Below are 55,031 nucleotides of genomic sequence, written 5' to 3' on the forward strand. Positions count from 1 at the left end.
CGTACCGGTAGTACTGCGTGCCGCAGGTGGGCATGAGGTGCAGCTTCGCGAGCACCTCGGGGTCGGCGCCCTCGAGGCGGTCGAGCACCTGCATCCGGAACTGGCCGATCTGGCCGCCCGAGATGATGCACACCTCGGTGGCCTGGAGCAGCTTCACGAAGAGGTCGGCCATCGCCGGGTCGACGGGGGACTTCGAGGCGGCGAGGGTGTCGTCGAGGTCGAAGGCCATCAGGCGGGGCAGGGTGCTCATGGAACTCGTTTCACGGTCTGCGGACGGGGCGGTAACGAGGATACGGGGCGCCGCCGGAACGCGCGCGCGGTCGGCGCGAGCGGGCTCCGAGCGCAGACTGGGGGCATGACCGCCGCCACAGCGCCCGACGGAGGACGCCGCTCCCTCCCGCGCACTCTCGCCCGCATCCTCCTGGGCCTGGTGCTCGTCACGGCCGGCACGGCGCACCTGACGGTCGCGCGTCAGGCCTTCCAGGCGCAGGTCCCGCCGTGGCTGCCGGCCGACCCGGACCTGGTGGTCGTCGCGTCGGGCGTCGTCGAGATCGCGCTCGGGCTCGCGCTCGTCGTGCTCGTGCGGTGGCGCGTGATCGTGGGAGTCGTGGTGGCCGCGTTCTTCGTCGCGGTCTTCCCGGGGAACATCTCGCAGCTGGTGACGCGGACGCCGGCGTTCGGCCTCGAGACGGACGCGGCGCGCGCGGTGCGGCTCGTCTTCCAGCCCCTGCTGGTGATCTGGGCGCTCTGGTCCACCGGCGCGTTCTCGGCCTTGCGGGCCCGCCGATCGCGACGCCGCGGCGACTGAGCCGCCGGTCCGCGGCCCGATCATCCTGCGATCCTCCGGAACGACGAACGGCGGTCGGCGGGAGACCCCGCCGACCGCCGCCCGTGCCTTGCTCGGCTAGGCCGCGAGGCGGCGTCGCGCGACGACCAGCGCGAGACCCGACAGCAGCAGCACGAGGGCTCCGCCGATCAGGCCGGCTGCGTCGGCGCCGGTGTTCGCGAGCGAGCCCGGGCCGGAGCCTCCCGCGACGGAGGCCGCCGTGGTGGTGGGGTGCGGCGACGGAGCGGTGGTGGGCTGCTCCGTCGGGGTGCCGGGCTCGGTCGGCGCCGGGGTGACCGGTACCTCGGCGGCGGGCTCCGTCGTCAGCGACCAGTTGGGGTCGTAGAAGTCGGCCTGGTCGATCACGCCGCGGGCGGTCGACCAGTCGATGAGGAGCTGGCGGATCTCGAGACGCTCGTCGTAGACGAGCGGTGCCTGCGCGACGGCGGGGTAGGCGCCTCCGCCGCTCTGGCGGTAGTTGTTGACCGCCATCACGAAGCGCTCGTCGTCGGCGACGGGGGTGCCGTCGGCGTGGGCGAGACCGCGGATCCGCGAGCCGGCGGGCTGGGAGACGTCGATCACGTAGTCCAGGCCCGAGATCGCGTCGTAGTTGTAGTCCGGGATGCCGTCGGGGCGGTCCTCGGTCGTCGCGTTGGTGCCGGTCTCGGGGTCGAACACGGCGCCCTCGGCGGTCTGCACGAAGTAGCGGGCCGAGAACTCGAGGTAGTCGCGCACCTCGGCTCCGGTCAGCTCCACTCCGCGGAGGGTGTTCTCGTAGATGTACAGGCCCGCGATGTCGCGGATGCTGACCTGCCCCTTCGGGAAGACGGCGGTGCGCGAGAACGGCGACGCCTGCGAGATCACCGGCAGGTCGGCCCACTCGGTGCCCTCGAGAGCCGTCTCGACGGTCTCGGCCTGGACGGTGTTGATGAAGTCGATGATCGGGGTGTCCTCGTAGCGCGAGGTCGCGGCCGAGAGCTCCTCGACCGAGTCGGCGACGGGGGTGTTCACGTACTCGATCGTGGCGGCGTGCTGCTCGGCGAGGGCGTCGACCAGTGCGGGCGACTCCTCGGCGATGTCCTTCGCGTAGACGGGCTGCGTGACGGGCGCGTTCCCGGCCGACCAGTCGACCTCGAGGCCGCCAGCGGCGTCCGGCACCAGGTTCAGGGTGACCTCGGTGAGGCCCTGCGCCCAGAACTCGGGCTGGGTGACCAGCACCTGCTCGCCGGCGACGTTGGTGAACAGCGTCTGCGGCAGGTCCTTGTGGCTGTGGCCGGCGACGACCACGTCGATGCCGGGGACCTGCGTCGCGATGTTGTTGACGACGTCCTCGTTGAGGTCGGCGGCGTCGTACTCGGCGTCCGGCACCGTGCCCTGGCCGGTGTGCGCGAGGACGACGACCACGTCCGCCTGCTCCTGCACGATCGGGACCCACTGCTTCGCGGCGGCGACCATGTCCTGGAACTCGAGGACGCCGTCGACGTACTGCTTGTCCCAGACGCGGACGCCGGGGGTGACGAGGCCGAGGACGCCGACGGTGACCGTCTTCCCGTCGATCTCGCGCTCGATCAGCGTGTAGGGGTCGTGGTACGGCTTGCCGGTGGCGACGTCGACGACGTTCGCGCCCAGCAGCGGGGCGTTCAGGTCGCCCTCGTACGCGCTGAGCATGTCGAGCCCGTAGTTGTACTCGTGGTTGCCGACGACCTGCGCGTCGTAGCCGATGGTGTTGAACGCGGTGGCCATCGGGTGCGTCGTCTCGCCGGAGAGGACGCCCGCGGCGCCGTCGCCGAGGCCGTAGTAGTAGGTGAGCGGCGTGCCCTGGATCGCGTCGCCGTTGTCCATGACGAGCACGGACTCCTCGCCCTTCTCGGCGCGGAGGCGGTCGACCTCGGTCGCGACGCGGGTGAGGCCGAGCGCACCGTCGGCCGGGTACGGCGCGTTCGCGAAGTAGTCCCAGTCGTAGACGTGCCCGTGCGTGTCGGTCGTCGACACCAGGGTGAGCTCGACGCCGTCGTCGAGAGGGGCGGCCGAGGCGATCGGAGCGGCGGTGGCGGCTCCGAGTGCGACGACGGCGAGGAGGCTTGCGGCGCGGAGTCTGCGCATCGTGGTCCTGTTCGCGTGATGAGTGGAGTGTGAACGTCCTCGAATCTATGCGTCGCGTGTGAACTGCGCATGACGGGATCGAGAGCATTGCTCGGCGATGCGTCCGCGGGACCGACGAGGAGCCGGGGGGAGTCCGCGGGGCCGGCCCGCGGCGAAAGAGTCCGCCGGGTCGACCCCGAGCGCAGGAGCCGTCCTCCGGCCCCTCCGCTAGAATCGAGCGGCTGGTCGCGCGGAGGCGGCACGACTGCCGCGCCGCACCCGCCCACCCCCGCCCCTCCCGTCGAGAAGGACACGCCATGCCAGCAATCGTCATCACCGGCGCCCAGTGGGGCGACGAGGGCAAGGGACGCGCCACCGACCTCCTCGGCAGCCGCGTCGACTACGTCGTGAAGTTCAACGGGGGCAACAACGCCGGGCACACCGTCGTCGTGGGCGACGAGAAGTACGCCCTGCACCTTCTCCCCTCCGGCATCCTCACCCCGGGCGTCGTCCCGGTCATCGCGAACGGCGTCGTCGTCGACATCGAGGTGCTGTTCCACGAGCTCGAGGCGCTGAGCGCCCGCGGCGTCGACGTGTCGAAGCTGCTCGTCAGCGCCAACGCGCACGTCATCACCAGCTACCACCGCACCCTCGACAAGGTGACGGAGCGCTTCCTCGGCAAGCGCCAGATCGGCACCACCGGCCGCGGCATCGGCCCGGCGTACGCCGACAAGATCAACCGCGTCGGCATCCGCATCCAGGACCTCTTCGACGAGAACATCCTCCGCCAGAAGGTCGAGGGCGCCCTCGACCAGAAGAACCACCTGCTGGTGAAGGTCTACAACCGCCGCGCGATCCTGGTCGAGCAGGTGCTGGAGGACCTGCTGCAGTACACCGAGCGCCTGCGCCCGATGGTCGCCGACACGTCGCTGGTCCTCTCGCAGGCGCTCGACGCGGGCAAAACGGTGCTGTTCGAGGCCGGCCAGGCCACGATGCTCGACGTCGACCACGGCACCTACCCGTTCGTCACCTCCTCCAACGCGACCTCGGGTGGAGCGGCCACCGGCTCCGGAGTCGCGCCGAACCGCATCGACCGCGTCATCGCGGTCATCAAGGCGTACACGACCCGTGTCGGCGCCGGCCCGTTCCCGACCGAGCTCTTCGACGAGTGGGGCGAGTACCTCCGCCGGCAGGGCTTCGAATTCGGCACCACGACCGGCCGCCCGCGCCGCTGCGGCTGGTACGACGCCCCGATCGCCCGCTACTCGGCGCGGATCAACGGGGTCACCGACTTCGTCCTCACCAAGCTCGACGTGCTCTCGGGCCTCGAGACCATCCCCGTCTGCGTCGCCTACGACGTCGACGGCGTGCGCCACGACGAGGTCCCGGTCTCGCAGAGCGACTTCCACCACGCGAAGCCGATCTACGAGGAGTTCCCCGGCTGGCAGGAGGACATCTCCGGCTGCCGCGAGTTCTCGGACCTGCCGCAGACCGCGCAGGACTACGTGCGCGCGCTCGAGGCGATGAGCGGTGCCCGGTTCTCGGCGATCGGCGTCGGGCCGGAGCGCGAGCAGGTCGTCGTGCTGCACGACCTGCTCGACTAGAAGCGGCGAGGAGCCGGGCCGGGCAGCCCTCTCGGAGGCGGCCCACGTGTTCACAACCGAGGAAGAACGTCGGGGACCTCGCGGAGTGACGCGGATCCCGGGCCCTCTCGACGAATCCTTCCTCCGGTGTGGACACGCCCGCCGCCGAGCGCGCCGGATAATCGGCGCATGCAGATCTACGCCGACCTCCCGGCCGTCCGCGCGCGGCAGATCCTGGCCGACGCCCTCGCTCTCGGCGTGGCCGTCGTGGCGATCGCCGCGGGGATCGCGATCGGCTCGCTGATCGCCGGCCTGGCCGAGATCGGCCGTCGGCTCGAGAGCGCCGGCAGCGGCTTCGGCTCGACCATGAGCGACGCCGGGACCACCCTCGGCGGCATCCCCCTGCTCGGCGACGCCGTGCGCGCGCCGTTCGACGAGGCGAGCGGGGCCGGCTCCGTGCTGGCCGCCGCCGGACGCGACCAGCAGCAGCTCGCGAGCGCCCTGGCCGTGGTCGCCGGGCTCGCCGTCGGGGGCCTCCCGCTCCTGCTCCTGGCCGTGCTCTGGCTCCGGCCCCGGCTCCGCTTCGCCCGCCGGACCGCCGAGCTGCGCGCCCTCGGCTCGACCGTCGGCGGAACCGAGCTGCTGGCCCTGCGCGCGCTCACCCAGGCGTCCCCCCGCGACATCCTCGCCGCGCACCCGGACGCCGCCGCGGGCTGGCGGACCGGCGACCCCGCCGTCACCGCCGCGCTGGCGGCCCTCGCCCTCCGCCGGGCGGGACTCCGGCCCCGCTGACCCCGCAGGACCATCGCGGGTCCGCCGGAGGGATGACGCCGCGAGCCACTGCGGACGACGCCGGCGACACGGGTGCCTCCGTAGCGTCGAGGACATGCAGAACCAGACCTCCTCCGTCGTGGCGCGCGTCGAGGGCGTGCGCAAGCTCTACGGCAGCACGCCGCCCGTCGTCGCCCTCGACGACGTCACGCTCTCGATCGAGCGGGGCGAGTTCACCGCGGTGATGGGCCCCAGCGGATCCGGCAAGTCGACGCTCATGCACGTCCTCGCCGGCCTCGACACCGCCTCCTCCGGCCGCGTGTTCCTCGGGGACGCCGAGATCACCTCGATGAGCGACGCCGAGCTGACCGTGCTCCGCCGCCGCAGCGTCGGCTTCGTCTTCCAGGCCTTCAACCTCGTCCCCACGCTCGACGTGCGCGGCAACATCCGCCTCCCGTTCGAGCTCGACGGCCGCTCCGTGACCGGCGACGAGGAGCAGTGGATCGCCCGGCTGATCGAGTCCCTCGGGCTCCGCGAGCGCCTCACGCACCGGCCCCACGAGCTCTCGGGCGGGCAGCAGCAGCGCGTGGCGATCGCCCGCGCCCTCGCCACTCGGCCGCAGCTGATCTTCGCCGACGAGCCCACCGGCAACCTGGACTCCCGCACCGGCCGCGAGGTCCTCAGCCTGCTCCGGGCCTCCACCCGCGAGTACGGCCAGTCGATCGCGATGGTCACCCACGACCCGATCGCGGCGGCCTATGCCGACCGCATCGTCTTCCTCCGCGACGGGGCCGTCGTCGACGACCGCCGCGGGATGAGCGCCGAGGAGATCTCGCGCGCGATGCTCACTATGGAGGGCGCGGCGTGAGCGGCGTGCGCACGGGCTCGAGCCAGGGCGGGGGCGCCATCGTCACCGTCGCCGCACTCGCCGCGGCGTTCGGCGCCGTGCTGGTGCAGGTCATCGCCGACATGGTCGCGGCCTTCGCGGCAGCGGGGATCGACGGCATCGGCCAGGTCGCCCTCATGCTCGGGATGGTCGGCGCCGTCTTCTTCGGCATCGCGGTGTTCGTCGGCGGGATCGTCACGGCCAACGCGGTCTCGACCGTCATCGCCGGGCGCACCCGCGAGATCGCCCTGCTGCGCCTGCTCGGCGCCTCCGGCCGGTCGCTGCGCAGCGGGATCGTCCGCACGGGCCTCCTGCAGGGGCTCCTCGGAGCGGCGATCGGCCTGGTCGCCGGCGTCGCTCTCGTGGCGCTCGCCGCGGAGCTCGCCATCCGGAGCGGCACCCTGCCCCGCTTCGACTACCCGCTCGTCTCGCCCGGCCTCGTGCTGCCGCTGATCGCCGTGGTCGCCTCGACGGTCATCGCCTCGTGGTCCGGATCGCGCCGCGTGCTCGCGGTCGCGCCGTCGCAGGCCGCCGGATCGTCCGCCGAGCCCCGCTACGAGGAGCTGCGCGGCCGCAACGCCCGCAACGTCACGGCGATCGTCTTCGTCGTGGTCGGCGCGCTGCTGCTCGCCGCCGGCGTGGTGTTCGGGCTCGCCAACCCCGGCGGCGTCCTCCTCGGGCTGGTCGGAGGCATGGCGTCCTTCACCGGCGTGATCCTCGGGGCGCCCGTCCTGCTCCCTCCGCTCACGGCCCTCGTGGGCCGCGCCTTCGGCCGGGGCCCCGTCGCCCGACTGGCGTCCGCCAACGCCGTCCGCAATCCGGCGCGCAGCGCCCGCGCCGTCATCGGACTGGTCATCGGAGTGTCGCTGGTCACGATGTTCGCGGTCGCCGCCGCCACCTTCGGCACGATCATGGAGCGCTCGGGCGAGACGAACCCCGAGGTGATCGCGGCGTTCGAGCAGTTCATCCAGGTGAGCACCGCGGTGATGAGCGTCCTGCTCGGCTTCTCGGTCGTCCTGGCCGCCGTCGGCATGGTCAACACGCTGTCGCTCAGCGTGCTGCAGCGCCGGCGCGAGCTGGGCCTGCTCCGCGCGCTCGGCTTCACCGGCTCGCAGGTGCGGTCGATGGTGGTGCTCGAGGCGGCGCAGATGATCATCGCTGCCGCGGTGCTCGGCATCGTGCTCGGGATCGTCTACGGCTGGTGCGGCGCGATCTCGGTGTTCGGCTCGCTGCCGGGCATCGGACTGATCCCGCCGACCGTCCCGGTGCCGATCCTGGTGGCGGTGCTCGTGGTGGGCGTCGTGATCACGGTCGTCTCGGCCGTGCTGCCCGCCCGCCGCGCCACGAAGGTGTCGCCGGTCGCCGCTCTCGCCGTGGCCTGAGGGCCGGCGCCGCGCTGAACCCGCAGCCGGAGGGCCGGCGCCCTCACACCACCGAGAACCCCGCGGCGAGGGGCTCCCGCCCGCTCAGCGCGAGCAGGAGCTCCTCGCCGCGTCCGGCTCGAGCGGCGAGCCCACCGGTCAGCGCGCAGCACGCCTCGACGGCCTCGCCGGGCAGCAGGTGCGGGATCCCGGTGGCCCGCGAGAGGTCGAGCGTGTGCACGACCAGCTCGAGCAGCCGGGTCCGGAGGTACTCGTCCAGCTCGATCGCGTGGCCGCCCACGGCGACGAGGCGGCCGGGACGCTGGGCGGCGACCAGCTCGACCGCGCGGCCCGCCGCCTCCGCCAGCGCCTGAGCCGGCCTGTCGCCGAGCAGCAGCCCCGCCTCGACCCCGCGCCGCGCCACCGCCGCGGGGTCGGCGACGTTCCCGGCCAGCGCGGCGTAGTAGTCGAGCGCGTCCTCGATGGTCGGCTCGGGCGGCTCCGGAGCGAGGAGGTACGCCTCGACGGTCAGCACCGCCCGCGAGGCGTGTCCCGCGAGGCCGCGGACGTCCCAGACACCGAGCCCCGGCTGCTCCCACTGGTCCTCCCGCACCTGCGCGAGCAGGCCGACGAGGGCGGCGGCGGCGGACTCGAACAGCGCGGCGGTGCTCATGGAGCCATGCTGGCACGGTGCCCCACACTGATCGCATGAGCAGTCCCCGCCGCCCCGGTCCCGTCACGCTCGTCGGCCGCTCGATCGTCCTCGAGCCGCTCGCCGTCGAGCACGTCGAGCCGCTCGGGCGGGCGATCGGGCGTCCGGAGGTGTTCGCCGGCGGCTACGGAGGAGGACCGTCCGGCCTCCCCGGCACCCCGGAGGAGTTCCGCGCCTTCGTCGACCGCTACTACCCCTGGGGCACGGGCCTGCCGTTCGCCGTGCTGCAGGAGGGACGCGTCGTCGGCACGACCTCGCTGGCCGACTTCGACGAGGCGCGCGAGGCGGCCCACCTCGGCTGGACGGCCTACGCGCCCGAGACGTGGGGCACCGTCGTGAACCCGGAGGCGAAGCGGCTGGTGCTCGGGCTCGCCTTCGACAGCGGCTACGAGCGGGTGAAGCTCCAGGCGGATGCGGTGAACGCGCGCTCGCGGGCCGCGATCCTCCGTCTCGGCGCCGTGTTCGAGGGGGTGCTCCGCCACGACCAGCGGCGGGCCGACGGCTCGTGGCGCGACACGGCCGTCCACTCGATCCTCGCGGCCGAGTGGCCGGCCGTCCGCGACGCGCTCGACCGCCGGATCGACGCGGCGCTAGCGCTCCCCGCCTCGACCGCGCAACCGCTGACCGGGCGGCCGCCCGAGGAGTAGGAAGGAGGCATGGAACGCATCCACTACGCCGGCAGCTCCGTGCTGACGGGTACCGCCATCGCGCGGTCGCTGCTGGCCTACGCGGAGGCGCTGGCGCTCACCAAGGGGTCGATCACGGTCGACATCCCGATCCGCCAGGAGTCCGGCCGGCCCGGACGGGCGGCGCTGCTGATCGGACCGGCGAGCCAGCTGTTCTCGGAGTCCGAGGACGACGGAGCCGAGGAGCTGCTCGACGAGGAGCTCGTCGAGCGCTTCACCCGCGAGACGGCCCGCCTGGGCGTCTCGCACCCCGTGGCCGAGGAGGACGGCGGCGCCGGGCCCCTCTCCGCCGTCGACACCGAGATCCCGCACTTCCACGGCGAGGACGACTCCTGGTGAGCATCCGGGGCGCCGGTAGGATCGACACTCACGACTCCGCCCGATCCTTCGCGGACGGGCGACTTCCCGAACGGAGAACCGCCTGATGGGGCGACTGATCTACGACTCGACCCTCGAGGCCGACTTCGACGACCGTCTGCTGGCGCACCTGCAGATCGTGATCGGCTCGAAGCTCGCGCGCAACGAGTCCTTCTACTTCTCGTGGAAGGACTCGCAGGCGGTCGGCGACGGACGCACGTCGATCTGGCTGCACCCCGCCATCCCGCTGCGCTTCAAGTACCACGGCGGCCGTGCCCCGAACATCAACCCGGACTGGATCCGACAGCTGCTCGCCGACTCGCACACGGCGCACGGGCTGCGGATCAGCGAGGAGCCCCACGGGACCGCCCGTCAGAGCGAGGAGAGCATGCTGTGAAGCGCGTCGAGATCATCTACGGCGGAGCGCCGTTCAGCCTGAGCGAGACGTCGGCCGCGGAGGTGCGCGAGAGCATCGACCGCGCCCTGGACGGCTCCGCGTCGCGCTGGATCACGGTGAACCAGGGCGAGGGCGAGCCTCGCGAGACCTCGATCCTGATCACGCCGGGAGTGGCGTTCTCGGTCGCCGACGTCGCGCACTGAGGTCGACGCCGCGGTCACGGTGATCGCCGCCGCTCACGGCGCCGGCTCGGTCCGGGGCGCTCGCGCCGCCGGCCCGCCTCGGAACGACTGCCGTCCTCAGCGCACCCGCGCCGCTCAGCCCGCCAGCACGCGGGGGAACTCCCCCGGGATTTCGCTCGCGAGGTACCCGGCCGGGCCGATCCGTGCGGAGAGGCGCGTGTCCGCCTCCGTGTGCAGGAACGCGCCCCACGAGGCCGCGCCCATCGGATCGACGCCGCGCCCGCGCAGGCCCGCCGTCGCTCCGGCGAGCACGTCGCCGCTGCCCGCGGTGGCCAGCCCGGGGTGCTCGCCCTCGATCCGCACCGCGTCGCCGTCCGGCGAGGCGATGGTGTTGAACAGGCTCACCACCGCGCCGTAGCGCTCGGCGACCGCGAGGGCGGCCCGCTCGACGTCGTCGACCTCCTCGCCGAGGAGCCGGGACGCCTCCTCCGAGTTCGGGGTCAGCAGGAGCCGGCCCGCGAGCCTCCGCGCGAGACGGCGCTGCCCGGGCAGGACTCCGAGCGGAAAGGCGTCGAGGTGCACGGCCGGCACGTCGTCGAGGAGCGGAGCGAGGGCACGGAGGGTCGCGGCGGTCGCGCGCGGGTCGTCCAGGCCGGGTCCGATCAGGGCGACGTCGGCGGAGGAGAGCTCGCCGGCCAGGACGTCGAGCCCGCGGCCCGAGACGGAGCCGGTGCGCGTCTCCGCGAGCGGGACCACTCCGCACTCCGGCAGCGCGACCGCGGTGGCCGACGCGACCGACTCGGCGACGCAGAGCGTGATGCGACCCGCGCCGGTCCGCAGCGCGGCGATCCCCGCGAGGATCGCGGCGCCGGGCGTCTTGCGGGCGCCGCCGACGACGACCACGTCGCCGCGGGAGTGCTTCGAGCCTCCGGGCTCCGGGAGGGGCCAGCGCTGCTCGAGCAGGGCGCGGGAGACGAGGTCACTCATGAGGGTCTCCTTCTCCGGCCGCGCGGTCGTCGTGCCGGGTGACGGGTGCGCCGGAGCGCTCGAGGTGGGACGTGCGGTTGAAGAGCTCGAGGCGCCACGCGTCGCCGTCGCGGACGAGACGGGTGACGGAGCCGTTGGCGACGGGCGTCGAGGCGCCGATGTCGAGCAGCTCGTGCTCGGAGAGGCCCTCGAGGACGTAGCGGAGGACGAGGACGACCGCGTCGTGGCAGAAGAGGATCGCCGGCCCGGGAGGCGCGGCGACGGCGAGGTGGTCGACGAAGGCGCGGACGCGGAGCGCGAGGTCCGTCCAGGCCTCGCCTCCCGGCGGCCGGTAGTAGAACTTGCCGAGCCACTCGCGCCGCGCCGCCTCCTCGGGCATCCGGGCCCGCACGCCGGCGGAGGTGAGGCGGTCGGTGACGCCGAGGTCGCGGTCGCGCAGGCGCTCGTCGGGGCGCAGCCGCAGGTCGATGCCGGCCTCGCCGAGGGCGAGACGCGCGGTCGCGGAGGCGCGGCGGTAGGGCGACGTCCAGGCGGAGGCGGGCCGCGCCTCCTCGGCCAGCCAGCGGCCGAGCGCGCGGGCCTGCTCCTCGCCGGCGGGGGAGAGCTCGACGTCGGGGTCGCGGCGGTCGACGGCGATCTGGTGCGCCCCCGAGGCCTCGGCGGCGCTCGCCGCGATGTTGGCGAGGCTCTCGCCGTGGCGGACGAGGAGGAGCTCGGTCGGGCCGGTGGAGGAGGAGGGCATGGCTCCACGCTCCGCCTCGCGGGCCGGAGGCGCCAGGGGGTTCCGCCGCGGCGACGCGGGTTGCTACGGAGTCGTCAGGGGTTCCGCCGCCGTCAGGGCGCCTCTCCGTCGGCGCGCTCCTCCGCAGAGACCGCCGTGACGACTGCGGTGAGCGTCTCGGGGTCGCTCAGGATGCGGAAGTGCCCGCCGGTCTCGATCCGGACGTTGACCGCGCCCTCGAGCATGCTGCCCTCGGGGATGTGCGGATCGAAGAGGCCGAACACGGAGGTGATCCGCGCGTTCGCTCCGGAGCGGCTCGACAGCAGCAGGGTCGTGGCGTCGCGCGGCGAGAAGGCGCGCAGGCTCCGGAGGACCAGGTAGGGCGCGTAGCGGGAGCCGCCGAACGGGGTCGCCACGGCGACCATCCGGTCGACCCGGCCGTCCGGGTCGAGCTCGGTCATCACGTACTTGCCGATCAGTCCGCCCTTGCTGTGGGCGACGATCACCACGTCGCGGAGCCCGTGCTCGGCGAGGTAGGCGGCCACGTCCTCGGCCGTCCGGGCGACCGGGCGGCCGTTGCGGCCGAGGCTCGTCAGCACGTGGAGAGGGTGCCCGCGCTCGTGCAGCGGATCGATGATCGGGCGGAGGAAGGACCAGGTCTCCCAGATCCCCGGCAGGACCACGACGGGCCGCCGGTCGCCGTCGAGGTAGTCGTCCGGGGCACGGCGCGAGAGGACGCCGCGCACCTGCCAGGCGACGGCGTAGGCGTAGTCGCGGATCCACCAGACGGCGTCGCGGACCAGGCGTCGGAGCCGGCTCATGCGGCCGGCTCCGACCGGAGGGGGAGCGGGGCGGCGGGCCTCTCGCCGAGCGCAGCGGCGAAGCGGAGGATCTCGCGGGCGAGCGCTCCGGGCTCGGTGCGGGGGACGACGTGGCGCGAGCCGGCGAACTCGACGAGCCGCCCCTCGCGCGCGTGGGCCGTGAGCCGCTCGCACCAGTCACGGGTGGCGATCGGATCGTCGCGGCCGCGGGCGACGAGGACCGGCACCTCCAGCCGGGCGACGCGCTCCTGCACCGGATGCCGCAGCATCTCGGGCAGCTGGCGCAGGTACCAGCGCAGGCCGCCGCGCAGGTAGTCCGCCAGCAGGATCGCGTCGACGCCCACCGGCTCGCCGAGGCAGTCCCGCAGCAGCGCGAGCCCCTGGCGGACCGCTCCGGGCCGCTGCGGATCCACCACCGGCCCGATGAGCACCGCGCCGTCGACGAGGCCGGGCGCGCGCAGCCCCAGCTCGAAGGCCACCTGCGACCCCATCGAGTGCCCGACGACGACCGCGCGCGAGACGCCCAGTCCGCGGAGGACCTGCTCGACCTGCCGCGCGTGGTCCTCGAGGCCGACCCTCCGCCGCGGGCGCGCGTTCGCGCCGAAGCCGGCGAGGTCGACGCCGATCACCCGGCCGTGCCGCTTCAGGCGGGCGGCGAGCGGCGAGAAGGTGTGGTGCGACATCCCGATCCCGTGGATCAGGACGAACACCGCGCCCGCTCCGGCCGGACCGGTGTCGACCGTCCGCAGCGTGACGCCCTCGACCTCGTGTCGCACGGGGAGGACGCGGCGGGGCGGTGTCGGCAGCATCGTCCCAGGCTAGGGATCGGCGGCCGGCCGCGCGGGGGGATGCGCCCGCTCCCGCCGTGGTCTAGGCCGCATCCGCCCTGGGGAGGAGCGTTCACCCCGCTGGCGGCCGGCGGTCCCCGCCGAGCGTCCCGTCGTCCCCGCTGTCAAGCGGCTCCTCCGCGGCGGCGCCCCTGCCTAGCCTCGGAGGAGGGGGCCGGCGTGCGCCGCTCCCGGAGGGATGACGCCATGCGGATCGCGATCGTCGGGGCGACCGGCAACCTGGGGACGGCCCTGCTGCGGCGCCTGCACGGCGAGGCCGGGGTGGAGGAGATCGTGGGCATCGCCCGCCGGGCCCCTCGGCTCCGCTCGGAGGAGTACCGCGACGTGCGCTGGGTCGAGATCGACCTCGCGTCGAGCGTCGCCCCGCGGCGGCTCCGCGAGGCCTTCGTCGGCGTCGACGCCGTCGTGCACCTCGCCTGGGCGCTGCAGCCCAGCCACGACGAGCCGTTCCAGCGGCTGGTCGACGTCGGAGGCACCGCGGCCGTGCTCGAGGCGGTCGCCGCCGCGGGAGTCGGCCAGGTCGCCGTCGCCTCGTCCGTGGGCGCCTACAGCGCGGCGCCGAAGTCGATCCGGGTCACCGAGGACTGGCCCACGGGCGGCCTGCACACCTCGACCTACAGCCGCCACAAGGCCGCGAACGAGCGGCAGCTCGACGCCTTCGAGGAGCGGCACCCCGAGATCGTCGTCACACGCCTGCGCCCGGGGCTCGTCTTCCAGCGCGGAGCGGCGACGGAGATCGCCGGGCTCTTCGCCGGTCCCCACTACCCGACTCGGTGGCTGAAGGCGGTCCGGATCCCGGTCCTGCCGCTGCCGCGGAGCATCGTCTTCCAGGGCGTGCACGCCGACGACGTGGCCGACGCCTTCTGGCGCGCGCTCGACCGGCGCGCCGGCGGGGCCTTCAACATCGCGGCCGAGCCGGTCCTCACTCCGGAGCGGCTGGCGCACGCCTTCGGCGCCCGCCTGGTCACGGTGCCGTTCGGGCTGCTCCGCTCCGTCGTCACCGCGACCTGGCACCTGCGCCTGCAGCGCACCGACGCGGGCTGGCTCGACATCGCGGGCAACGTCCCGGTGATGTCGACCGAGCGCGCCCGCGCCGAGCTCGGCTGGGCGCCGACCCGCACGGCGGAGGAGGCGCTCGCCGAGCTCGTGGCCGGCCTGGCCGACCGCTCGACCGTCCCGGGCTCACCCCCGCTCCGGGGATGATCCGGCCGGTCGTCGATCGGAGGCGAGCCCTCCCGGTCAGTCGGCGACGCGGATGAGCACCTTGCCCGTCGCTCCCTGCTCGACCGCGTCGTGGGCGGCCGCGGTCTCCTCGAGCGGGAACCAGGTCAGCGGGAGGCCCGCCTCCTCGCCCACCGGGAGCGCGCCGTCGGCGAGCGCCGCGGTGATGTCCTCGGCCGCGGCCTGCAGCGCCTCCTCGCCCACGGTGTAGAGCAGCAGGCCCTGCCAGCGGGCGTTCTTCGCGAAGCTCGCGACGATCGGCACGGTGAACTCGTCGCCGTTGTTGTTCGCGTAGTACCCGATGCTGCCGTGGTTGGCGAGCACCTCGACGTCGAGCGCGGCGTTCTGAGCCGGTGCGACCTCGACCACGTGCTGGACGCCCTCGGGGGCGAGCCCGCGGATCCGGTCGGCGAGGGCGTCGTCCGGGTACTGCAGCACGTGCTGCGCGCCGGCCGCGCGGGCGAGCCGCTCCTTGGAGTCGCTGCTCACCGTCGCGATGACGGTCGCCCCGGCCCAGACCGCGAGCTGGATGGCGGCGTGCCCGACGGCTCCGGCGCCGCCCTGGACCAGGACGGTGCGGCCGGCGAGGGCGCCGGGCGCGAGGCGGGAGGGGCCGTGCTCGTGCACGGTGAGGGCGCGGTGGGCGGTCATCGCGGGGACGCCGAGGCTCGCGGCGACGTCGGTGCCGACGCCCTCGGGCAGGCGCACGACGTGCTCGGCGGCGAGCACCGCCGACTCCTGCGCGGTGCCGGTGGGGCGGCGGTGCGCGGAGAGGTACATCCAGACCCGGTCGCCGACGGCCAGGCCCTCGACGCCCTCGCCGACCGCCTCGACGACACCGGCGCCGTCCTGGTTCGGCACGACCTCGTCGAACGCGAGGTCGCCGTCTGCGCGCGCCTTCCAGTCGGTCGGATTCACGCCCGACGCCAGGACGCGGACGCGGACCTCGCCGGAGCCCGGAGCCCGCTCCTCCCGGTCGACGAGGGAGAGGACGGAGGAGTCACCGGTGCGGGAGTAGACGATCGATCGCATACGGAGGGCAAGGAGCGCGGGCGGCGCTGTATTCCCGGCGGCACGACGAAGGGCGGCGGGCCCGGAGGCCCACCGCCCTGTCAGCGCCGACGGATCAGTGCTGCACGTCCTCCTGGACGGCGTGCTTGGCCTCGCGGGCCGAGTCCTTCACGTCGTCGGTGGCGGAGGTGCCCGCCTCCTTGACGTTCTGCGCGGCGTCGGTCGCGGTCTCCTTGACGGAGGCGAAGGCCTGCTGCGCGGGCTCGCGGAGCTCGCTCGCCGCCTCCTTGGCCGCGTCGGTCACCTTGTCGACGACCGGCTGGGCCTGCTCCTTGACGCGGCTCGCCGCCTCCTTCTCCTTGCTGGAGGCGGGGATGAGCGAGGCGACGAGGAGTCCGGCGCCGAGGGCGATGAGCCCCACGGCGAACGGGTTGCCCTCGGCCTTGGCCTTCGCCGAGCCCGCACCGCTCGAGAGCGAGTCGGAGGCGTCGTGCGCCGAGCCCATCACGCGGTCGCGGACGGAGCCCACGGCCGACTTGACCTTGTCGGTCTGACGCTGCGCGATGGCGGACGGGCTGACCTTTTCGGCCAGCGCGTCGACGTCTCCGCCGAGCTCGAGGCGCGTGCGCTCGATGTCCGCCCGGATCTCCTCGGGTGTCTTGTTCTGTCCTGCGTCGTACGTCATCGTCCTGCCCCGTTCGGCTTGAGGGTGTCGGGAATCTTCTTGAGGGAGTCGACCGTCTCGGGAGCGCCGTCGACCTGCTTCAGGCTCTTGCGGCCCACCGCGTAGAGGATCGCGGCCACGATCGCCCAGATGACGGCCACGACCACTCCGGACCAGCCGTTGCCGATCAGAGTGCCCAGGCCCCACCAGAGGGCGATCGAGAGGAAGAGCACGGCCATCAGCGCGGCATACCCCGCCCCGCCGAGGAGGCCCGCTCCCTTGCCCGCCTTGCCGGCGGACTCCTTGAGCTCGGCCTTGGCGAGGGCCATCTCCTGGCGGATCAGGGTGGAGAGGTCGCGCGAGACCTCGCCGAGCAGATCGCCCAGCGACGTCGACCCGGCCCGCTGGTCGGGCGTCTCCGTCGAGCGGTGGACGCCCGTCGGGTCGGTCACAGCCGGCCGCCGTTCGGGAAGCCGCCGTCGAGCGGGTCGGCGACGGGCTCGGTCGGCGCGTAGTCGCGCTCGAGGGAGCTCGAGCCGACGGTGCCGTAGGCGGACGCGACGGGCGCGTCGTACGCGGAGGCGTCGGAGTACGCGGTGGTCGAGACGGGGGCGTCGAACTCGGGCCCGTCGGTGCGGGTGCTCGTCGCCTCCTTCTCGTCCTTCGCCTCGGCGGTCAGGGCGCGGATGAGGCGCCCGCCGACGAGTCCCGTCGCCGCGGCGATGAGGATGAAGGCACCCGGGCGGCGGCGGGCGAACGCGCGGACGTCGTCGAGGAGCTCGGACGGGTCGCGGTTCTCGAGCCACGAGGCCACACCCTGCACGCGGGTGGCCGCCTGGGAGACGAGCTTCGCCGCGGCGTTGTCGCTGCCGCCCTCGCCGTTGGCCAGCGCGGTCAGGTCGTCGCTGAAGGCGCGGGCGCCCTTGGCGGCGTTCTCCTTCTGGGCGTGGGCCTGCTCGGTGAGCTGGGTGCGGCTCTGGTCGTAGAGGTCCTTGACCTGGACCTTGGCCTCCTGGACCACGTTGGCGGCCTCGTCCTTGCCGGTCGAGAGCACTTCGCTCGCGGCCTGCTTGGCGTCGCCGGCGACGGCGCCGGCCTGGTCCTTGGCGGTGCCCGCGGCGGCGCTCGCCTTCTCCTTCGCGGAGTCGGCCGTGCTGCCCGAGGAGGAGCCGGAGGAGGTGTCCGTGGAGGCGACGTGCGCCCCGCTGTCGATGGGGGTCTCGGTCGCGCCGAAGTTCGCGGCGCCGTCTCCGAACGGAGGTGAAGCGGGATCGATGTTCGACATCGTCTGTCCCTTCCAGGATCGAGTGGGGAATGAATGCGTGCCGGCGTCGCCAGTCTGTTCGGGCCCTCGAGTACCGGGAAGGGCATAGCGGCTGACCCCCCGATGGGGCTACCATCCCGCGCCCACGAGGGCGGGTCCCGAGGGCCCGTGGATCGACTGCTCCGCCACCGCGTCAAGCCCCTTCTGACCCGCGAACAGGGCTCCCTACCGTCGAGAGGACAGACATCGGACGTCCGCACCCGGATCCGCCCGGCTACCCCGGAAAGGCAACCAGTCATGTTCTTCCACCGTCAGGAACTCCAATTCACGTCCACGCCCTCGAAGCCCGACGCGGTCTTCGCCCGCCGCTTCCAGGAGGTGCTCGGCGGCCAGTACGGCGAGATCACCGTGGCGATGCAGTACGGCTTCCAGGCCTGGAACGCCCACGACCCGGGCAAGTACCGGGACCTGCTCTTCGGCATCGGCGCCGAGGAGTTCGGCCACGTCGAGATGATCGCCGTGATGATCGCCCAGCTGCTCGAGAAGGCCCCGGTCGAGCAGTCCGAGGACGCGATGAAGAAGGACCCCGTGCTCGCGGCGGTCATCGGCGGCTCCGACGTGCAGCACGCCATCGTGGCCGGCGCCGGCGCGCGCCCCGTCGACAGCATGGGCAACCCGTGGCAGGGCTCCTACATCACCGCCAGCGGCAACCTGCTGGCCGATTTCACCGCCAACGCGAACGCGGAGATGCAGGGCCGGCTCCAGGTCGCCCGGCTCTACCACATGACCGACGACCACGGCGTGCGCGACCTCCTGTCGTTCCTCCTGGCCCGCGACACCATGCACCAGAACCAGTGGATCGCGGCGGCCGCCGAGTTGCGCGCCGAGGGCCGGGAGGACCTGCCCGTGCCCTCGAACTTCCCGATCTCGAAGGAGGAGCGCTCCGTGTCGTACGAGTACATCAACTTCTCGGACGGAGCGGCGGCCTCCGAGGGCAGCTGGGCCTCGGGCCCGACCCCGGACGGCAAGGGAGAGTTCAGCTACCGGGTCGCCGAGCCCGGCGGCAACGTCCCGATGCCCCCGCCCACGCAGCCGGACGAGCGCCTCTACGGCACCGACCCGAAGCCGAACATCGTCGAGAAGGCAGTGGGGGCCGTCAAGGACGCGGTGACGGGCAAGTGAGCGCCGCACGGATCCTCGGGGCGCTCGGCGCCTCCGCCCTGACGATCGGCCTGCTGGCCGGCTGCACCGGCGACGCCCAGACGCCGAACCAGTCGGGGAGCGCGGTGCCCACCAGCGCCGACGACGGATCGTCGCAGACGCCCACGAACGCGCCCTCGCAGTCCGCTCCGTCCGAGTCCGCCACCCCGGCGACCTGATCCCGCGCCCTCGACCGGCCGGCACCGGTCGAGGGCGCGAATCATCGCAGTCCAGCGGGCGCCCGGGCAAGCCCCTTCCCGCTCCCAGGAAGCGGGCAGTTCCCGGTCCTACGGTCGTGCCAACGATCAGCGAAGGAGGCACCACCATGGGGCTCGATGACAAGATCAAGAACGCCGCTCAGGACATCGCCGGCAAGGCGAAGGAAGCCCTGGGCGACCACAAGAACGACGACAGCCTGAAGGCCGAAGGCCAGAAGGACCAGGCCGCGGCCTCGGCCAAGAAGGCCGGCGAGGACGTCAAGGACGTCTTCAAGTAGGTCTCGGCAGTACCGCGAAGGCGGCGCTCCCCTCGGGGGGCGCCGCCTTCGCTGTTCCCCGGCTAGGGGTGCAGGACGACCTTGATGCAGCCGTCCTCCTTCTTCTGGAAGGTCTCGTAGAGGGCCGGAGCGTCCTCGAGCGGCGCCCGGTGGGTCACGAGGTCCATCACGCCGAGCGGATCGGAGGAGTCCTCCACCAGCGGCAGCAGGTCGTCGATCCAGCGCTTCACGTTGCACTGGCCCATCCGCACCGTCACCTGCTTGTCGAACATCGACTTCAGCGGCATCGGGTCGGCCTCTCCGCCGTAGACCCCGCTCAGCGAGACGGTGCCGCCGCGGCGGACCAGGTCGAGGGACGCGTGGACCGCGGCGAGGCGGTCGACGCCGACCGTGTCCATCGCCTTGCGGGCGATCGGGTCGGGCAGGAGCCCCGCCATCGACTGAGCGAACGAGCCGACCGGCGAGCCGTGCGCCTCCATGCCGACCGCGTCGACGACGGAGTCGGGGCCGCGCCCGTCCGTGAGGTCGCGCAGCTGCGCGGCGATGTCGTCGGACAGGTCGAACGTCTCCACGCCGTACCGCTCGGCCATCGCGCGCCGCTCGGCGACGGGCTCCACGGCTAGGACGCGGTAGCCGCGGTGGGCGCCGATCCGCGCCGCGAACTGGCCGACAGGGCCGAGTCCGAAGACGACCAGGGTCCCGCCGTCGGGCACCTGCGCGTACTCCACGCCCTGCCACGCGGTGGGCACGATGTCGCTGAGGAAGAGGTAGCGCTCGTCCGGCAGGTCCGTGCCGACGACGATCGTGTTGTAGTCGGCCAGCGGCACGCGGAGCAGCTCGGCCTGCCCTCCGGGGACCTGGCCGTACATCTTCGTGTAGCCGAAGAGCGCCGCTCCCGAGCCGTACTCGGTGACCTGCGTCGTCTCGCACTGCGACTGCAGCCCTCGGCGGCACATGAAGCACTCGCCGCAGGCGATGTTGAAGGGCACGACGACCCGGTCGCCGGGCTTCAGGGTGGTGACTCCGGAGCCCACCTCCTCGACGACGCCCATCGGCTCGTGGCCGAGCACGTCCCCGCGGTCGATGTAGGGCCCGAGGAGGCGGTAGAGGTGCAGGTCGGAGCCGCAGATCGCGGTCGAGGTGATCCGGACGATCGCGTCGGTCGGCTGCTGGATGCGGGGGTCGGGGACGGTCTCGACCGAGACCTTCTCGATGCCCTGCCAGGTGAGTGCTCGCATGCTCGTGTCCGTTCTCCGGCTCGCGCCGGTCGGGGTCGGTGTCCATCCACCGCACACCCGGAGGGCGCCGAGGGGGAGGGGCTTGACGCTCCCCGGAGCGCTTCCGAGGGGGATTCCCGGGAGAACGCACGGACGTGCATCCCGCGTTCACCCGACTCACGGCGGCCGAGTGGTGGGATGGGGGGATGGATGCTCTCTACACCGCCATCGCCCACGCCTCCGGTGGAGGACGCGACGGCCACGTCCGCACCGAGGACGACCGTCTCGACCTCGACACCCGCGCCCCGCAGGAGCTCGGCGGCTCCGGCGAGGGGACCAACCCCGAGCAGCTGTTCGCGGCCGGCTACTCCGCCTGCTTCCTCAGCGCCCTGCACGGAGCCGGTCGCCAGCTGAAGATCGACACGACCGACGCGGCCGTCTCGGCCAGCGTCTCGATCGGGAAGAACGACTCCGACGGCTTCGGCCTCTCGGTCGAGCTCGACGTCTACGTGCCGAAGGCGAGCTCCGAGGACGCGCAGAAGGTGGCCGAGGCGGCGCACCAGCTCTGCCCGTACTCCAACGCCACCCGCGGCAACATCCCCGTGCAGATCAACCTGGTCGACTGACCGGGCCCTCTCGACGGCCCCTCCCGGACTCCGGGCAGGGGCCGTCGTCGTGTCCGGGGGCGGTCCGTTAGGGTCGGGGCATGACCGAGGAGCTGTCGCACGAGGAGCTGTCGCACGAGGAGTCCCTGGCGCGGGCCGAGCTCGTGCAGATCCGTCAGAGCATCGACAACATCGACGCGGCGCTGATCCACCTGCTCGCCGAGCGCTTCAAGTTCACGCAGAAGGTCGGCCGGCTGAAGGCCGCGCACGGGCTGCCCGCCGCGGACCTCGAGCGCGAGGCCCGCCAGATCGCGCGGCTGCGGGCGCTCGCCGAGGAGTCGCACCTCGACCCGGCGTTCGCCGAGAAGTTCCTCGGGTTCATCGTCGCCGAGGTCATCCACCACCACCAGCGCATCGCCGACGGCGCCGAGGACTGAGGCTCAGCCCTCGATCCGCAGCAGCCCCGCCGTGCGCTCGCGCAGCACGCCGAGCAGCAGCGGGTAGTCGGGGAAGAGCTGGTCGCGCCGCAGCGTCGGCATCCGCAGCCCGAGGGGGACCTCCGTGATGCGGCCGTTCGTCTCAGTGAGGGTCAGGCGGAGGCTATGGCTCCCCGTCGGGCTCGAGGCGACGACCGAGCGCAGGGCCTCGAGCGGGAAGATCAGCCCGTCGATCTGGATGGCCGACTCCGACACCACGATCGAGCCCGGCAGCCCGGGCCGCAGCGCCAGCCGCGCCGCGATCAGCCCGAGCGGGAGGGAGAGCGCCACGACGACCGCCCCCAGCGCGATCTGCGCGCGGTCACCCGACGGGGATCCCGCGAGGGCGACGGCCAGGACGCCGGCGGCGAACGCCTCCGTGGCGACGACGACCAGGGCGACCGCCCGGCGCTGGAGCGGAGCGCGGTGCGGCCGGAAGCGGACGGCCGAGGCGGGCCCGGCCAGAGCGGGCGGCAGGGCGTCGCGGACGCGGGCGGCGGCGCCGAGGTCGGCGAGCAGGGCGGCGAGGTCCTCCGGGCGGAAGTGCGCGCAGCGGACCTCGACTCCGTCGCCGCGGCACCAGGCGACGAAGCCGTCGCCGTCGGCGGACTCGAGGAAGCGGACCGACCGGCGGGGCCACTGCTCGCGGCGGCGGCGGCCGCGCATCAGCACGACCTGCGTCTCGGTCGTCATCACGCGGGTGGGGGAGACGACGAAGAGCGAGACCGCCGAGGCCAGTCCGATGACGACGGTGAGGGCGAGGAGCCCGAGCGCGAGCACCGACTCGTCGAGGACCCCGCGGCGGTCCGCGAGGACGGCGAACGGGATGAGCACGGCCGCGAGGCCGGCGCCGAGGAGCCGCAGGAGGAGGGCGCGGAGGCGCCGCAGGACCGATGGGCCGTACACCCGTCGCGTCCGGATCGCCATCGGTTCCGACTCCATCGCGTCAGGCTAGCCCCGGCCGGGGCCGGTCGCCCGGAGAGGCGCGGCGGTGGCGCGATCCTCGCGCCACCCGTCCCCGGTTCGGGGGAGGAGTGGCGCGAGGCGCGGCCTACGCCTCCGCGGTCCGGTGCAGGGCGCGGACCGAGACGACCCGGCGGCGGGCGATCGCGGCGACGGTGAGCAGCAGCCCGAACAGCAGCCAGATCACCAGGCCGACGACGGCGCCGGCCGTGCCGTCGGTGCCCTCGACCACTCCGGACAGCGCGTTCTGCGCCGCCGAGAGCGGCAGGAACCCGAGCACGTCGTCGAACAGCCCGGGGACCGTCGAGATGATGCCCGCGCCGAGCGCGATCACCGCCGCGACCATCGCGAGGAAGCGGCCGATCCCTCCGAGCAGGGCGACCAGCCCCTGGTTCACCGCGGCGAACGAGGCGCCGGTGAGCATCGCCAGGAGGGCGAAGCCGACCCAGCGGCCCGGCTCCAGGCCCGCGACCCCGCTCATCACGATCGCGACCGCGAGTCCCTGCACCACGCCGATCACGAGCGCCGGCACGTAGGAGGAGAGGGCGAGCGCGGCGGAGGAGCGGGTCGAGGAGAGCGCGCGGTGCGAGAACGCGGCGAGCACCAGGAACGTCGCGAGGGCGCCGAGCCAGAGGGCGATCGTCGCGAAGAACGGGACGCTGGAGGCTCCGAACAGGTCGGTCGCGCTGCTCGCGTTCTCGACCGGGTCCGAGACGACGTCGGCGAGGTTCGTCGACTCCGACTCGGTGTAGGTCGGGAGCTGCGCGACGGCGGCGTCGAGGCCGGTCGCGAGCGTGCGGGTGCCGTCGGCGAGCTGCACGGCGCCGTCCGAGACCCCGCTCGCCCCGTCGGCGAGCTGGTCGGCTCCGTCGGCGGCGGAGGAGGCTCCCGTGGCGAGGTCGGCGGCACCGCCCGCGGCGGTGGTCGCGCCGGTCGCGAGGTCGCGGGCGCCGGCCGCGGCGGTGGTGGCGCCGGTCGCGAGCTGCGCGGACCCGGCCGCCGTGGTGTCGAGGCCGTCGGCGAGCTGGGACGCTCCGCCCGCGGCGTCGTCCGCGCCGTCGGCGAGCTGCGTCAGGCCGCCGGACAGCTGTCCGATGCCCCCCGAGAGAGTGCGCGCGCCGGTGGCGGACTGCCCGACCGCGTCGATCAGCGAGGGCTGCCCGTCGCCGCCGAGGCGGATGCCCGCGTCGATCCCGGCGACGGCTCCCGCGGTCGTCGTGGCGAGGGTGGTCGCGCCGGTGGGTCCGTCCGCCGAGGCGATGACGGCGCGCGCGGCGAGGCACTGCGTCGTCTCGCAGCCCTCGAGCGCGGCGCTGAGCGCCTCGAAGGTCCCCGCAGTGGCGGCGGCGGCGCCGGCGCTGAGGGCGGCGACCTGCTGGGTCCCGTCGCCGGTCCTCACCACTCCCTCCCTCAGCTGGTCGAGCCCGTCGGCCAGGTCGGAGGCGCCGCCCTGCAGCGCGGTCGCCCCGGTCGCCGAGTCGCGGGCGCCCGTCGCGAGCTGTCCCACTCCGCCGGAGAGGCCGCGCGCACCGGTGGCCAGCTGCGCGACTCCGCCGGAGAGGTCGGAGGCCCCGGTGCCCAGCTGTCCCACGCCGTCGGCGAGGGACGAGGCTCCGGTGCCGATCTGCCCGACGCCGTCCGAGAGCGAGGAGGCGCCGGTGGCGAGCTCGTCGATCCCGTCGGCGAGGCTGCTCGTGCCGTCGGCGAGGGTCGAGGCGCCGGTGCCGAGCTGGTCGGCGCCGTCGGCGAGCGTGCCCGCGCCCTCGGCCGCCTGGCCGATCTGCTCGTTGAGGGTGTTGAAGCCGACGTAGACGTTCTCGAGGTAGGCCGTGGTCAGCTGCGTGTTGAGCAGCGAGGTGGCGGTGCTGGTCACGGTGGCCGAGATGGCGTCGTCGACGAGCTTGGCCTTCTCGCTGGTGGCGATGTCGATGGTCGCCTTCGTCGCCTCCGCGGCGTCGCCCGAGTACGAGGTGGCGGCGGCGGAGAAGGAGGAGGGGATCGTCACGACGGTCGCGTAGCTGCCGTCGGCGAGGCCCTTCGCGGCGTCGTCCTTGTCCGTGAGGACCCAGGTGAAGTTGCCCGTCGAGTCCGAGCCGGAGACGTTGGGCACCGGGGGCGTGCTCGCGGACGGCGTCGCGCTCGCCGAGGGGGTGGAGGAGGGGGCGTCCGAGCTCGCGGAGTCGGTGCCGCCCGTCACCAGGCCGGCCGCGAGCTGGCGCCCGAGCGGCACGGTCTGCCCGTTGATCTCGACCGGGGTGTCCTCGTTGACCACGGCGGCCGTGATCGTGTCGAGTCGCTCGGTCGGGTTCCACAGCGCCCACACCAGGAGGCCGCCGATGACGAGGGGGACCAGGACGATCCCGAGAAGGGTCAGCCAGGACACCTTCTTGACGCCGCGGGGGCGTTCGAGGGAGAGGAGAGCCATCTGTCAGAGGACCTTTGCGATCGCGCGGCGCTCGGCCGCGGGCGAGACCGCGAGCACGCCGCGGTCGGAGGGGAGGAGGTCGTCGAGCGCCTCGGCGTCGACGGAGGAGGCGACCACGGTGAACGCGTCGTCGGCGGCGCGGGCGGCGTCGAGCTCGGCCCGGATCGCGCCGCGCAGCTGCGGGTCGGTGACCGTGTCGAGGTCGTCGAGCACCAGGATCGGCGGGGCCGACTCCAGGGCCGACCGGACGTCGGCGACGGGGTCGGCGGCTCCGGCGAGGCGCACCAGCCCGACCCGGCCGCGCACGGCGGCGGAGCGGATCGGCACGACCAGGCCCGCGACCTTCAGGCGCCCGGAGTCGGGGGCGAGCCGACCGGCGATGCTCAGCAGCAGCGCGGTGCGGCCGGAGCGGTGCGGCCCGTGGACCACGAGGGAGGAGCCGGGAGCGACCCGCAGCGAGACGCCGCTGTAGACGGGACCGTCGGGTCCGTCGAGGCGGAGGTCCTCGGCCGCGATCACGTCCGTGGATCCGGGCTCCGGCCAGTCGGCCAGCGCGAGCTCCTTCGTGAGGCCCTCGCCCTCGACGTCGAAGGACGGGAGGATGCGGTCGAGCCAGCGCGGCATGTGCCAGGCGCGGTCGCCGAGCAGGTGCAGCACGGCGGGCACCAGCGTCATCCGCACGATGAACGCGTCGACGAAGACGCCCACGGCGAGCCCGAGCGCGATCGGCTTGATGTTGGTGTCCCCCTCCGGCACGAAGGCGGCGAAGACCGAGAACATGATGACCGCGGCGGCCGTGACCACCTTGGCCGAGCCGACGAAGCCCGACTCGACAGCGGCGCGCGCCGGCCTCCCGTGCACGTAGTCCTCGCGCATCCGCGAGACCAGGAACACCTCGTAGTCCATCGCGAGGCCGAAGAGCACGCCCATCAGGATGATCGGCATGAAGCTGATGATCGGGCCCGTCTTGTCGACGTGCAGAGCGTCCGAGAACCATCCCCATTCGAACACCGCCGCCACGGCGCCGAAGGACGCACCGACCGACAGCAGGTAGCCCAGCGTCGCCTTGATCGGCACCCAGAGCGAGCGGAACACCATCGTCAGCAGCACCAGCGACAGGCCCACGACGAGCAGGCCGAACGGCAGCAGGGCCTTGGCGAGAGTGTCCGAGATGTCGATCCCGACCGCGGTCTGGCCGGTCACTGCGAGGTCGACGCCGTACTCCTGCTGGAAGTAGTCGTGCTTGTCGCGGATCTCGGCGACCAGCGCCTTGGTGGCCTCGGAGTCGGGGCCGCCCTCGGGAATGACCTGGATGATGCCGGTGTCGGCGGTCTCGTTGGGCGTCGCGAGCGGCACCGAGGCGACTCCGTCGAGCTTCTCGATCTCGCCCTTGAGGTCGTCCATCAGGCCGAGCGGATCGGTCGAGCCGATGATCGTGCCGGTGACGATGAGCGGGCCGTTGTAGCCGGCGCCGAAGTTCTCGGCGAGCAGGTCGTAGGTGGTGCGCGCGGGAGTGCCCTCGGCCTGGTAGCCGGCGTCCGGCAGGGCGAGGCGGAGGCTGAGCGCCGGAATGCTCGCGACGCCGAGCACGCCGATCACCGCGATGATCGTCACGATCGGGAAGCGCGTGACGACCCGGACCCAGCCGCGGAAGAACCCGCGCGGGACCTCGGCGTGCACGTGGCCGCCGGGGGAGGCGGTCGCCGCCTCCTCGTGCGCCTCGGTGTCGACGTGGGTGCCCGCGGCGGCGGCGGCCTTCGCGGCCTTCCTCTTGGCCCGGCGCTCCTTCGGGCGCAGCCGCGCGCCGGCGAAGCCGAGGAGGGCGGGGGTCAGGGTGAGCGCGATGACCACGGCGATCGCGACTCCGCCCGCCGCTGCGACGCCCATCGTGGTGAGGAACGGGATGCCCGCGACCGAGAGGCCGACGAGCGCGATGATCACGGTCAGGCCCGCGAAGACGACGGCGGAGCCCGCGGTCGCGGTCGCCCGCGCGGTCGACTCCTCCGGGTCCATGCCCTGCTTCAGCTGGTCCTGGTGGCGGCTGATGATGAAGAGGGCGTAGTCGATCCCGACCGCCAGGCCCAGCATCAGCGCCAGGAGCGGCGTGGTCGAGGAGATCGAGGCGAAGCGGGTGGCGATGAAGATGGCCGACATCGAGAGGGCGACGCCGAGCAGCGCGGTGACCAGCGGCATGCCGGCGGCCAGGAACGAGCCGAAGGTGAGCACGAGGACGACGAGGGCGACCACGAGGCCGATCGCCTCCGTGATGGTCACGCCGGGGAGGTTCTGGGCGAAGAGGTCGCCGCCGAGCGAGACCACGGAGCCGGCGGGCAGCGCGTCCTGGAGGGTCGTCGCCTCGGCCTTCAGCGCGTCGCGGCTCTCGGGGCTCGTGGTGGTGGCGGAGCCGTCCATCTGCGCGGTGATCACGAGGGCGTTCCCGGCGTCGGAGATCGTGCCGGACACGCTGTCGGAGTAGGGGTCCGTGACGGCCGCGACCTCGTCGACGTCGCCGAGCGCGGCGACCGCGTCGCTGACGGGGCCCTTCACGTCGGCGTCCTGGACGCTGCCTCCGTCGGGCGCGACGACCACGTACCGCGCGGACGTGCCGCTGACCTGGGGGAAGGTGCGCTCGAGCTGGTCGAGGGCGGTCTGCGACTGCGTGCCCGGGATGGAGAACGTGTTGTCGGTGCCCTGGTTGAGCAGCAGCGCTCCTCCTCCGCCCGCCACCACGATCAGCAGCCACAGGACGGCGACGAGGCGGTGGGCGCGGTACACGCGACGACCGAGACGGTAGAGCAGCGACGACACGCGGTCTCCTGACGATGGGTGGGGAGGGTGGCGATACGTCTCTGTACCAGGGCGGAGCCGGGCTCCGATACACGAGCGTATCCGATACAGGACCGTATTCGATACGTGAATGTATCGGATAAGGTGAACGGCGTCGAAGGTGTTGACAGGGCGGGCAGGAGGCTGGTGATGACGGCGATCGACTCCACCCCTCCCGAGACCTCCCGCCGCGGCCGCACCCGCGAGCGCCTGCTCGACGCGGCCTACGACGTCTTCGCCGAGACCGGCGTGCACAGCGCGTCCGTCGAGCAGATCTGCGAGCGCGCCGGGTTCTCGCGCGGCGCCTTCTACTCCAACTTCTCCACCAAGGAGGAGCTGTTCTTCGCGCTCATGGAGCGGGAGAACGGCGCCCGGGTGACCGCCCTCGTCGAGCAGATGGACCGTACGATCCCGCGCGTCGTCTCGGCCGACGAGCCGCTGACGGCCGAGACGCTGGCCGTGGTCATCCTCGACTTCCTCCAGGGTCCTGCCACCGACAACCGCCGCTGGTGCGTGGTCGAGTCGGAGTTCGAGCTGCTCGCGCTGCGCGACCCGCGGATCGCTCCGCAGTACCGCGACTTCCGCGCCGGCTTCGACGCCTCGCTCGTGCAGATCGTGCACGGGGCGCTGCGCCAGGTGCGCCGCGAGTTCTCCCTCGAGCCGACGACGGCCGTGCGCCTGCTGGTGGCGGGCTACGACGACGCGGTGAAGCAGTCGATCCTCGAGGACGAGTCGGAGCCCGCGTCGCTCGAGCGCCTGCGGGCGACGCTGACGGCGATCGTCCTCGCGATCTCGTCCGCCGACGCCTGAGCCGAGCGGGCTCTCGCGGCCGCCGCCGCCGTATGCGCCGGCCGGCTCCGCACCCGGCGGCCGAGCGGCCGCTGGGGAGTGCCGGGTCCGGTCCCCGCTCCTCCGCCCGCGCGACGAGGATGGACCCATGGAACTGCGACAGCTCGAACACTTCCTCGCCGTCGCGAAGGAGCAGCACTTCACCCGCGCCGCGAGCGCCCTGCAGATCTCGCAGTCGGGCCTCTCGGCGTCGATCCGCGCGCTCGAGAGCGAGCTGGGCAGCCCCCTCTTCACCCGCAGCACGCGCCGGGTCGAGCTGACGCCGGCCGGCCGGGCGATGCTCGCGGAGTCGGAGCGCTCGGTCGCCAGCGCGCTCGCCGCCCGCGACGCGGTTCTCGCCGTGCAGGGGGTGCTCCGCGGGAGCCTGGCGGTCGGCACGGAGGAGTGCCTCGGCGGCGTGCACCTGCCGCGCGAGCTCGCGACCTTCCGCGAGCAGCACCCGGGAGTCGCGCTCCGGCTGATCCACGAGGGGTCCGGCACGCTGCTCGACTCCGTCGCCGCCGGCCGCCTCGACCTGGCGCTGGTCGCCGACATCGGAGCCGTGCCGGGCGGCGTGCGGACGATGCCGCTGGCGAGCGAGGGCTTCGCGGTGCTCGTGCGCCCGGGTCACCCGCTCGCGAGCCGCGTCGGCTGCCGCATCCCGGACCTGGCGGGCGAGACGATCGTGGGGCTGCAGGAGCACTGGGCGGCGAGTCACCTCGCGGCGCGGGCGTTCGCGGCGCACGGCCTCGCGTTCGAGGTCGAGCTCGAGGTGAACGACGTGCACACGCTGCTCGACCTGGTCGAGTACGGCATGGGGATCGCGGTCGTGCCGGCGCACTTCGCCGAGAAGCGCCCCGCCGGGCTGCGGGCGGTGGCGCTCGCCGATCCGCTCCTGGTGTGGCGGACGATGGTGGCGGTGCCGGAGCGGCCGAGCGCCGCGGCCCGCGCATTCGTCTCGGCCCTCCCGCAGCCGCTGCAGGACGCGGTCTGAGCGGGATCGTGCTCGCAACGGAGGAGGGACCAGCGCCGAGATCCCGCGATCCGCGTCGGACCGGTGCCTCGACCGGATCCCTCCTCCGTCATGAACGGGCTCAGTCGAGCGACGCCAGCTCCTCGGCCGTGAGCTCCAGGTCGGCCGCCGTGGCGGAGTCGCGGATGCTCTCGGGGCGGGAGGCGCCCGGGATCGGCAGCACGACCGGGGCCTTCGCCAGCTCCCAGGCGAGACAGACGACCTGCGGCGTCACGCCGCGGGCCTCGGCGACCGCCGCGAACGCGGAGTAGCGCGAGCCGAGCTCGCCCGCCGAGGAGATGCCGCCGAGCGGGCTCCACGGCAGGAACGCCAGTCCGAGCTCGGCGCAGAGCTCGAGCTCCGGCTCGCTGGAGCGGAACGACGGCGAGAACTGGTTCTGCACCGAGACCAGGCGCTCGCCGAGGATGCCGTGCGCCTCGCGGATCTGGTCCGGGTCGGCGTTCGAGATGCCCGCGCGGAGGAGGACGCCCTCGTCGAGCAGCTCGGCCAGCGCTCCGATCGAGTCGGCGTAGGGGACCGCCGGGTCGGGCCGGTGGTACTGGTAGAGGCCGATCGCGTCGACGCCGAGGCGCTTCGCGGACGCGCGGGCCGCCTCCTTGAGGTACTCGGGGCGGCCGTCCTGGTCCCAAGGGCCGGGCTCGCGCCGCAGGTGGCCGCCCTTGGTGGCGACGAGCACGGCGGAGGTGTCGCCGCCGTAGCTGCGCAGCGCCTCCGCAGCTCGTTGTGGCCGAGGTCGTCCTGGGTGGCGAGGTGGTAGGCGTCGGCCGTGTCGATCAGGGTCACGCCGGCGTCGAGGGCGGCGTGGATCGTGGCGATCGAGCGCTCGCGGTCCGGGCGGCCCTCGATCGACATCGGCATGCCGCCGAGTCCGATCGCGCCGACCTGGAGGTCGCCGAGAGTGCGCTGCTTCATGAATGCTCCTTCGCAGTGGGGTGGGTGGTCACCAGGCGTAGTCCTCGGGGGCTGTCCGGTGGCCGGGGAAGATCTCGTCGAGGCGCGCGAGGGCCTCGGGGTCGAGGGTGATGTCGACGGCGGCGACGGCGCTCTCGAGCTGCTCGAGCGTCCGCGGCCCGGTGATCGGACCGGTGACGGCGGGCTGGTGGAGGAGCCACGCCAGCGCCAGCTCGCCGGGCGCCTCGCCGCGCTCGCGGGCGAACGCCTCCCACTGCTCGAGCGCGGGACGGTGCTCCTCGATCGCGGCGAGGGTGCGCTCGGAGGAGCGGCGCCCGCCCTCCGCGGTCTTCTCGAGCACGCCGCCCAGCAGCCCGCCCTGCAGCGGCGACCAGGGGATGACGCCGAGCCCGTAGTGCAGCGCGGCGGGCAGGACCTCGCGCTCGACGTCGCGGACGAGCAGGTTGTAGATCGACTGCTCGGAGGCGAGGCCGGTGAAGTGGCGGGCGCGCGCCGCCTCCTGCGCCTGGGCGAGGTGCCAGCCGGCGAAGTTGCTGGAGCCGACGTAGAGGACCTTGCCCTGCTGGACGGCGACCTCCATCGCCTGCCAGATCTCGTCCCAGGGAGTCGTCCGGTCGACGTGGTGGAACTGGTAGAGGTCGATGTGGTCCGTCTGCAGGCGGCGGAGGCTCTCGTCGAGCGCGCGGCGCAGGGTGAGCGCCGAGAGGCGGCCGCCGTTGGGCCAGGAGTCGCGGCCGCGCTCGGCTCCGGGAGCGGCGAACTCGCCCATGTCGCCGAAGACCTTGGTCGCGAGGACGGTGCGCTCGCGGCGCTCGCCGCCCTGCGCGAACCAGCGGCCCACGATCTCCTCGGTGGCGCCGCGGCCGGCCTCGCCTCCGTACACGTTGGCCGTGTCGAAGAAGTTGACGCCCAGCTCGTGCGCGCGGTCCATGATCGCGAACGAGTCGGACTCCTCGGTCTGCATGCCGAAGTTCATGGTGCCGAGGACGGTGCGGGAGACGGACAGGCCGGTGCGACCGAGGTGCGTGTACTGCATGGTCCCAGTCGACTCCGGTTCGGGCCGCGTGTCCAACAGGTGCTCGGCATGGGTGCGATCGACGGGGGAGGTCAATCGGGGGCGCGCCGTCCAGGGGCCGCCCCGCGCCCCGCCTCGGGCCTGCGCGTCGGCCGGGTCCAGCGGCCTCGACCGGATCGCCCGCGGCCCGCTGGGCGCGGTGGCGCCCGGCCGCCCGGGTGCCGGGTTAGAGTCGCGGAATGGTCCGGACGACGCAGCGCCTCGTGATCGCCCTCTCCGCCGTGGTCCTGCTCGCCGGCTGCACGGCGGAGGCGACGAGCCCCGCCGCCGCACCCGCCGAGCCGACCGCCTCCACGGCGCCGCCCGCCGCCGGAGCCGAGTCCACGCCGCGGCCGGTGCCGAGCGTCTCGACCACTCCCGCACCCGTCGAGGACGTCTCGGCCGAGTGCGTCGTCCAGGCGCTCGACGAGGGGACGCTCGATGGCGTCGACCTCGAGCGCGTGCGCGACCGCGGCACCCGCGTCGGCGCGACCGGGACGGCGAGCACCACCTCCGACGGCGCTCCGGCCTCGTACCTGGTGGCAGCGGGCGACATCAGCGAGCGGATCGCGGACCGGTTCTGCATCAGCTCCGACTACCTCTCCGCGCTGAACTCGGTGCGCCGCGACGGCGTCGACATCGACAGCCTCTACGGCGGCGACACCCTCAACCTCCGCCCGGCGACCGTCCTGAGCGTCGGCGACCAGAACGGCCGCGTCCTCGACAACGCCGAGCCCGACGACCTCCCCGCGCAGACCGGCTGACGCCGCTCCCGCCCGCGCCCGCCGCCACTCCTCCCGCCTCGCAGCAGCACGCGACCACCGCGGAAGGCGCGGATCCGACGGCACGTGCGCGGCGCTCAGCCCAGGACGCCGATCAGGACCGCCGACACGGCGACGGTCGCCGCGAGCCCGGTCGTCCGCGAGCGGCGGCGCGCCGGGTCCTCGAACCACGGCAGCCCGTCCCAGCGCAGCACGGCGCCGGCCGCCCCGGCCGCGGTGAGAGCCACCAGCACGGCCCAGGGGAGCAGCGTCAGCGCCGACCAGTCGACGAGCGCCCGCCCGAGCAGCAGCACGGCGACGGCCTCGACGCCGCGGGCGAGCGTCCGGACGCGGTCGCGGTCGAGGAGCCCGGCCGCCCGGCGCCGGGGGACGCTCCCCAGGGCGAAGCGGCCGACGGTGAACGCGACGACGAGCAGGACGAGGATCGAGGCGATCATCACGACTCCTCCCCGGCGCGCTCCAGCAGGCGCAGGCCGAGCTCGTCGACCGAGCTCGCCGTGTCCCCGTTGACGAACACGGCCACGCCGCGCTCGCGGTCCATCGCGAGCATCGTCGAGTAGCCGGAGGTCCCTCCGTTGTGCCAGGTGACGGATCCGCCGTCCTCCGACTCCGAGGTGAACCAGCCGAGGCCGATCCGCGCCCCGTCGGCGTCGAACCGGGGATCCAGGACGCTCGCCGCGGGCACCCCCAGCGCGGGGTCGTCGGTGAGGAGGGCCTGCGCGTAGCGGGCCATGTCCGCCGCCGTGGAGCGGACGCCGCCCGCCGGTGCGTAGCCCGCCATCGTCCACGCGTCGACGGACCGCCCGCTCGCCGAGAAGCCGGTCGGCGCGTCGCCGGGGAGGGCGTCCGCGGTCTCCGGGACGGAGGTCGCGGTCATCCCGAGCGGATCGAGGACGCGCTCGCGGAGGAGGTCGGCGTAGTCGCGGCCCTCGGCACGGGCGAGCGTCTGGCCCAGCACCGCCGCACCGAGGTTCGAGTAGGCGTGCACGTGCTCGCCCTGGTCCGCCTCGGCGGCCTGCCGGAGGACGTCGTCGGCCGACCAGCCCGCGTAGGGGTCCGTGCCGCGCAGCTGGGCGACGAGCGTCGAGGCGAGGTCGCCGACACCGGTGGGGAGGCGCGGCAGGCCGGAGCGGTGGGTCGCCAGCTCCTCGAGCGTCCCGGTGAAGCCGCCGACGTCGGCGTGCTCCGCGGCGGGGTCCTCGAGCCCGACCGTCCCCTCGGAGGCGCTCCGGGCGAGGAGGAGCGCGGTCATCGTCTTCGTGACCGATCCGATCTCGACCTCGGTCCGCTCGTCGGCTCCGAGTCCGCCGTAGCGCACGCCGTCGGGCGTGATCACGGCGGCGACGAGGTGGTTCCGCGCGCCGTCTCCGACGTCGGTCCGGAGCCACCCGGCGATCTCGGCGTCGCCCGTCGCCTCGGTCGAGAGGGTGGGAGCGGAGGGACGGAGCAGCACTCCGCCGAGCAGGACGACGGCCGCGGCGGAGGCGGCGGCGAGAGCGAGGCGGCGGCGGGTCATCGGGGTCCTCCGGAGGCGAGCAGGATCACGAGCAGGGGGACGAGGCGCTCCGGCGGGACGCCGTAGCGACCGCGGCCGCGCGCCTCCAGCCAGCCGGCGGCGACCAGCTGGTTGACGTGGTGGTAGATCTGCCCGGTGGTGCCCGCGCCCTCGCTCTCGGCGAGCTGCGCGACGGTCTCGACTCCGCCGGCCACCGCCTGCAGGAACCGCAGACGCACGGGGCTGCCCAGCGCGGCGAGCGCGGTCGGCCCGGGGCTCGCTCCCCAGTCGCGCTCGAAGAACGCGTCGGTGCTGAGGCCGTACTGCCACTCGACGGGGCCGGCCGGAGTGGCGACCGAGCCGGCGAAGACGACTCCGCCGGGAGAGGGCAGGCGCTCGCGGAGAGCGGTCAGGGCCCAGAGCGGATCGTCGGCGGCGGGCGCGGCGGGGGTGTCGGCGCGCTCGAGGCGGTCCAGCCGCGCTCGGAGCTCGTCGACCTCGCCGGCGAGGTCTCGGGAGGAGGTCATGGCTCCACTATTGCAAACATTCCGTAATCACGGAACTCCGGAGCTGAGCCGGTACCGCAGGAGTCGCGGTGGTCCAGCTCGACCACCGCGACTCCTGCGGACTCGGATCGCCCGGAGGCTCAGCCGAAGTGGCGCGGCAGCACGGCGCCGTTCACCGAGCGCAGCTCGTCCAGCGGCAGCGTGAAGAGGCCCTGCACCTCGACCGCGGGGGTCGCCGCGTCGGTCACGCCGATGCGCAGCACCGGGTAGCCCCGGCCCTCGCAGAGCCCGCGGAACTTCACGTCGTCCTCGCGCGGCACCGACACGAGCACGCGGCCGGTCGACTCCGAGAACAGCGCGGCCGTCGCGTCGACGCCGTCGCGCTCCATCAGCTCGTCGAGCCAGATGCGCGCCCCGACGCCGAAGCGCAGCGCCGACTCGGCCAGCGCCACCACGAGCCCGCCGTCGGCGAGGTCGTGGGCGGAGGCGATGAGCGACTCCTTCGCGCCCGCCGAGATCAGCTCGGCCAGCGCGCGCTCGGCGGCCAGGTCGAGCTGCGGGGGCAGCCCGCCGAGGTGGTCGTGGATGGTGCCGGCCCACGCGGAGCCGTCGAGCTCGTCGCGGGTGGTGCCGAGGAGGTAGAGGTTGTCGCCCTCGTCCTGCCAGCCGGAGGGGATGCGGCGCGCGACGTCATCGATCACGCCGAGGACGCCGACGACCGGGGTCGGGAAGATCGGCACGTCGCCGGTCTGGTTGTAGAACGAGACGTTGCCGCCGGTGACGGGGATCTCGAGCTCGAGGCAGGCGTCGGCGAGCGCGCCCACGGCCTCGCGGAACTGCCACATCACCTCGGGGTTCTCAGGGCTGCCGAAGTTGAGGCAGTCCGAGACGGCGACCGGGGTCGCTCCGGTGACGGCGACATTGCGGAACGCCTCCGCCAGCGCCAGGCGGGCGCCCTGCGCCGGGTCGAGCTGGCACCAGCGCCCGTTCGCGTCGGTCGCGACCGCGAAGCCGAGGCCCGACTCCTCGTCGACGCGGACCATGCCGCCGTCGTCGGGATAGCTGAGCGCGGTGTTGCCGAGCACGTAGCGGTCGTACTGCGAGGTGATCCAGCTCTTGTCGGCGAGGTTCGCCGAGCCCAGGAGCGCCAGGGTCTCGGCGCGCAGCGCGTCGCCGCCGGTCGAGCGGGGCAGTCGGGAGGAGGAGTCGGCCTGCAGCGCGTCGAGCCAGGAGGGGTACTCGATCGGGCGCTCGTAGACCGGGCCGTCGACCGCGACGGTGCGCGGGTCGACGTTGACGATCTCCTCGCCGTGCCAGTTGATGATGAGGCGGCCGGAGTCGGTGACCTCGCCGAGCACGCTGGTCTCGACGTCCCACTTGCCGACGACCTCGAGGAACGCGTCGAGCTTCTCGGGCGTGACGACGGCCATCATCCGCTCCTGCGACTCCGACATGAGGATCTCCTCCGCCGTGAGCGAGGGGTCGCGCAGCAGCACCGAGTCGAGCTCGATGAACATGCCGCCGTCGCCGTTGGAGGCCAGCTCCGACGTGGCGCACGAGATGCCCGCGGCGCCCAGGTCCTGGATGCCCTCGACGAGGTCCTTGCGGAACAGCTCGAGGCAGCACTCGATGAGCACCTTCTCGGCGAACGGGTCGCCGACCTGCACCGCGGGGCGCTTGGTCGGTCCGCCGTCGGCGAAGGTGTCGGAGGCGAGGATCGACGCGCCGCCGATGCCGTCGCCTCCGGTGCGCGCCCCGAACAGCACGACCTTGTTGCCGACGCCGCGGGCGTTCGCGAGGTGCAGGTCCTCGTGGCGGAGGACGCCGACGGCCAGCGCGTTGACGAGCGGGTTGCCCTGGTAGACCGAGTCGAAGTAGGTCTCGCCGCCGATGTTCGGCAGGCCGAGGCAGTTGCCGTAGAAGGAGATGCCGGCCACGACGCCGTGCACCACGCGCGCGGTGTCGGGGTCGTCGATCGCCCCGAAGCGCAGCGCGTCCATGACCGCGACCGGCCGGGCGCCCATCGAGATGATGTCGCGGACGATGCCGCCGACCCCCGTCGCCGCACCCTGGAAGGGCTCGATGTAGCTCGGGTGGTTGTGGCTCTCGATCTTGAAGGTGACGGCCCAGCCCTCGCCGACGTCGACCACTCCGGCGTTCTCGCCCATGCCGACCATGAGGTTCTTCTTCATGGCGGGGGAGACCTTCTGCCCGAACTGGCGGAGGTACATCTTCGACGACTTGTAGGAGCAGTGCTCGCTCCACATCACCGAGTACATCGCGAGCTCGCCGCTCGTGGGGCGGCGGCCGAGGATCTCGCGGATGCTCGCGTACTCGTCGGGCTTGAGTCCGAGGGCCGCGTAGGGCTGCTCCCGCTCGGGCGTCGCCTCCGCGTTCGCAGTGGTGTCGGGAACGGCGGTGCGGCTGTCTGCCATGTGCTGGAGGCTCCAGGGGAGGGGGACGGGATGCGCGTCGATCCTACCCGCCGCGGTCGCCGCGGCCCGGGCCCTCCGGTGGAGCGGTGCGGGCACCGGCGCCTAGGATCGGGCGGGTGAAGCGGGCGGCTCTGATCGGGACCGTGCTGTGGGGGCTCTACCAGTGCTTCGGGAACCTCGGAGCGGCGAACATCTCGTCGGACGAGCCCGTGTACCTCGCCGCGGGGTGGGACTACCTGCACGGCGACGTGAGCGCGAACCTCGAGCATCCGCCGACGGCGAAGTACCTGATCGGGCTCGCGCAGGTGCTGCTCGGCGAGGGGCTGCTCGCGGGCAGGATCGCCGCCGGCGCGGCCGCGTTCCTCACCGGGGTGGTGCTCTGGCTCTGGTTCCGGCGCGAGCTCGGCCCGACGCTCGCGCTCGTCCCGGCCGGCCTGTTCCTCCTCCTCCCGCGCACCGCCGTGGGCGCCGGCACCCGGATCGACCGCCTCGCGCTCCTGGAGCCGTTCATGGTGCTCTTCGCCGTCGCGGCGATGGCGGCGGCGTGGACCTGGTCGCGCGCCTCGCCGGGCAGGCGGAGCGGCTGGCTGATCGCGCTGGCCGGTGCGCTGCTGGCGCTGTCGGTCACCTCGAAGCTGACCACCGCGGTCCTCGCGCCCGTGCTCCTGCTGCCGCTGCTGTGGTCGGGGAGCAGGGCCCGGGCTCTGCGGGGCGGCCTCGCCCTCTCCGTCGCGTTCGTCGTCACCGGGGTGCTCGCCTACCTGCCGGTGCACCCGGTCGAGGCGGTCCGGTACCTGCTCGAGTTCCAGTCCGAGCACAACGCCGACGGCCACCTGATCGAGGTCGCCGGGACCGCGTACGTCTTCCCTCCGTGGTGGGCGAACCTCTGGTTCATGCTCGTCGGCATCGGGCCGGCGGCGCTCGCCGTGCTGCTCCTCGGGACCCTGCTGGCCCTGCTCGCTCCGCGGCGCCGCGCGCTGGTGCTCTACCTGGGCGCCGCGACGCTGCTCCTCCTCGTGTTCCACCTGGCGATCAGCTCGGTCGCGCTGCCGCACTACTACGCGGCGTGGGCGTGGCTCCTCTGCGCGCTGGCGGGCATCGGCATCGCGGAGGCGCTGCGCGGCGGGATCGTGCTGCCCGCACCCCTCGCCCGCGGCGCCGGCGCGGTGCTGCTGGCCGCTTCCCTCGTGATCGCGATCGCCACCTCGGCGGGGATCGCCCAGGAGCGGCCGACCGGGATCGCGCGGGTGGCCGACGTGCTGCGCGAGCGCGGCCTCGACGGCGGCCTGGTCCTCGCACAGGGCATGTCCTCGGGCGTCTACGTGCCCTACATCGGCGATCGGGTGACGACCGATCCGTCGTCAGCCGGGATCGTCGCCATCGCGATCGAGCGGTCGGCGCGCTTCCCCGTCGATCCGCGCGTGTCCGCCTACCTCGAGTCGGCGCGGCCCGAGACGGTGCGGCTCGACGACCTCACCCTCGTGCTGGTCGACGGACCGCTGCCGTGACCGCTCACTTCGAGCGGCAGGCCCCCGGATCGACGGCGTCCGTCAGCGAGGCGGCCTGCTCGACCACGGGAGTGAGGACCGAGAGCGGGATGGCGTAGCCGACGTTGTCGACGGAGGCGGCCTTGCCGAAGACGACGCCCGACACGGTGCCCTCGAGGGAGAGCAGCGGGCCGCCCGAGTTGCCCTGGTTGACGACGGCGGCGAGGGTCAGCACCTCCCGTGAGGTCGGTGCTCCGTCGACCATCAGCGAGACCGTGGCGTCGGAGGAGATCTCGGCCGAGCCGAGGGTCAGCGGGCCGCCGAAGGGGTAGCCCGCGACCACCGCGTCGTCCCCGGCGGCGACGGCGTCGTCGAGCGGGAGCGGGGAGGCGTCGAGCCCGTCGACGGCGATCACGGCGAGGTCGGCGGCCGGGTCCAGGTAGACGACTCGGCCGGTGCGCGGGGCCTCGCCCGGCGCCTCGACGACCGGCTGCGAGACTCCGCCGACCACGTGCGCGTTGGTGATCACGCGGTCGTCCGAGACGACGAAGCCGCTGCCCGTCACTCCGACGTCGCAGGCCCAGGCCGTGCCGGAGACGCGCACGACCGAGCGGGTGGCGGCGGCGACCTCCGGGTCGTCGGTCGAGACGTCCGGGATCGCGGGCGCCCGGGTGGGAGCGTCGAGCGCCTCGACGACCCACGACGTGCCCTCGTCGACCACGGTCGACTGCAGCTGGGCGAGGAAGGCGCGGACGGGGGAGGGGGTGAGGTCGTCGATCGTGCGGATGACCGTCGAGCCGGCGACCGAGGTCGTGACGAGGGGGACGCCGAGCAGGGAGACGGCCGAGGTGACGGCGATCCAGACCAGGCCGGAGATCGCGACGCCGGCGACGCCGCCCGCGAGCCGGTCGAGCAGGCCGAGCTTCACGCGGTCGGCTCCACGGCCGATGACCGCGCCGAGCGTCGCTCCGACCGCGTAGCCGACGCCCAGCAGCAGCACGGCGGTGCCGATCACGGCGAGCAGGCGCCACTCGCTGCCGGCCGTCCACGACGAGACGGCGGGCACGGCGAACGAGGCGCCGATCGCGCCTGCGACGATCCCGGCGAGACCGCCGAGGGTCCGGAGCAGGCCGCGCCGCAGACCGTCGACGAGCGCGCCGATGAGGCTCAGCACGACGATGACGTCGACGATCACGGATGCACCCACGCGGAACTCCTGCCGGTGTCGGGGACGGGTCCTCCAGCATGACCGACGCGGGATGCGCGGACGCCCGGAGGCGGCTGGCAGTCCGCGGCGGCCGCGGATGCGCGGGGGCGGCGGCGGCGGCGCGGGAGCCGGACACCGCCGGCCGCGCGCTGCCGCCGAGAGGGCGGTGCCGCCGGGAGGGCGGTGCCTCCTAGAAGAACGAGATGCAGTACGGCGTCGCGATCGGCGCGAACAGGCGGTCCATCCGCCGCGCCTCGCCCGTGACGCGCGCCAGCCCGGCCTTCGCCAGGATCGACGGCCGCACCGAGCCCAGCAGCAGCGACCCCAGGTCGGCCACGTCCAGCGCGAGCTCGGCCTCGTCCCCGGTGCGCTCCACGGTGGCGGAGCCGCCCGAGGCGGTGAGGCGGTAGCGGCCGTCGGCGAGCCCGAGCCCGTCGGCCACCTCGACGACGACCGAGCCGTCAGCGGTCCACGGCCGGGCCGAGAACGCGGCGGCGACGTCGAGGATCCGCAGCCAGATCAGGTCGCCCACGTGGCTCACCTGCACCACGCGCGCGTCGCGGAGCGCCCAGGTCAGCGGGTCGTCCACCGGGGCCATGTCCCAGGTCACCGCGGAGGCGAGGTCGACCGCGCCGAGGTAGCCCCAGAGCGCGAGGTAGGCGTCGGCGCCGGGGGCGACGAGGTCGACGATCTCGAGGGTCTTGTCGTCCTCGGGCCCGACCGCGCGGTAGGTCACGAAGCCGTCGAGCGTCCCCTCCTCGTCGAGGTGGACGGCCGAGCGGACGTCGAGGCCGGGCGTGGTCTCGCCGGACGCGGTGCCGACGGAGTTCGCCTCGTAGCGCGACTGGCGGGTCAGCGAGCCGGGGGTCGACGCCTGGAACGCGGCGAACACCGCGGGGATGCGCGGCTGCAGCCAGCTCGTCGCGACCACCTCGACGCGGCCGGCGGGCTCGGTCTGCAGGCCGAAGCGCGGCCCGGTGTCGACGCGGATGGAGCGGGTGAAGGCCGAGCGGCCGAAGCCGAACCGGCGGTAGATGGAGGCCTCGCTCGCCGTGAGCGCGGCGACCGGGGTGCCGGCCTCCTTCGCCAGGCGCAGGTCCTCGGTGATCATCGCGCGCAGGATGCCGCGGCGCCGGTGCGTGGGCCGCACGGTCACCTGCGAGACGAGGTGCGCCGGCAGCTCGCGTCCGCCGCCGACCTGCAGGGCCCCGGGGAACGCCGCGTAGGTGCCGACCGGCACGCCCGCGCCGTCGAGCCCCTCGGGGGCGGAGGAGTCGACGACCGCGGTCAGCACGCGCTGGTCGGCGACCATGTGCTCGGCCCAGTCCCGCAGCTTCTCCGGCGTGAACTCCTTCTCGTGGAAGCCCGCGTTGATCGCGGTGGCCCACGCGGCGGTGGCGGCGTCGGGACCGCCCTCGTCGTTCAGGGCGGCGGGGAAGCGGCGGAGGTCGAGACCGGTGAGAGGCATCCGTCCAGCCTATTCACCCGGGGTGCGCGGGGGCTGAACCGATGCGCGAACGGTCACTGCGACGGGCGCGCCGGTAGCGCGGACCGCCGTCAGAGCACGGTCCACCGCTTCTCGAGCGCCGCGTCCACCGCCTGCGCGAGCTCGTCCAGCCGCCGGGAGTCGAGGCGCCCCGGGTCCGCGGCCGCCCGGATCCGCCCGCTCATCGCCGCGATCGCCGAGCGCCGCCGCGGCAGGGTCGCGGTGAACGCGCAGTCGCGCAGCAGCACCAGCAGCTCGCCCGCCCGGCCCTGCGCCTCCGCGAGGACCTCGAGCCGCCGCTCGAACGGCGACTCCGGGACCGTCACGCGCAGGAACCCGTCCGGATCCTGGAACGCCGCCGGCGGATCCGGGACCCGCGCGAGCAGTGCCAGAGCGGAGCCCAGCTCGTCCAGACCGCCCTCGTGCGCCAGCTCCCGCAGCCGCGAGTCCACGTCCTCGGCCGGCCCCGCCCCGAGTTCCACCGTCCGCAGCACGAGCGCGTCGAGCCGACGCTCCTCCTCCTCGCCCGGGACCGACGGAGTCGCCGACCACCACGAGAGCACCGGAGTCGCGGCCACCGAGTGCTCGCCGATCCGCCGCTCCAGCGCGATCAGCAGGTCCTCCCGCGCGGCGAGCGCCACCAGCGCGTCCACGTCGACGTGGAGCAGGGTGCCCGAGGCGGGCGGCGCCACCAGCCGGCGTCCGGAGGGAGGGACGGTCTCCGCCCGCGTCCTCGCCCCGGGTCCGCGCTCGCTCGCCCGCAGGATCTCCTCCTCGAGGGTTCGCCGGGGTCGTCGTCGTCCGCTTCCGCGCGCCATGCCGTCACGCTACCGTCGGCCGCATGACCCGGTTCCTCGCCCTCCTCCGCGGAGTGAACGTCAACGGCCGCACCGTCCGCAGCGCCGAGCTCGCCGAGACGGTCGCCGGGATCGGCGTGGACCGGGTGCGGACGGTCCTCGCGAGCGGCAACGCGGCCTTCGACTCCGACCGCCCGGCCGCCGAGCTGAAGCCCGCGCTCGAGGCGGCGCTCGCCGAGCGGTTCGGCTACGACGCCTGGATCGTGCTCGTGACGCAGGAGGCGCTCGCCGCGGTGCTCGCCGCCTACCCGTTCCCGCGGATCGACGAGGAGGCGCATCCGTACGTCGTCTTCGGCTCGGACGAGGAGGCGCTCGACGCCGCGCAGGCCGCGATCGGCGAGCCGGATCCGGCGGTCGAGCTCGTCGCCCGGGGTGCCGGCGTCCTCTACTGGCGCTGCCCGCGCGGCTCCTCGACGGACACGCCGGTCGCGAGGATTCTCGCCCGTTCCGCCTACCGCTCGAGCACCACGACCCGGAACCTGCGCACCGTCGAGAGGCTCGCGACGGCGTGACGTCCGCGGCCGTGGCGGGGCCGCCTCCGCGCTCCGCGAGCGGCACCTCGGGGCGCCTCCGACCTCGGGAGGCGAGGAATCGGGGCTGAGAGCACGCACATTCTTTGGTTAGGCTGTCCTTAGTGCCGGTCCGCTCGGACCCTGCGCCGCCTCCCGCACAGCCTCTCGAAAGGGACCCATGCCCCGCGCCACCACGCCCCTCGCCCTGCTCGCCGCCACCGCGCTGACGATCGGCCTCGCCGGCTGCAGCGGCTCGGCCGCCGGAGACGACGCCGCCGCCGACAGCGGCTTCACGCCGATCACGATCGAGCACGCCCTCGGCACCACCACCATCGAGTCGGCGCCCGAGCGCGTGGCGACCGTCAACTGGGCCAACCACGAGGTCCCGCTCGCGCTGGGTGTCGTCCCCGTGGGCATGGCCGCCGCCAACTTCGGCGACGACGACGGCGACGGGCTCCTCCCCTGGGTGAGCGAGAAGCTCGAGGAGCTCGGCGCCGAGACCCCCGTCCTCTTCGACGAGACCGACGGCATCGACTTCGAGGCCGTCTCGGACACCGACCCGGACGTCATCCTCGCCGCCTACTCCGGCCTCACGCAGGAGGACTACGACACCCTGAGCGAGATCGCCCCCGTCGTCGCCTACCCCGAGACCGCCTGGGGCACCTCCTGGCGCGACATGATCACGCTGAACAGCGAGGCGATGGGCAGGGCCGACGAGGGCGCCGCCCTGATCACCGAGCTCGAGGGCGAGATCGAGGAGAAGGTCGCCGCGCACCCGCAGCTGGCCGGCACCTCGGCGATGTTCCTCACCCACGTCGACCCGACGGACCTCAGCCAGGTCAGCTTCTACACCTCGCACGACACCCGCCCCGCGTTCTTCGAGGACCTCGGCATGGCGACCCCGGGCAGCATCGCCACCGCCTCCGCCGCGACCGACAAGTTCTCGCTCACGCAGAGCGCCGAGCAGGCCGACGCCTTCAGCGACGTCGACGTGATCGTCACCTACGGCGACGACGAGCTCGTGAGCACCCTCAAGGCAGACCCGCTGCTCTCGCAGATCCCCGCGGTCGCCGACGACGCCATCGTGCGCCTGCCCTCCACCCCGCTCGGCACCGCCGCCAACCCGACGCCGCTCTCGATCTCGTGGGTCCTCGACGACTACCTGGACCTGCTCGACGAGGCCGCCGCCAAGGCCGCGCAGAGCACTCCGGCCGCCTGAGCCGGGATCCGACCCGCGTGACCCTCGCCGCTCCTCCCGCCGCCTCGGGCGTCGCCGCCGTGCGCCGCCCGAGGCGGCTGCGCGCCCTCTGGCTGCTCGCGGCCGTGGCCGTGCTGCTCGCCGCCGCCGTGGTGTCGGTGCTGGTGGGGTCGCGGGAGGTGGCGTGGAGCGACGTGGTCGCCGCGTTCGGCGGGTCCACGGACGGGTTCGCGCAGGCCGCGGTCGCCAAGCGCATCCCGCGCACCGTGCTCGCCGCGATCGCGGGCGCGGCCCTCGGCGTCGCCGGCGTGCTGATGCAGGGGGTGACCCGCAATCCGCTGGCCGACCCCGGCATCCTCGGGGTGAACACCGGAGCCTCGCTCGCGGTCGTGACGGGCATCGTCTTCTTCGGGCTGACGAGCTCCGCCGCCTACGTCTGGGTCGCGATCGGCGGGGCCGCGGTCGCCGCGGTCTTCGTCTACACGGTCGGGTCGCTCGGGCGCGGCGGCGCGACTCCGCTCAAGCTCGCCCTGGCCGGCGCCGCCACCTCGGCCGCGCTGGTCTCGGTCATCAGCGCGATCGTCCTGCCGCGCGCCGACATCGCGGGCGGCATCCGCTCCTGGCAGATCGGCGGAGTGGGCGGCGCGACGTCCGCGAGCATCGCGCAGGTGCTCCCCTTCCTCTTGGCCGGCCTCGTCCTCTGCGTGCTCTCGGCCAAGAGCCTCAACACCCTCGCGCTCGGCGACGAGCTCGCGGCGGGCCTGGGGGAGCGGGTCGCCCTCGCGCGCGGCGGGGCCGCCCTGGGCGCGGTCGTGCTCTGCGGAGCGACGACCGCGGTCACGGGGCCCATCGGCTTCGTCGGCCTGGTCGTCCCGCACGCCTGCCGCCTCCTCGTCGGCGTCGACCACCGCTGGCTGCTGCCGTTCTCGGCGGTGACCGGCGCCGTGCTCCTGATCGCGGCGGACATCGTCGGCCGCGTCGTCGCGCGCCCGAGCGAGATCGACGTGGGCATCGTCACCGCGCTGGTCGGCGCCCCGGTGTTCATCGCGATCGTCCGCCGCCAGAAGGTGCGCGAGCTGTGACCGCGCTGCTCGAGGCGCCCTCCGCCACCGCCCGCGCCGTCGCGGCCGGCCGCCGCCGCCGCGGGGCCCGCCGCCGGATCGTCGTCGCCGTGCTCGCTGTCCTGATCGCGGCCGTCCTCGCCGTCTCCCTGCTGGTCGGCCAGACCGTCTACTCGCCCGACGAGGTGCTGCGCGTGATCCTCGGCGAGCAGGTGCCGGGCGCGAGCTTCACCGTCGGGCGCCTCCGCCTCCCGCGCGCCGTCCTCGCCCTGCTGGTGGGCCTGTGCTTCGGGCTCGGCGGAGTGAGCTTCCAGACCATGCTCCGCAACCCGCTCGCCAGCCCCGACATCATCGGGATCAGCGCCGGGGCGAGCGCCGTCGCGGCCTTCGCCATCGTGACGCTCTCGCTCGGGGCCGCGCAGGTCTCGGCCCTCGCGATCGTCGCGGGACTCGTGGTCGCCCTGCTCGTCTACGCCCTGTCCTACCGCAGCGGAGTCGCCGGCACCCGGCTGATCCTGATCGGCATCGGGGTCGCCGCGATGCTCGACTCCCTCACCGCCTACGTGCTCTCGCAGGCCGCCGCGTGGGACCTGCAGGAGGCGTCCCGCTGGCTCACCGGGAGCCTCAACGGCGCGAGCTGGAGCGAGGTCGTGCCGGTCCTCGCCGCGGTCGTCGTCCTCACCCCCGTCCTGCTCTCGCGCTCGCGCGACCTCTCCGCCACGCAGCTCGGCGACGACACCGCCTCCGCGCTCGGCATCCGCGTGAACGCCACCCGCCTCGTCGTGATCGTCGCCGCGGTCGGGCTGATCGCCTTCGCGACGGCCGCCGCCGGCCCGATCGCGTTCGTGGCCTTCCTCTCCGGCCCGATCGCCGCCCGCCTGATCGGGCCCGGCGCGTCGCTCCTCATCCCCTCGGCCCTCGTCGGCGCGCTGCTCGTGCTCGTCGCCGACTTCGTCGGGCAGTTCGGGCTGGGCCTGCGCTATCCGGTCGGAGTGGTCACCGGCGTCCTCGGGGCGCCGTACCTCGTCTACCTCATCGTCCGCAGCAACAGAGCGGGAGGCTCACTGTGACCACCGCGCACACCCTGACGGCCGAGGGGGTCACCCTCGGCTACGGCGACCGGACCGTCGTCGACGGCCTCGACCTCGTCGTCCCGCCCGGCCGCATCACCGCGATCGTCGGAGCGAACGCCTGCGGCAAGTCGACGCTCCTGCGCTCGATGTCGCGCTTGCTCGCGCCCCGCTCCGGCGCCGTGCTGCTCGACGGCAGGGCCGTGCACCGGACGCCGGCGAAGCAGCTCGCCCGCACGCTCGGCCTCCTCCCGCAGTCGCCGATCGCCCCGGAGGGCATCACCGTCGCGGATCTCGTCGGCCGCGGCCGCCATCCGCACCAGGGGATGCTGAGCCGTTGGAGCGCCCACGACGACGAGGCCGTCGCGACCGCGCTCGACGCGACCGACACCGCCGCCCTGGCCGACCGCTCCGTCGACGAGCTCAGCGGCGGGCAGCGCCAGCGCGTCTGGATCGCGATGGCCCTCGCGCAGGAGACGGACGTGCTGCTGCTGGACGAGCCGACCACCTTCCTCGACGTCAGCCACCAGATCGAGGTGCTCGACCTGCTCGTCGACCTCAACCGCACCCGCGGGACGACGGTGGTGATGGTCCTGCACGACCTCAACATGGCCGCCCGCTATGCCGACCACCTCGTGGCCATCGCGCACGGCGCGGTGCACGCCTCCGGCACCCCGGCCGCGGTGCTCACCGAGGAGACGGTGCTCGCCGTGTTCGGCCTCGACAGCCGCATCATCACCGACCCGACCTCGGGCACTCCGCTCATGCTCCCCCTCGGGCGGCACCGCCTCGCTCCCGAGCGGATCGACGCCCCCGGCGGCGCGCAGATGACGGACGTGTAAACGGTTCCACACGGCGGCCGGGGGGCGTATACGATACCTGCAGTCCGCGGCGGACGACCGTCATCGGCGGAACCGCCGAACGCCTGCCCCCGATCAGAGGTCCTCCCCGCCGTGACTGCATCCCCGACGCGCCCCGACGCCTCCGCCCTCCGCGGCGTCCGCGCGCTCCTGTTCGACCTCGACGGCGTGCTCACGCCGACCGCCGACGTCCACATGCAGGCCTGGTCGCGGCTGTTCACGGAGTACCTCTCCTCGCGCGGGATCGCCGAGGGCTACACCGACGCCGACTACTTCCGGTACATCGACGGACGCCCGCGGTACGACGGCGTCCGGGCGCTCCTCGCCTCGCGCGGCATCACCCTCCCCGAGGGTGCGCCCGAGGACGACCCGTCGCTCGAGACCGTCTGCGGGCTCGGCAACCGCAAGAACGACGCCTTCAACCGCACCCTCGCCGAGACCGGCGTCGCTCCCTACCCGGGCTCGCTCCGCTTCGTCGACGCCGCGATCGCCGCGGGCGTGCAGGTCGCCGTCGTCACCTCCTCCCGCAACGGCGTGCCGGTGCTCGAGGCGGCCGGCCTCCGCGACCGCTTCGAGGTCGTCGTGGACGGGCTCCTCGCCGCCGAGCGCTCGATCGCCGGCAAGCCCGCGCCCGACACCTACCTCTACGCGGCCGAGCTCCTCGGCCTCCCGGCCGCCGAGTGCGCCGTCCTCGAGGACGCGCACTCCGGAGTCGCGGCAGGCCGCGCGGGCGGCTTCGGCCTCGTCGTCGGCGTCGACCGCGGAGTCGGGGCCGACACCCTGCTCGAGCACGGCGCCGACCTGGTCGTGGACGACCTGGCCGAGCTGCTCCCCTTCCTCCCCACCGCTCCCGCCCCCGAGGACGCCGCATGAACCCCATCACCTCCGACCCGCTCGACCGGAACCGCTTCCCGATCGACGAGTGGGCCCTCGTCGAGACCGAGTTCGCCTCCGAGCTGCAGGGCCGCACCGAGACGCTCTTCGCCACCGGCAACGGCTACCTCGGCCTCCGCGGCAACGTGGAGGAGGGGCGCGACGGCTACGCCTACGGCACCTTCATCAACGGGTTCCACGAGACCTGGCCCATCCGCCACGCGGAGGAGGCGTTCGGCTTCGCCCGCGTCGGCCAGACCATCGTCAACGTGCCGGACGCCAAGATCATCCGCCTCTACGTCGACGACGAGCCCTTCGTGCTGAGCGAGGCCGACGTCCTCGCCTACTCGCGCCGCCTCGACTTCGCGAACGGCGTGCTCACCCGCGAGCTGGAGTGGCGCACCCCCTCCGGCAAGCGCGTCCTGATCCGCTCGCGCCGCCTGGTCTCCTTCACCGACCGGCACCTCGCGATCCTCGACTACGAGGTCGAGATGCTCGACCACGACGCGTCCGTGCTGATCTCGAGCCAGATCCTCAACCGCCAGGACGGCGTCGACGAGTACCACGCCCCCTCCGGCAGCGAGGGGGCCGGCTTCGACCCGCGCAAGGCGGAGTCGTTCGAGGACCGCGTGCTCCAGCCGCGCCTCAAGCGCGTCAGCGGCACCCGCTACCTCCTCGGCTACCGGACCACCAACTCCCAGATGACCGTCGCCTGCGGCGCCGAGCACCAGCTCGAGACCGAGAACGAGTGGGACCAGACCTCCCAGATCGACGACGACCTCGCCAAGCACGTCTACCGCGTGAAGGCCAAGGCCGGCCGGCCGGTCCGCCTGGTCAAGACGCTGACCTACCACACCTCCCGCGGTGTGCCCGTGCGCGAGCTCGCCGACCGCTGCGACCGCACGCTCGACCGCGCCCGCGAGACGCCGGTCGAGGAGCAGTTCGTCAAGCAGCGCGAGTGGCTGGACGACTTCTGGACCCGCTCCGACGTGCAGCTGGACGGCCAGCCCGCGATCCAGCAGGCCACCCGCTGGAACCTCTTCCAGCTCGCCCAGTCCACCGCCCGCACCGACGGCGGCGGAGTCGCGGCCAAGGGCGTCTCGGGCTCCGGCTACGGCGGCCACTACTTCTGGGACACCGAGGTCTACGTCCTCCCGTTCCTCAGCTACACGGCGCCCCTCGTCGCCCGGAACGCCCTGCGCTTCCGGCAGAACATGCTCGAGGCAGCCCGGGCGCGCGCCTCCGAGCTCAACCAGCGCGGCGCGCTCTTCCCCTGGCGCACCATCAACGGGCAGGAGTCGTCGGCGTACTACGCCGCCGGCACCGCTCAGTACCACATCGACGCCGACATCTCCTACGCGCTCATGCAGTACGTGGGTGCCACGGGCGACGACGACTTCCTCGCCCGCGGAGCGATCGACATCCTCGTCGAGACCGCGCGGATGTGGGCCGATCTGGGCTTCTGGCGCAGCAACGGCGACGACCACTTCCACATCCACGGAGTGACGGGGCCGGACGAGTACACGACCGTCGTCAACGACAACCTGTACACGAACGTCATGGCCCGGGCGAACCTCCGCTCGGCCGCCCGCGCCGTCGAGCTGCTGAAGGCCGTCGAGCCCGCCGCGTACGAGCGGATGGCCGACCGCCTCGCTCTCGACGAGGGCGAGGTGCTCGAGTGGGCGCGCGCCGCCGAGAAGATGCACATCCCCTTCGACGCGCGGGCGGGCATCCACCCGCAGGACGCGGCCTTCCTCGAGAAGGAGCTGTGGGACCTCGAGAACACCCCGGCGAGCAAGCGCCCGCTGCTGCTGCACTTCCACCCGCTGGTGATCTACCGCTTCCAGGTGCTCAAGCAGGCCGACGTCGTGCTCGCGCTGCTGCTGCAGGGCAACGAGTTCACCGCCGAGCAGAAGCGCGCCGACTTCGAGTACTACGACGCGCTGACCACCGGCGACTCGACCCTGTCGGCCGTCGTGCAGTCGATCATCGCCGCCGAGGTCGGCTACAGCGACCTGGCCCGCCACTACTTCCTGTCCGCGCTGTTCGTCGACCTCGCCGACCTGCACCGCAACACCGCGGACGGCATCCACGTCGCCTCGACGGGCGGCGTCTGGAGCGCCCTCGTCTACGGCTTCGGCGGGATGCGCGACCACGGCGGCCGGATCACGCTCGACCCGCGCCTGCCCGACGACTGGGACCGCCTCGCCTTCCGCATCACCCTCCACGGCACGCGCGTGCGCGTCGAGGTGACGCAGGCCGAGGTCCTGCTGACGGTCGAGACCGGCGACTCCGCCGCGATCACCGTCCGCGACGAGCGCGTGCACGTCGCCGCGGGCAGCCCCGTGCGCGTCCCGCTCACGCACCAGGGCCGCCGCCTGCACGGAGCGCCGACCACGTCCGACATCGAGGGCACCCGCCGCTCCGACGGCACCGTGATCACCGCCTCGATCCCCACCATCTCGATGACCCCCGAGCCCGAGGTCCTGACCGGGCCCTGAGCGGCGCCGCGAACATCGCCCATCACGCACGAGACCCCCGGCCGGAACCGGGGGTCTCGTGCGTCGCGGGCGGGCGGAGCCGGCCGGACCGGATGTGTCAGGCGGAGGCGAGCAGCGACTTCAGCGCCGACGTGAAGAAGGTCAGCCCGTCGACGCCCGAGCGCATCGCGGCGGCCGTGTCGGGCCCGAAGCCCTCCTCGACGGCGTGCTCCGGGTGCGGCATGAGCCCCACCACGTTGCCGCGGCGGTTGCTGATGCCGGCGATGTCGTTCATCGAGCCGTTCGGGTTGTGGCCGAGGTAGCGGACGACGACGCGTCCCTCCGCCTCGAGCTCGAGCAGCGTGTCGGCCGAGGCGATGTAGCCGCCCTCGCCGTTCTTCAGCGGGATCGTGATCTCCTGGCCGGGCTCGAAGCCGTTCGTCCAGGCGGTCTCGGTGCTCGCGACCATCAGGCGCTGGTCGCGGCAGACGAAGGATCCGATGTCGTTCGCGATCAGGCCGCCGGGCAGCAGGTGCGCCTCGGTGAGCATCTGGAAGCCGTTGCAGATGCCGAGGACCGGGGTCCCGGCGTTCGCCGCGTCGACGACCTCGCGCATGATCGGGGAGTGGGAGGCGATGGCGCCGCAGCGCAGGTAGTCGCCGTAGGAGAAGCCGCCGGGCAGGACGATGGCGTCGACGCCGTCGAGGTCGTGGTCGCCGTGCCAGAGCGCGACCGGCTCCGCACCCGCGAACCGGACGGCGCGCTGGGCGTCGCGGTCGTCGAGCGAGCCGGGGAAGGTGATGACGCCGATCCTCATCGGGCGGCCTCCGCCGGGTAGTGGATCCCGACGACGTCCTCGATCACCGAGTTCGAGAGCATCTCGTCGGCGATGCGCTGCACCGAGGCGCGCACCTCGTCGGTCACCTCGTCGACGGTGATCTCGAAGCGCTTGCCCACCCGCACGCCGTGGAGGGCGGAGTGGCCCAGTCGCGCGAGCGCGCCGGCGACGGCCTTCCCCTGCGGGTCGAGCAGCTCGGCCTTGGGCATGACTTCAACGACGATCGTGGGCACCGTGTTCTCCGGAGTCTCGGGGGAGTGCGGTCTTCCGCGCGACCATCGTACCCGCGGGGGTCCCCGCGATCGGCGGCGCTCAGGAGGTCGTGACGCGGATCGCGTTCGCCCAGGGGTCCTCGAAGGCGAGGGTGCGGCCGTCGTCGCGGGTGGCGACTCCGGAGCGGGCCAGCCGCTCGCCGAGCGCGCCGAGATCGTCGGCGCCGGGCACCACGATCTCGACCTGTCCGAGGCCGAGGGCCTGCTGCCGGCGTCCGGCGCCCGCCGAGTTCCAGGTGTTCATCGCCATGTGGTGGTGGTAGCCGCCCGCCGAGACGAAGAGCGCCTGCCCGCCGTACGCGATCGTCGTCTCGAAGCCGAGCCGGTCGACGTAGAACTCCTTCGCGGTGGCGACGTCGCCCACGCTCAGGTGCACGTGGCCGACGGAGGCGCCGCCGAGGCGCGGCTGCGCGATCGACTCCTCGGTGAGGTGCTCCTGCAGGAACGCGTTCGGGTCGAGGAAGAGCGTGCTCATCTCGATCCGCCCGTGCGTCCACGACCACTGCGTGCGGTCGCGGTCCCAGTAGAGCTCGACGCCGTTGTGCTCGGGGTCGTCGAAGTAGAAGGCCTTGCTGACCAGGTGGTCGGAGCTGCCGGTGAAGGAGCCGGGGTGCCGGCTCGCGACGCTGTACACGGCCGCGGCGAGCGCCGCCTCCGATTCGAAGAGGATCGCCGTGTGGAAGAGGCCGGCGCTGCGCGGCGAGGCGTGCACCAGCTCGGGCGCGTGCTGGAGGATCACGGCCGGCACTCCGCCGCGGCCGAGCACCGCGACCGGTCCGTCGTGCGAGAGCAGCTCGAGCGTCACGGCGTCGCGGTAGTAGGCGATCATCCCGTCGAGGTCGGCGACGCGGAGGGTCACCGCGCCCATCGCGGTGTCGGGAGCGAGGAGGTCCGGGGAGGAGGTGGTCACGACGGAGACGCTACCCGCTTTTGGTTGACGCTACAACCATTCAGAGGGGCGAGCGCTCATAGGACCCGCATAAGCAGCGTCCAGGCGGCGCCGGGAGGCCTGGCGTGGAATGGGAACCGGTCGCCGTCAGGGGCGGCCCCGGCACGAGGACGACACCATGAACGAGCGACACGAATCCGACGAGCGAGAGCTCACCGACCAGCCCGCCACCACCGAGGCGACGGGCGCCGACGAGGTGCGCGCGCTGCGCGCGGACGACCGTCGTCGTCGGGCGCTGATCGCCGGCGGCCTCGGCCTCGCCGTGCTGATCGGAGTGACAGCAGGCGGAGTCGCCACCGCCGGCCGCACCGAGGCGGCCTCCTCCGCCTCGGCCGGCGCCACCACGATCGTCTACCCCGGCGGCTCGCGCGGATCCTTCGGCGGCGGGTACGTGATCGTCCCCTCCTGGGGCGGATCGACGCAGGGCGGCTCCTCCCCGTACGGCTCGTCGCAGGGCGGCTCCTCCGCCTCCGAGCCGGCCACCGGCGCGACCGACGCCGTGGCCGCGAGCACCGCGCAGACCGCCGGCGTCGTCACGATCACCTCCGAGCTCACCTACCAGGGCGCCCGCTCGGCCGGCACCGGCATGATCCTCACCTCCGACGGCATGATCCTCACCAACAACCACGTCGTCGAGGGCGCCACCGCGATCTCGGTCACGGTGGAGTCGACGGGCCGCAGCTACACCGCCCGCGTCGTCGGCACCGACGCGACGAACGACGTCGCCGTGCTGCAGCTGGAGGACGCCTCCGGCCTCACTCCCGCTTCGCTCGACACGGACGGGGTCGCTGTGGGCGACACCGTGACCGCCGTCGGCAACGCGGGAGGGACGGGCGACCTGGTCGCCGCCACCGGCACGGTCACCGGTCTCGATCAGCAGATCACGACCCGCTCCGAGTCGGGGATCTCCGCCGAGACGCTGACCGGGCTGATCCAGACGGACGCCGACATCGTCTCCGGCGACTCCGGCGGCCCGCTCGTCGACTCCGCCGGCCGCGTCGTGGGGATGGACACCGCCGCCTCCAGCGGGACGGCCGACATCACCGGCTTCGCGATCCCGATCTCGAAGGCCCTGGACATCGTGGCCACCATCGAGGCGGGCGCCGACACGGCCACCGTCGAGATCGGCTATCCGGCCTTCCTCGGCGTCTCCCTCTCCTCCGGCACCGCGTCGCCGACCTCGCGCGCGCTCGCGACCACCGCGTCCGGCGCCGTGATCGGCGGAGTCGTCGAGGGCGGGCCGGCCGCGCAGGCGGGCCTCGAGGCGGGGGACGTCGTCACCGCGGTCGACGGGGTCGCCGTCGCCTCGGCCGACCAGCTGTCCGCCTCGCTCGCGCAGCGCGAGCCCGGGGAGTCGGTGACGATCTCGTGGACCGACTCCGCGGGCGCCGCCCGCTCCGCCCAGGTCGTGCTGGTCGAGGGTCCGGTCGCCTGATCGGAGCCTCCGCGGGGCCGCCGGAGCGTTCCCGGCCGTTCACCCGGACGAGCGCGCCACGCCGCCCGTTGTTTTGATCCGCTCAAGACAACTCGGGTAGTGTCCTCGGCATGACGACAGTGGACGAGCGGCTCCGAGCCTGCGGGCTCAAGGTCACCGCCACCCGGCGCGCGGTGCTCCTCGCTCTCGAGGAGCACCCGCACTCCGGGGTCGACGCGGTCCTGGCCCGAGTGCGCGAGGGCCTCCCCGAGGCCTCGGCGCAGGCCGTCTACGGAGTGCTCTCGGCGTTCACCGACGCCGGGATCGTCCGCCGCATCGAGCCGGAGGGCCATCCCCGCCGGTTCGAGCTGCGGGTCGGCGACAACCACCACCACGTGGTGTGCCGGCGCTGCGGGGCCGTGGCCGACGTCGACTGCGTCGTCGGGGAGGCGCCGTGCCTGCATCCGCAGACCGCGAGCGGCTTCGCCGTGGACACCGCCGACGTCACGTTCTGGGGCACCTGCCCCGACTGCCTGGCCCTGGCCCACTGACCGACATCCGCTACACCGCAGCGGCGGGCTCCGTGCCCCTCGCCGACAGGAGGAACATGACCGAGGAACGATTCACCACCACGAACTCCGGAGCACCGGTCGCGAGCGACGACCACTCGCTGAGCGTCGGAGCCGACGGACCCCTCGCGCTCCACGACCACTACCTCGTCGAGAAGCTGGCCCAGTTCAACCGCGAGCGCATCCCGGAGCGGGTCGTCCACGCCAAGGGCGGCGGAGCCTTCGGACGCTTCACCACCACCGCCGACGTCAGCGCCTACACGCGTGCCGCGCTCTTCCAGCCCGGAGTCGAGACCGAGATGCTCGCGCGGTTCTCCACTGTCGCCGGCGAGCAGGGCTCGCCCGACACCTGGCGCGACCCCCGCGGCTTCGCGCTGAAGTTCTACACGAGCGAGGGCAACTACGACCTCGTCGGCAACAACACCCCCGTCTTCTTCATCCGCGACGGCATCAAGTTCCCCGACTTCATCCGCTCGCAGAAGCGCCTGCCCGGCAGCCACCTGCGCGACCACGACATGCAGTGGGACTTCTGGACCCTCTCGCCCGAGTCGGCCCACCAGGTCACATGGCTCATGGGCGACCGCGGCCTCCCCTCCTCGTGGCGGCACATGGACGGCTTCGGCTCGCACACCTACCAGTGGATCAACGCCGCCGGCGAGCGCTTCTGGGTCAAGTACCACTTCAAGACCGATCAGGGCGTCGAGATCCTGAGCCAGGAGCAGGCCGACCAGATCGCCGGTGAGGACGCGGACTTCCACATCCGCGACCTGTCCTCCGCCATCGACCGCGGCGACTTCCCCTCGTGGACGCTGTCCGTGCAGGTCATGCCGTACGAGGACGCGAAGAGCTACCGGTTCAACCCGTTCGACCTCACCAAGGTCTGGCCCCACGCCGACTACCCGCTGATCGAGGTCGGCACCATGACGCTCGACCGGAACCCCGAGAACTACTTCGCGCAGATCGAGCAGGCGGCGTTCGCCCCCTCGAACTTCGTGCCCGGGATCGCGGCCAGCCCCGACAAGATGCTCCTCGCGCGCATCTTCAGCTACGCCGACGCGCACCGCTACCGCGTGGGGACCAACCACGCGCAGCTGCCGGTGAACGCGCCGAAGTCGCCGGTGCACTCGTACTCGAAGGACGGCCCCATGCGGTTCGACTTCCAGAAGTCCGAGGTACCCGTCTACGCGCCGAACACGATGGGCGGCGCCCACGCCGATCCCGCCCGGGCGGCGGAGTCGGCCGGCTGGGAGACCGACGGCGAGCTG

General features: G+C 73.5%; 55 protein-coding genes and 1 pseudogene (2 of these 56 running past the window's edge). 29 read left to right on the top strand and 27 right to left on the bottom strand.

The window, feature by feature from the left end:
- On the bottom strand, positions 1-250 hold the 5' portion of the coding sequence (locus C5C49_RS09330) for an HAD-IIB family hydrolase (protein ID WP_104222786.1). Its footprint begins 503 nt before the window's first position; only the first 250 of its 753 coding nucleotides appear in the window; it begins with the start codon at positions 248-250; the stop codon falls past the left edge of the window.
- Between the two features lie 105 nt (positions 251-355).
- On the opposite strand from C5C49_RS09330, the gene C5C49_RS09335 reads away from it, so the two are divergent.
- Positions 356-808, top strand: coding sequence for a DoxX family membrane protein (locus C5C49_RS09335; RefSeq protein WP_104346024.1), 453 nt, complete (start codon positions 356-358; stop codon positions 806-808).
- Between the two features lie 96 nt (positions 809-904).
- Here the strand turns inward: C5C49_RS09335 and C5C49_RS09340 are convergent, their stop codons facing one another.
- Complete coding sequence (locus C5C49_RS09340; protein ID WP_104346025.1) at positions 905-2,929, bottom strand: bifunctional UDP-sugar hydrolase/5'-nucleotidase; 2,025 nt, start codon at positions 2,927-2,929, stop codon at positions 905-907.
- Between the two features lie 296 nt (positions 2,930-3,225).
- Between C5C49_RS09340 and C5C49_RS09345 the strand changes: the two genes are divergently transcribed.
- From C5C49_RS09345 to C5C49_RS09360, 4 genes are all read left to right on the top strand, one after another.
- Entirely contained in the window at positions 3,226-4,512 is a 1,287-nt protein-coding gene (locus C5C49_RS09345; RefSeq protein WP_104250676.1) for an adenylosuccinate synthase, read from the top strand.
- A gap of 168 nt (positions 4,513-4,680) precedes the next feature.
- Positions 4,681-5,283 carry a hypothetical protein gene (locus C5C49_RS09350; RefSeq protein ID WP_104346026.1) on the top strand — a complete coding sequence of 201 codons (603 nt, stop codon included), beginning with the start codon at positions 4,681-4,683 and terminating at the stop codon, positions 5,281-5,283.
- Between the two features lie 94 nt (positions 5,284-5,377).
- Positions 5,378-6,130 carry an ABC transporter ATP-binding protein gene (locus C5C49_RS09355; RefSeq protein ID WP_104222781.1) on the top strand — a complete coding sequence of 251 codons (753 nt, stop codon included), beginning with the start codon at positions 5,378-5,380 and terminating at the stop codon, positions 6,128-6,130.
- Positions 6,127-7,530 carry an FtsX-like permease family protein gene (locus C5C49_RS09360; protein ID WP_104346027.1) on the top strand — a complete coding sequence of 468 codons (1,404 nt, stop codon included), beginning with the start codon at positions 6,127-6,129 and terminating at the stop codon, positions 7,528-7,530. The genes C5C49_RS09355 and C5C49_RS09360 overlap by 4 nt, the downstream gene beginning before the upstream one ends.
- Before the next feature lie 43 nt (positions 7,531-7,573).
- Here the strand turns inward: C5C49_RS09360 and C5C49_RS09365 are convergent, their stop codons facing one another.
- Positions 7,574-8,182, bottom strand: a complete 609-nt coding sequence (locus C5C49_RS09365; RefSeq protein ID WP_104346028.1) for a maleylpyruvate isomerase N-terminal domain-containing protein — start codon at positions 8,180-8,182, stop codon at positions 7,574-7,576.
- 35 nt (positions 8,183-8,217) lie between these two features.
- On the opposite strand from C5C49_RS09365, the gene C5C49_RS09370 reads away from it, so the two are divergent.
- From C5C49_RS09370 to C5C49_RS09385, 4 genes are all read left to right on the top strand, one after another.
- Positions 8,218-8,868: a GNAT family N-acetyltransferase gene (locus C5C49_RS09370; protein ID WP_104282711.1), complete on the top strand. Its 651-nt coding sequence runs from the start codon at positions 8,218-8,220 to the stop codon at positions 8,866-8,868.
- 9 nt (positions 8,869-8,877) lie between these two features.
- Positions 8,878-9,246: a hypothetical protein gene (locus tag C5C49_RS09375; RefSeq protein WP_104222777.1), complete on the top strand. Its 369-nt coding sequence runs from the start codon at positions 8,878-8,880 to the stop codon at positions 9,244-9,246.
- 85 nt (positions 9,247-9,331) lie between these two features.
- Complete coding sequence (locus tag C5C49_RS09380) at positions 9,332-9,661, top strand: ATP-dependent DNA ligase (protein WP_104222776.1); 330 nt, start codon at positions 9,332-9,334, stop codon at positions 9,659-9,661.
- A complete protein-coding gene (locus C5C49_RS09385) occupies positions 9,658-9,864 on the top strand; it encodes a hypothetical protein (RefSeq protein WP_104222775.1) in 207 nt (68 codons plus the stop codon). Before C5C49_RS09380 ends, C5C49_RS09385 begins: the two co-directional genes overlap by 4 nt.
- A gap of 114 nt (positions 9,865-9,978) precedes the next feature.
- On the opposite strand, the gene C5C49_RS09390 is transcribed toward C5C49_RS09385, so the two are convergent.
- From C5C49_RS09390 to C5C49_RS09405, 4 genes are all read right to left on the bottom strand, one after another.
- Positions 9,979-10,830, bottom strand: a complete 852-nt coding sequence (locus C5C49_RS09390; protein ID WP_104346029.1) for an NAD(P)H-hydrate dehydratase — start codon at positions 10,828-10,830, stop codon at positions 9,979-9,981.
- Positions 10,823-11,572 carry a histidine phosphatase family protein gene (locus tag C5C49_RS09395; protein ID WP_104346030.1) on the bottom strand — a complete coding sequence of 250 codons (750 nt, stop codon included), beginning with the start codon at positions 11,570-11,572 and terminating at the stop codon, positions 10,823-10,825. Before C5C49_RS09395 ends, C5C49_RS09390 begins: the two co-directional genes overlap by 8 nt.
- 92 nt (positions 11,573-11,664) lie before the next feature.
- On the bottom strand, positions 11,665-12,372 hold the full coding sequence (locus C5C49_RS09400) for a triacylglycerol lipase (protein WP_104239324.1): 708 nt from the start codon (positions 12,370-12,372) through the stop codon (positions 11,665-11,667).
- Positions 12,369-13,181, bottom strand: a complete 813-nt coding sequence (locus C5C49_RS09405) for an alpha/beta fold hydrolase (RefSeq protein WP_104346031.1) — start codon at positions 13,179-13,181, stop codon at positions 12,369-12,371. The genes C5C49_RS09400 and C5C49_RS09405 overlap by 4 nt, the downstream gene beginning before the upstream one ends.
- Before the next feature lie 225 nt (positions 13,182-13,406).
- On the opposite strand from C5C49_RS09405, the gene C5C49_RS09410 reads away from it, so the two are divergent.
- Positions 13,407-14,423, top strand: coding sequence for an NAD-dependent epimerase/dehydratase family protein (locus tag C5C49_RS09410; protein WP_104346032.1), 1,017 nt, complete (start codon positions 13,407-13,409; stop codon positions 14,421-14,423).
- 36 nt (positions 14,424-14,459) lie between these two features.
- Here the strand turns inward: C5C49_RS09410 and C5C49_RS09415 are convergent, their stop codons facing one another.
- The 4 genes from C5C49_RS09415 to C5C49_RS17370 form a co-directional block, all read right to left on the bottom strand.
- Positions 14,460-15,473: an NADPH:quinone reductase gene (locus C5C49_RS09415; RefSeq protein WP_104333707.1), complete on the bottom strand. Its 1,014-nt coding sequence runs from the start codon at positions 15,471-15,473 to the stop codon at positions 14,460-14,462.
- 94 nt (positions 15,474-15,567) lie between these two features.
- Positions 15,568-16,137 (bottom strand): DUF3618 domain-containing protein, encoded by a 570-nt coding sequence (locus C5C49_RS09420; RefSeq protein ID WP_104222768.1) that lies wholly within the window; start codon positions 16,135-16,137, stop codon positions 15,568-15,570.
- Positions 16,134-16,568 (bottom strand): phage holin family protein, encoded by a 435-nt coding sequence (locus tag C5C49_RS17365; protein WP_104222767.1) that lies wholly within the window; start codon positions 16,566-16,568, stop codon positions 16,134-16,136. The genes C5C49_RS09420 and C5C49_RS17365 overlap by 4 nt, the downstream gene beginning before the upstream one ends.
- Positions 16,565-17,401: a hypothetical protein gene (locus C5C49_RS17370; RefSeq protein ID WP_104346033.1), complete on the bottom strand. Its 837-nt coding sequence runs from the start codon at positions 17,399-17,401 to the stop codon at positions 16,565-16,567. Before C5C49_RS17370 ends, C5C49_RS17365 begins: the two co-directional genes overlap by 4 nt.
- Positions 17,402-17,677: 276 nt before the next feature.
- Between C5C49_RS17370 and C5C49_RS09435 the strand changes: the two genes are divergently transcribed.
- The 3 genes from C5C49_RS09435 to C5C49_RS09445 all read left to right on the top strand — a co-directional run bounded on the left by C5C49_RS09435 (position 17,678) and on the right by C5C49_RS09445 (position 19,076).
- Positions 17,678-18,562 carry a manganese catalase family protein gene (locus tag C5C49_RS09435; protein WP_104222765.1) on the top strand — a complete coding sequence of 295 codons (885 nt, stop codon included), beginning with the start codon at positions 17,678-17,680 and terminating at the stop codon, positions 18,560-18,562.
- Positions 18,559-18,759: a hypothetical protein gene (locus C5C49_RS09440; protein WP_104255990.1), complete on the top strand. Its 201-nt coding sequence runs from the start codon at positions 18,559-18,561 to the stop codon at positions 18,757-18,759. Before C5C49_RS09435 ends, C5C49_RS09440 begins: the two co-directional genes overlap by 4 nt.
- Positions 18,760-18,905: 146 nt before the next feature.
- Positions 18,906-19,076 carry a CsbD family protein gene (locus C5C49_RS09445; protein WP_104222763.1) on the top strand — a complete coding sequence of 57 codons (171 nt, stop codon included), beginning with the start codon at positions 18,906-18,908 and terminating at the stop codon, positions 19,074-19,076.
- Between the two features lie 62 nt (positions 19,077-19,138).
- Here C5C49_RS09445 and C5C49_RS09450 read toward each other — a convergent pair whose 3' ends face one another.
- A complete protein-coding gene (locus tag C5C49_RS09450) occupies positions 19,139-20,314 on the bottom strand; it encodes a zinc-dependent alcohol dehydrogenase (protein ID WP_104247475.1) in 1,176 nt (391 codons plus the stop codon).
- 185 nt (positions 20,315-20,499) lie between these two features.
- On the opposite strand from C5C49_RS09450, the gene C5C49_RS09455 reads away from it, so the two are divergent.
- Both C5C49_RS09455 and C5C49_RS09460 read left to right on the top strand, forming a co-directional pair.
- Positions 20,500-20,919 carry an organic hydroperoxide resistance protein gene (locus C5C49_RS09455; RefSeq protein WP_104346034.1) on the top strand — a complete coding sequence of 140 codons (420 nt, stop codon included), beginning with the start codon at positions 20,500-20,502 and terminating at the stop codon, positions 20,917-20,919.
- An 80-nt stretch (positions 20,920-20,999) separates the two neighbouring features.
- Positions 21,000-21,335 (top strand): chorismate mutase, encoded by a 336-nt coding sequence (locus tag C5C49_RS09460; protein WP_104346035.1) that lies wholly within the window; start codon positions 21,000-21,002, stop codon positions 21,333-21,335.
- A gap of 3 nt (positions 21,336-21,338) precedes the next feature.
- On the opposite strand, the gene C5C49_RS09465 is transcribed toward C5C49_RS09460, so the two are convergent.
- The 3 genes from C5C49_RS09465 to C5C49_RS09475 form a co-directional block, all read right to left on the bottom strand.
- Entirely contained in the window at positions 21,339-22,316 is a 978-nt protein-coding gene (locus C5C49_RS09465; protein ID WP_146084873.1) for a hypothetical protein, read from the bottom strand.
- A 109-nt stretch (positions 22,317-22,425) separates the two neighbouring features.
- On the bottom strand, positions 22,426-24,762 hold the full coding sequence (locus C5C49_RS09470; RefSeq protein WP_104346037.1) for a YhgE/Pip domain-containing protein: 2,337 nt from the start codon (positions 24,760-24,762) through the stop codon (positions 22,426-22,428).
- A 3-nt stretch (positions 24,763-24,765) separates the two neighbouring features.
- Entirely contained in the window at positions 24,766-27,570 is a 2,805-nt protein-coding gene (locus C5C49_RS09475; protein ID WP_104319366.1) for an MMPL family transporter, read from the bottom strand.
- Between the two features lie 168 nt (positions 27,571-27,738).
- Here C5C49_RS09475 and C5C49_RS09480 point away from each other — a divergent pair, with 168 nt between their 5' ends.
- Positions 27,739-28,398, top strand: a complete 660-nt coding sequence (locus tag C5C49_RS09480) for a TetR/AcrR family transcriptional regulator (protein WP_104292731.1) — start codon at positions 27,739-27,741, stop codon at positions 28,396-28,398.
- A gap of 127 nt (positions 28,399-28,525) precedes the next feature.
- On the top strand, positions 28,526-29,410 hold the full coding sequence (locus tag C5C49_RS09485; RefSeq protein ID WP_104222755.1) for a LysR family transcriptional regulator: 885 nt from the start codon (positions 28,526-28,528) through the stop codon (positions 29,408-29,410).
- 100 nt (positions 29,411-29,510) lie between these two features.
- Here the strand turns inward: C5C49_RS09485 and C5C49_RS09490 are convergent.
- Both C5C49_RS09490 and C5C49_RS09495 read right to left on the bottom strand, forming a co-directional pair.
- Positions 29,511-30,361, bottom strand: a pseudogene (locus C5C49_RS09490) (aldo/keto reductase).
- Between the two features lie 28 nt (positions 30,362-30,389).
- A complete protein-coding gene (locus C5C49_RS09495; RefSeq protein ID WP_104255984.1) occupies positions 30,390-31,397 on the bottom strand; it encodes an aldo/keto reductase in 1,008 nt (335 codons plus the stop codon).
- 218 nt (positions 31,398-31,615) lie between these two features.
- On the opposite strand from C5C49_RS09495, the gene C5C49_RS09505 reads away from it, so the two are divergent.
- Complete coding sequence (locus C5C49_RS09505) at positions 31,616-32,179, top strand: hypothetical protein (protein WP_104346038.1); 564 nt, start codon at positions 31,616-31,618, stop codon at positions 32,177-32,179.
- 95 nt (positions 32,180-32,274) lie between these two features.
- Here C5C49_RS09505 and C5C49_RS09510 read toward each other — a convergent pair whose 3' ends face one another.
- From C5C49_RS09510 to purL, 4 genes are all read right to left on the bottom strand, one after another.
- Positions 32,275-32,634 (bottom strand): hypothetical protein, encoded by a 360-nt coding sequence (locus tag C5C49_RS09510; RefSeq protein ID WP_104346039.1) that lies wholly within the window; start codon positions 32,632-32,634, stop codon positions 32,275-32,277.
- The gene (locus C5C49_RS09515) at positions 32,634-33,713 is read right to left on the bottom strand and encodes a serine hydrolase (RefSeq protein WP_104346040.1); all 1,080 of its coding nucleotides are present in this window, start codon (positions 33,711-33,713) and stop codon (positions 32,634-32,636) included. Before C5C49_RS09515 ends, C5C49_RS09510 begins: the two co-directional genes overlap by 1 nt.
- The gene (locus tag C5C49_RS09520; protein WP_104222749.1) at positions 33,710-34,219 is read right to left on the bottom strand and encodes a helix-turn-helix transcriptional regulator; all 510 of its coding nucleotides are present in this window, start codon (positions 34,217-34,219) and stop codon (positions 33,710-33,712) included. Before C5C49_RS09520 ends, C5C49_RS09515 begins: the two co-directional genes overlap by 4 nt.
- Positions 34,220-34,338: 119 nt before the next feature.
- Positions 34,339-36,633, bottom strand: a complete 2,295-nt coding sequence (gene purL, locus C5C49_RS09525; RefSeq protein WP_104234263.1) for a phosphoribosylformylglycinamidine synthase subunit PurL — start codon at positions 36,631-36,633, stop codon at positions 34,339-34,341.
- Between the two features lie 116 nt (positions 36,634-36,749).
- On the opposite strand from purL, the gene C5C49_RS09530 reads away from it, so the two are divergent.
- On the top strand, positions 36,750-38,141 hold the full coding sequence (locus tag C5C49_RS09530; RefSeq protein ID WP_181135746.1) for a glycosyltransferase family 39 protein: 1,392 nt from the start codon (positions 36,750-36,752) through the stop codon (positions 38,139-38,141).
- Positions 38,142-38,145: 4 nt separating this feature from the next.
- On the opposite strand, the gene C5C49_RS09535 is transcribed toward C5C49_RS09530, so the two are convergent.
- The 3 genes from C5C49_RS09535 to C5C49_RS09545 form a co-directional block, all read right to left on the bottom strand.
- Complete coding sequence (locus C5C49_RS09535; protein WP_258068426.1) at positions 38,146-39,327, bottom strand: MarP family serine protease; 1,182 nt, start codon at positions 39,325-39,327, stop codon at positions 38,146-38,148.
- A 190-nt stretch (positions 39,328-39,517) separates the two neighbouring features.
- Complete coding sequence (locus C5C49_RS09540) at positions 39,518-40,795, bottom strand: GNAT family N-acetyltransferase (protein ID WP_104346042.1); 1,278 nt, start codon at positions 40,793-40,795, stop codon at positions 39,518-39,520.
- Between the two features lie 89 nt (positions 40,796-40,884).
- Positions 40,885-41,631 (bottom strand): DUF2254 family protein, encoded by a 747-nt coding sequence (locus tag C5C49_RS09545; protein WP_104346043.1) that lies wholly within the window; start codon positions 41,629-41,631, stop codon positions 40,885-40,887.
- A gap of 23 nt (positions 41,632-41,654) precedes the next feature.
- Between C5C49_RS09545 and C5C49_RS09550 the strand changes: the two genes are divergently transcribed.
- From C5C49_RS09550 to C5C49_RS09580, 7 genes are all read left to right on the top strand, one after another.
- Positions 41,655-42,182 carry a DUF1697 domain-containing protein gene (locus C5C49_RS09550; RefSeq protein WP_104247463.1) on the top strand — a complete coding sequence of 176 codons (528 nt, stop codon included), beginning with the start codon at positions 41,655-41,657 and terminating at the stop codon, positions 42,180-42,182.
- 178 nt (positions 42,183-42,360) lie between these two features.
- The gene (locus tag C5C49_RS09555) at positions 42,361-43,401 is read left to right on the top strand and encodes an iron-siderophore ABC transporter substrate-binding protein (protein ID WP_104346044.1); all 1,041 of its coding nucleotides are present in this window, start codon (positions 42,361-42,363) and stop codon (positions 43,399-43,401) included.
- A gap of 17 nt (positions 43,402-43,418) precedes the next feature.
- The gene (locus tag C5C49_RS09560; RefSeq protein WP_104222742.1) at positions 43,419-44,462 is read left to right on the top strand and encodes an iron ABC transporter permease; all 1,044 of its coding nucleotides are present in this window, start codon (positions 43,419-43,421) and stop codon (positions 44,460-44,462) included.
- Positions 44,459-45,511 carry an iron ABC transporter permease gene (locus C5C49_RS09565; protein ID WP_258068427.1) on the top strand — a complete coding sequence of 351 codons (1,053 nt, stop codon included), beginning with the start codon at positions 44,459-44,461 and terminating at the stop codon, positions 45,509-45,511. The genes C5C49_RS09560 and C5C49_RS09565 overlap by 4 nt, the downstream gene beginning before the upstream one ends.
- On the top strand, positions 45,508-46,353 hold the full coding sequence (locus C5C49_RS09570; protein ID WP_104222740.1) for an ABC transporter ATP-binding protein: 846 nt from the start codon (positions 45,508-45,510) through the stop codon (positions 46,351-46,353). Before C5C49_RS09565 ends, C5C49_RS09570 begins: the two co-directional genes overlap by 4 nt.
- A gap of 111 nt (positions 46,354-46,464) precedes the next feature.
- Positions 46,465-47,244, top strand: coding sequence for an HAD family phosphatase (locus C5C49_RS09575; protein ID WP_104222739.1), 780 nt, complete (start codon positions 46,465-46,467; stop codon positions 47,242-47,244).
- Positions 47,241-49,745 (top strand): glycoside hydrolase family 65 protein, encoded by a 2,505-nt coding sequence (locus C5C49_RS09580; RefSeq protein WP_104329289.1) that lies wholly within the window; start codon positions 47,241-47,243, stop codon positions 49,743-49,745. The genes C5C49_RS09575 and C5C49_RS09580 overlap by 4 nt, the downstream gene beginning before the upstream one ends.
- A 97-nt stretch (positions 49,746-49,842) precedes the next feature.
- On the opposite strand, the gene purQ is transcribed toward C5C49_RS09580, so the two are convergent.
- From purQ to C5C49_RS09595, 3 genes are all read right to left on the bottom strand, one after another.
- Positions 49,843-50,541, bottom strand: coding sequence for a phosphoribosylformylglycinamidine synthase subunit PurQ (gene purQ, locus C5C49_RS09585; protein WP_104222737.1), 699 nt, complete (start codon positions 50,539-50,541; stop codon positions 49,843-49,845).
- Positions 50,538-50,795, bottom strand: coding sequence for a phosphoribosylformylglycinamidine synthase subunit PurS (gene purS, locus C5C49_RS09590; RefSeq protein ID WP_104222736.1), 258 nt, complete (start codon positions 50,793-50,795; stop codon positions 50,538-50,540). Before purS ends, purQ begins: the two co-directional genes overlap by 4 nt.
- A 79-nt stretch (positions 50,796-50,874) precedes the next feature.
- Complete coding sequence (locus C5C49_RS09595; protein ID WP_104222842.1) at positions 50,875-51,702, bottom strand: VOC family protein; 828 nt, start codon at positions 51,700-51,702, stop codon at positions 50,875-50,877.
- Positions 51,703-51,901: 199 nt separating this feature from the next.
- Between C5C49_RS09595 and C5C49_RS09600 the strand changes: the two genes are divergently transcribed.
- From C5C49_RS09600 to C5C49_RS09610, 3 genes are all read left to right on the top strand, one after another.
- Complete coding sequence (locus tag C5C49_RS09600; RefSeq protein WP_104346045.1) at positions 51,902-53,218, top strand: S1C family serine protease; 1,317 nt, start codon at positions 51,902-51,904, stop codon at positions 53,216-53,218.
- A 110-nt stretch (positions 53,219-53,328) separates the two neighbouring features.
- Positions 53,329-53,748, top strand: a complete 420-nt coding sequence (locus tag C5C49_RS09605; protein ID WP_104327675.1) for a Fur family transcriptional regulator — start codon at positions 53,329-53,331, stop codon at positions 53,746-53,748.
- Between the two features lie 56 nt (positions 53,749-53,804).
- A protein-coding gene (locus C5C49_RS09610; RefSeq protein WP_104269005.1) for a catalase crosses the window boundary here: on the top strand, positions 53,805-55,031 show its 5' portion. Its footprint extends 273 nt past the window's final position; the window shows 1,227 of its 1,500 coding nt (coding positions 1-1,227); the start codon lies at positions 53,805-53,807; the stop codon falls past the right edge of the window.

Origin of the sequence: Rathayibacter sp. AY1E2, from assembly GCF_002932325.1 — a bacterium.
Classification (GTDB): domain Bacteria; phylum Actinomycetota; class Actinomycetes; order Actinomycetales; family Microbacteriaceae; genus Rathayibacter.

Excerpts from the sequence above, each read along its gene's own strand:
- C5C49_RS09335 (WP_104346024.1), top strand. The coding sequence starts at position 356 with ATGACCGCCGCCACAGCGCCCGACGGAGGACGCCGCTCCCTCCCGCGC.
- C5C49_RS09340 (WP_104346025.1), bottom strand. The coding sequence starts at position 2,929 with ATGCGCAGACTCCGCGCCGCAAGCCTCCTCGCCGTCGTCGCACTCGGA.
- C5C49_RS09345 (WP_104250676.1), top strand. The coding sequence starts at position 3,226 with ATGCCAGCAATCGTCATCACCGGCGCCCAGTGGGGCGACGAGGGCAAG.
- C5C49_RS09350 (WP_104346026.1), top strand. The coding sequence starts at position 4,681 with ATGCAGATCTACGCCGACCTCCCGGCCGTCCGCGCGCGGCAGATCCTG.
- C5C49_RS09355 (WP_104222781.1), top strand. The coding sequence starts at position 5,378 with ATGCAGAACCAGACCTCCTCCGTCGTGGCGCGCGTCGAGGGCGTGCGC.
- C5C49_RS09365 (WP_104346028.1), bottom strand. The coding sequence starts at position 8,182 with ATGAGCACCGCCGCGCTGTTCGAGTCCGCCGCCGCCGCCCTCGTCGGC.
- C5C49_RS09370 (WP_104282711.1), top strand. The coding sequence starts at position 8,218 with ATGAGCAGTCCCCGCCGCCCCGGTCCCGTCACGCTCGTCGGCCGCTCG.
- C5C49_RS09375 (WP_104222777.1), top strand. The coding sequence starts at position 8,878 with ATGGAACGCATCCACTACGCCGGCAGCTCCGTGCTGACGGGTACCGCC.
- C5C49_RS09380 (WP_104222776.1), top strand. The coding sequence starts at position 9,332 with ATGGGGCGACTGATCTACGACTCGACCCTCGAGGCCGACTTCGACGAC.
- C5C49_RS09390 (WP_104346029.1), bottom strand. The coding sequence starts at position 10,830 with ATGAGTGACCTCGTCTCCCGCGCCCTGCTCGAGCAGCGCTGGCCCCTC.
- C5C49_RS09395 (WP_104346030.1), bottom strand. The coding sequence starts at position 11,572 with ATGCCCTCCTCCTCCACCGGCCCGACCGAGCTCCTCCTCGTCCGCCAC.
- C5C49_RS09400 (WP_104239324.1), bottom strand. The coding sequence starts at position 12,372 with ATGAGCCGGCTCCGACGCCTGGTCCGCGACGCCGTCTGGTGGATCCGC.
- C5C49_RS09405 (WP_104346031.1), bottom strand. The coding sequence starts at position 13,181 with ATGCTGCCGACACCGCCCCGCCGCGTCCTCCCCGTGCGACACGAGGTC.
- C5C49_RS09410 (WP_104346032.1), top strand. The coding sequence starts at position 13,407 with ATGCGGATCGCGATCGTCGGGGCGACCGGCAACCTGGGGACGGCCCTG.
- C5C49_RS09415 (WP_104333707.1), bottom strand. The coding sequence starts at position 15,473 with ATGCGATCGATCGTCTACTCCCGCACCGGTGACTCCTCCGTCCTCTCC.
- C5C49_RS09420 (WP_104222768.1), bottom strand. The coding sequence starts at position 16,137 with ATGACGTACGACGCAGGACAGAACAAGACACCCGAGGAGATCCGGGCG.
- C5C49_RS17370 (WP_104346033.1), bottom strand. The coding sequence starts at position 17,401 with ATGTCGAACATCGATCCCGCTTCACCTCCGTTCGGAGACGGCGCCGCG.
- C5C49_RS09435 (WP_104222765.1), top strand. The coding sequence starts at position 17,678 with ATGTTCTTCCACCGTCAGGAACTCCAATTCACGTCCACGCCCTCGAAG.
- C5C49_RS09445 (WP_104222763.1), top strand. The coding sequence starts at position 18,906 with ATGGGGCTCGATGACAAGATCAAGAACGCCGCTCAGGACATCGCCGGC.
- C5C49_RS09450 (WP_104247475.1), bottom strand. The coding sequence starts at position 20,314 with ATGCGAGCACTCACCTGGCAGGGCATCGAGAAGGTCTCGGTCGAGACC.
- C5C49_RS09455 (WP_104346034.1), top strand. The coding sequence starts at position 20,500 with ATGGATGCTCTCTACACCGCCATCGCCCACGCCTCCGGTGGAGGACGC.
- C5C49_RS09460 (WP_104346035.1), top strand. The coding sequence starts at position 21,000 with ATGACCGAGGAGCTGTCGCACGAGGAGCTGTCGCACGAGGAGTCCCTG.
- C5C49_RS09465 (WP_146084873.1), bottom strand. The coding sequence starts at position 22,316 with ATGGAGTCGGAACCGATGGCGATCCGGACGCGACGGGTGTACGGCCCA.
- C5C49_RS09470 (WP_104346037.1), bottom strand. The coding sequence starts at position 24,762 with ATGGCTCTCCTCTCCCTCGAACGCCCCCGCGGCGTCAAGAAGGTGTCC.
- C5C49_RS09480 (WP_104292731.1), top strand. The coding sequence starts at position 27,739 with ATGACGGCGATCGACTCCACCCCTCCCGAGACCTCCCGCCGCGGCCGC.
- C5C49_RS09485 (WP_104222755.1), top strand. The coding sequence starts at position 28,526 with ATGGAACTGCGACAGCTCGAACACTTCCTCGCCGTCGCGAAGGAGCAG.
- C5C49_RS09495 (WP_104255984.1), bottom strand. The coding sequence starts at position 31,397 with ATGCAGTACACGCACCTCGGTCGCACCGGCCTGTCCGTCTCCCGCACC.
- C5C49_RS09505 (WP_104346038.1), top strand. The coding sequence starts at position 31,616 with ATGGTCCGGACGACGCAGCGCCTCGTGATCGCCCTCTCCGCCGTGGTC.
- C5C49_RS09510 (WP_104346039.1), bottom strand. The coding sequence starts at position 32,634 with ATGATCGCCTCGATCCTCGTCCTGCTCGTCGTCGCGTTCACCGTCGGC.
- C5C49_RS09515 (WP_104346040.1), bottom strand. The coding sequence starts at position 33,713 with ATGACCCGCCGCCGCCTCGCTCTCGCCGCCGCCTCCGCCGCGGCCGTC.
- C5C49_RS09520 (WP_104222749.1), bottom strand. The coding sequence starts at position 34,219 with ATGACCTCCTCCCGAGACCTCGCCGGCGAGGTCGACGAGCTCCGAGCG.
- purL (WP_104234263.1), bottom strand. The coding sequence starts at position 36,633 with ATGGCAGACAGCCGCACCGCCGTTCCCGACACCACTGCGAACGCGGAG.
- C5C49_RS09540 (WP_104346042.1), bottom strand. The coding sequence starts at position 40,795 with ATGCCTCTCACCGGTCTCGACCTCCGCCGCTTCCCCGCCGCCCTGAAC.
- C5C49_RS09545 (WP_104346043.1), bottom strand. The coding sequence starts at position 41,631 with ATGGCGCGCGGAAGCGGACGACGACGACCCCGGCGAACCCTCGAGGAG.
- C5C49_RS09550 (WP_104247463.1), top strand. The coding sequence starts at position 41,655 with ATGACCCGGTTCCTCGCCCTCCTCCGCGGAGTGAACGTCAACGGCCGC.
- C5C49_RS09555 (WP_104346044.1), top strand. The coding sequence starts at position 42,361 with ATGCCCCGCGCCACCACGCCCCTCGCCCTGCTCGCCGCCACCGCGCTG.
- C5C49_RS09580 (WP_104329289.1), top strand. The coding sequence starts at position 47,241 with ATGAACCCCATCACCTCCGACCCGCTCGACCGGAACCGCTTCCCGATC.
- purQ (WP_104222737.1), bottom strand. The coding sequence starts at position 50,541 with ATGAGGATCGGCGTCATCACCTTCCCCGGCTCGCTCGACGACCGCGAC.
- C5C49_RS09595 (WP_104222842.1), bottom strand. The coding sequence starts at position 51,702 with ATGGGCGCGGTGACCCTCCGCGTCGCCGACCTCGACGGGATGATCGCC.
- C5C49_RS09600 (WP_104346045.1), top strand. The coding sequence starts at position 51,902 with ATGAACGAGCGACACGAATCCGACGAGCGAGAGCTCACCGACCAGCCC.
- C5C49_RS09605 (WP_104327675.1), top strand. The coding sequence starts at position 53,329 with ATGACGACAGTGGACGAGCGGCTCCGAGCCTGCGGGCTCAAGGTCACC.